The following is a 57,671-nucleotide window of genomic DNA, read 5'->3' as shown; positions in this document are numbered from 1 at the left end:
TCATATAAAACGGCACGCCTGCAATCGTGCCGAGCTTGACGTCGGACGAGCCGACCATGAATTCGCCTTGAGGAAACATCATCGGCGCGCTGCCGTCGCAGCATCCGCCGGATTGATGAAACAGCACCTCGCCATGTTCAGCGCGCAAGGTGTCGATCAATTCGATTGCGGCGGCAGTTGCAATTACGCGAGCTACTTCTTTTTCGTCGGCCATCACATGCCCTCGCGGAAATAGAGCGAGCCGCGTTATGCGGCCCGCTTCAGCAGAATCGCTAGGTTTTTAATGCTTAGAAGAAACCGAGTGGCTTCTCGCTATAGCTGACGAGCAGGTTCTTGGTCTGCTGATAATGGTCGAGCATCATCTTGTGATTCTCGCGGCCAATGCCCGACTGCTTGTAGCCGCCAAACGCCGCATGCGCCGGATACGCGTGATAGCAGTTGGTCCACACGCGTCCTGCCTGGATTTGCCGGCCGAAGCGATAGGCGCGTGTGCCGTCGCGCGTCCAGACGCCCGCGCCCAGACCGTAGAGCGTGTCGTTGGCGATGTCGAGCGCTTCTTCTTCGGTCTTGAACGTGGTGACGGACACCACCGGCCCGAAGATTTCCTCCTGGAAGATGCGCATCTTGTTGTGGCCGCGAAATACAGTCGGCTTCACGTAGTAGCCCTTGCTCAACTCGCCGCTCAACGTGTTGCGTTCGCCGCCGATCAGACACTCGGCGCCTTCCTGCTTGCCGAGATCCACATACGAGAGAATCTTCTCCAACTGTTCCTGCGAAGCCTGCGCGCCGATCATCGTTTTCGTGTCGAGCGGATGGCCTTGTGTGATCGCCGCCACGCGCTTCAATGCACGTTCCATGAAACGGTCGTAGATCTTTTCATCGATCAATACACGCGACGGGCACGTGCACACTTCGCCCTGATTCAGCGCGAACATCGCAAAGCCTTCGAGTGCCTTGTCGAAATAGCTGTCGTCCTGACTCATCACGTCGGCGAAGAAAATGTTCGGACTCTTGCCTCCGAGTTCGAGTGTGACCGGAATGATGTTCTGGCTCGCGTACTGCATGATCAGACGGCCGGTCGTGGTCTCGCCGGTGAAGGCGATCTTCGCGATGCGCTTGCTTGACGCGAGCGGCTTGCCGGCTTCAAGGCCGAAACCGTTCACCACGTTCAGCACGCCCGCGGGCAGCAGGTCCTGAATCAATTCGACCAGCACGAGAATCGATGCAGGCGTTTGCTCCGCCGGTTTGAGCACCACACAATTGCCGGCGGCGAGCGCGGGCGCGAGCTTCCAAACCGCCATGAGAATCGGGAAATTCCACGGGATGATCTGGCCGACTACGCCAAGCGGCTCGTGAAAGTGATAGGCCACCGTGTCATCGTCGATCTCGGAGATGGCGCCTTCCTGTGCGCGCACGGCGCCGGCGAAATAGCGGAAGTGGTCGATGGCAAGCGGAATGTCCGCGGCCATCGTTTCGCGCAGCGGCTTGCCGTTGTCGATCGTTTCAGCAATCGCGAGACGCTGGAGATTCGCTTCCATGCGATCGGCAATGCGATTCAGAATATTCGCGCGATCGGTCGTGGAGGTCTTGCCCCATGAGGTTTTCGCGCGATGCGCCGCGTCGAGTGCGAGTTCGATATCGGCTTCACGCGAACGCGGAATGGAGGTGAACGGCTCGCCTGTGATCGGAGAAACGTTGTCGAAGTACTCGCCACCAGCGGGCTTCACCCATTCGCCACCGATAAAATTCGCATACTGCTTTTTGTATGGGAATTCGGTCGTCAGAAACTGCATCTCTGCGTGATTCATCTGTGTGCTCCTCACATGTTTGAATGCGCGATGGTCGGCGCGCTAGTCGGCGCGATAGTGCGCTCGCTTGCAATCCGTTGAAACCGGCCGCGACACCGTAGAGCCAGAAGTGTGCCAATGCACCTGCGTGGTGAGCCGTGCACGCGGTACAAGCACTGGCGCACTGCATCGCGCGCGGAGTCGATGGAATCGTCCGCGCGAGGCGCGTCGTTTTTGATCAACGCGGTTGTTGCTGTTCACGAATTGAACAGACGCGAGGCGCGCATCGAAGCCAATGGCGCGCGAGGAAAGCGGATAACATCGGCATGGGACTTGCCTCGTCTTCCTGTTCGATATTCCATTGCGGATGCGCCATGACAATCGAAATCACCGGCAGGAGCGCGGCCGCTCTCGCGAGTCCGACGCTCGCGCCGCAGCCGAGCTTCCGCGTGCATACCCGTGTCGCTCACGACGCGGACGAACAGGCGCGCAATCTTCATGGCTGGCATCAGACCTACGACCAGTTGACCGCCGGCAGTTTTGTCGGCGGTCTGACGGAGTTGTGTCTGGATCACATGCAGGTGTTCGTCGAAACGACCAGCCACACGTTGCGGCAGACATGCGAAGTGCAGAAAGACGCCTACTGGTTCGGCATTCCGACCTGTCGCGAGGGATCTGGGCGCATCGACGCGCAGCCAATTACAAGCGATGCACTCGCATTTCGCCCAGGCGGCATCGAGTTCGAATTGCTGACCTCTTCGGGTTACGAGATTTTCGGCGTGGTCGTGAAGGGCGACGTGCTGCGCCGTTACGCGGCGCAAGTGGAGCGCGTCGGTCTCGCCGAACAATGGCCGGACACTCACGTCGTGCCGATCGGCACGGCGCGCAAGGAGCGTTTGTGCGCTTCGCTGCGTGAGCTTCTCGAAGCCGGCGCGGCAAACGCTGCACCGTTGTCGTCATGCGCGCGCAACAGCTTGCAGGCGTCGGTGCTCGCGTCGCTGTTCGACGTGGGCGCGTTGCCCGCCGCGGAACCGCCCGCGATGCCTTCGCGCGCGCGGCGCCAGTCGATCGTGTCGGAGGCGCGCGATTATGTGCTTGCCAATCGCGATCGCGCGCTCAGCGTGCCGGAGCTGTGCGAGCGTTTGCATGTGAGCCGGCGAACGTTGCAATACTGCTTTCAGGATGTGCTCGGCATGGCGCCCGCCACCTATGTTCGCGCGATTCGTCTGAATGGCGCGCGGCGCGATCTGGGCAACGCATCGTGTGAATCGCGTTCGGTGCAAGATGTGGCGGCGGCGTGGGGTTTCTGGCACATGAGCCAGTTTGCAACCGATTACCGCAAGCTCTTCGGCATGCGCCCTTCCGATACGTTAAAGGCCGCGCGCGGCGCGCATTAGCCAACTCAGCGCTGGCTCAGGGCGCTGTGCGCGCGAACTACTTGCGCAGCAGACGCAAGCCGTTCGCCACCACGATGAGACTCGCGCCGACATCGGCGAACACGGCCATCCACATCGTGCCGAGGCCCATCAGGGTCAACACCAGGAACACGCTCTTGATGCCGAGCGCGAGCGCAATGTTCTGCACCAGCACCGAATGCGTCGCTTTCGAAAGACGGATGAAGAGCGGGATCTTGCGCAAGTCGTCGTCCATCAGGGCGACGTCGGCGGTTTCGATCGCGGTGCCGGTGCCCATTGCGCCCATCGCGAAGCCGATGTCGGCGCGCGCAAGCGCGGGCGCGTCGTTAATGCCGTCGCCGACCATGCCGACAGTCGCGCCGTCTGCGGACCACTGCGCGATGGCATCCAGCTTGTCCTGCGGCAACTGATTGCCGCGCGCTTCGTCGATACCGACATGCTGCGCGATGGCCGCAGCCGTGTGCGGATTGTCGCCGGTGAGCATGGCCGTGCCGACGCCCGCGCGGTGCAATTCGGCAATGGCCGCGCGGCTCGTCTCCTTCACGGTATCCGCGACGGCGAACAGCGCGAGCACGCGTTGCGCGTCGATCAGCAGTACGACGGTTTTGCCTTCGCGTTCGAGCGCGTCGAGCCGCGCTTCGAGCGAAGGCGAGCAGCGTCCGAGTTCTTCGACGAGCCGATGATTGCCGAGCCAGTATCGCGCGCCGTCTATCTCTGCGCGAATACCGCGTCCTGCGAGCGCTTCGAACGAATCGACCGTGACGTTCGCCACGCCGTCGTTTTTCGCCGCGCTGGCAATCGCCATCGAGACAGGATGGTCCGAGCGCGCCGCGAGACTTGCGGCGAGCGTGCGGCAACGCGCGGCATCGGCATCGGCATCGGCGAATAAGGCGAATTCGGTTTGCACGGGTTTGCCGTGCGTGATCGTGCCGGTTTTGTCGAGCGCAAGGCGGCTCAGCTTGCGGCCTTGTTCGAGGTAAGCGCCGCCCTTGATCAGAATGCCTTTGCGCGCGGCCGCCGCGAGACCGCTGACAATCGTGACCGGCGTGGAAATCACCAGCGCGCACGGACACGCAATCACCAGCATCACCAGCGCCTTGTAAATCCACGCTTGCCACATTCCGCCGAAGAAGAGCGGCGGCACGAGCGCCACCACGAGCGCGACGGCGAATACCAGCGGCGTATACACGCGCGCGAACCGATCGACGAAGCGTTGCGTCGGGGCTTTCGTGGCCTGCGCTTCCTCCACGGCGTGAATGATGCGCGCGAGCGTGGTGTGGTTCGCTGCGGCCGTCACGCGATAGTCGAACGAGCCGGCCTGGTTGATCGTGCCGGCGAACACGGCGTCGCCCACAGTCTTGTCGACCGGCAGACTTTCTCCCGTGATGGGCGCCTGATCCACGCTCGAACGTCCGGCGACGATATCGCCATCGAGCGCGATCCGCTCGCCCGGCTTCACGCGAACCCGCGCGCCGGGCGCGATCATGCCGAGGTCGGTGAGCCGCCATTCGCCATCGGGCTGTTGCACGCTCGCCTGTTCGGGCGTGAGTCGCATCAGTCCTTGAATCGCGTGGCGGGCACGGTCGAGCGATTTCGCCTCGATCAGTTCGGCGACGGTGAAGAGCACCATCACCATCGCCGCTTCGGGCCATTGGCGCAGCAGCAGCGCGCCCGTCACCGCGATGCTCATCAGCGCGTTGATGTTGAGATTGCCGTTGCGGAGGGCGAGCCAGCCCTTGCGGTACGTCGTCAGGCCGCAGGAGGCGATCGCGAGGATCGCGAGACCTGCTGGCATCCAGGGCGGTGCGCCGAGCCAGCCTGCGGCCTCTGAAGCCGCCGCGGCGACGCCCGCGACGGCGAGCGGCCACCAAGGTTTGGGCGCGGCTTGCGGAAGCTGTTGCGCGGCAGTCGACGAGTTGGCCGAGCCGGGCGAGCCAGGCGAACCGGCCTCGGCCACTTCGGGCGAGAAGTCGAGTGAACGAAGCGCGGCGAGAATCGAGTCGAGCGCGCCGGGCGCGTGCACGACGGTCAGCACGCGCTGCATCAGGTTGAACTCCATGCTGCGCACGTCCGTCATGCGGCTGAATTTTGTGCGGATCAGCGCCTCTTCCGTGGGGCAATCCATCTGCATGATGCGAATCGCGGTGCGCACGTCGCCGCCTGCCGCTTCGGATGGCGGCAACTGCATTTGCACGGGCGCGGGCGAATGAGCCGACGCGCAGCAGCGGCTCGCGCCCGCATGAGCGTGTGCATGAGCATGCCTGTGATGCCCGTCGGCACGGGTTTCGAGTTCTTCGCGGCGGTCGGCGTTCGCCTCGCTGGCGTGCGGCATGGTGGCTTCCTCTTAGGATTTGTGGTCTAGTAAACACCTTGAAGCCACTACAAGGTCAAGACCGCTGTCGGGAGGGTCCATGAAAATCGGCGAACTGGCGAAAATCGCCCATTGCACGACCGAAACCATCCGTTTCTACGAGAAGGAAGGGCTGTTGCCCGAGGCGGAGCGCACCGAAGCCAATTACCGCAGCTATACCGCGAAGCATGTCGAGCGGCTGCGCTTCATTCGCAATTGCCGCGCGCTCGACATGACGCACGACGAAATCCGCGCGCTGCTGAGTCTGACGGACGCGCCGGCTAACGGTTGCGGCGGCATCAACGATCTGATCGACGAGCACATTGCGCACGTCGATACGCGCATCGACGAACTGCAGCAACTCAAGGCGCAACTCACCACACTGCGCGAGCAATGTCACGGCGAACAGGCCGTCGAAGATTGCGGCATCGTGCAGGGTCTCGCCGAGATGGATGTGAGCGCGCCGCGTGCGCGTCACACGCATCTTGGTTGAAGCGGCCAGTCGACTTAATCACCGAATCCAGTTGGAGAAGTAACGTGTTTACATGTAGAAATCAGTCCTGCGGCGCGCAGTGGGAGCAGTCGGACGTCGTCATCAAGAACGAGGGACAGGGCTTGCTGTTCCGTTGCCCGATGTGCGGCGCGCGCAATTACGTCGAGCATTTCGAAGGCGACGACGGCTCCGTGCTCTACGAGCAGATGGAAGGCCGTCCCTCGCCCGGCCCGATGGCCGAGTAGTCCTTTGCGTTCAGCCGATAACGAGCCATTACCTCATGAATAGTCCCACCACCGCCGGCGCGCCGTTTAGCCAGTTGCCGCTGCCCGCCGCCGCGCTCGCGAATCTCACGCAACTCGGCTATGTCGAGATGACGCCGATTCAAGCCGCGAGTCTGCCTATCGCGCTCGCCGGCCACGATCTGATCGCGCAGGCGAAAACCGGCAGCGGCAAGACCGCGGCGTTTTCGCTCGCACTGCTTGCCCGTCTCGACGCACGCAACTTCGCCGTGCAGGCAATGGTGCTTTGTCCGACGCGCGAACTCGCCGATCAGGTCACGCAGGAAATCCGCCGTCTCGCGCGCGCCGAGGAAAACATCAAGGTGCTGACCTTGTGCGGCGGCACGCCGATGCGTCCGCAAACCGCGAGTCTCGAACACGGCGCGCATATCGTGGTCGGCACGCCGGGCCGCATCATGGATCACCTCGAACGCGGCAGTCTGCCGTTGCAGTCGCTCAACACGCTCGTGCTCGACGAAGCGGACCGCATGCTCGACATGGGTTTCTTCGACGATATCGCCACGGTCGTCAGGCAATGTCCGAAAGAGCGGCAAACGCTGCTTTTTTCGGCGACGTATCCCGAAGGCATCGTCAAGCTGAGTCAGCAATTCCTCCGGAATCCGAAAGAAGTGAAGCTGGCCGAGCGGCACGACAATACGAAGATCCGTCAGCGCTTCTATGAAGTGACGGAAGACGAGCGCTTGCATGCGGTTGGCCAGTTGCTGAACCACTATCGTCCGGTGAGCACGCTGGCGTTCTGCAACACCAAGCAGCAGTGCCGCGATCTGCTCGACGTATTGCGCGCGCAAGGTTTTCATGCGCTCGCGCTGCATGGCGAACTCGATCAGCGCGAACGCGATCAGGTGCTGATCCAGTTCGCGAACCGCAGTTGCTCGGTGCTGGTCGCCACCGACGTCGCCGCACGCGGTCTCGACATCGCGCAACTCGAAGCGGTGATCAACGTGGACGTGACGCCGGACCCGGAAGTGCACGTGCATCGTATCGGCCGCACGGGCCGCGCCGATCAGGAAGGCTGGGCGCTCAGTCTCGCGAGCATGAACGAAATGGGCCGCGTCGGCAGTCTGGAGCAGGCGCAAAAGCGCGAGGTCGAATGGCACAAGCTGTCGGAACTCGCGGCGGACAGCAATGAACCGCTTTTGCCGCCCATGGAAACGCTGCAGATTCTCGGCGGCCGCAAGGAAAAAATCCGTCCCGGCGATGTGCTCGGCGCGCTGACCGGCGAGGCGGGTTTCGCCGGTTCGCAGATCGGCAAGATCAACGTGACCGAGATGTCGACCTATGTGGCGGTCGAACGCAGCATCGCGCGCGAGGCGGTCCGCAAGCTGAGCGCCGGCAAGATGAAAGGCAAGAAGGTCAAAGTCCGTCTGATGGACGACGCCTGATAGCGCAATGCAGACGGCGAAGGCTGCGCATGCGGCTTTCGCCGGCTCCATCACGTTTCGTCATACCCGCAGCATGTCCCCGCGCCTTCGCGCGCTTCTCTGTTCGCTGCAAGTCCGCACGCTGCCGGCTTCGCCCACCGCCGCACCCGTTCGCGCGAGCCATGAAAGAAACGCATGCGGCGCATGACAAAGTTTCGATTGTGACAGTTCTTTGGCTGATGCCTAATCACTCAACCGGAATGGACGTCCGCGCAAACGGCGTCCGCGAATCCGCTGCCGGATGAAGAAAGGGAGAAGCCTTATGCAGAGCGCGATGCAAGCACGCTCGAAACTGCCGGACGTCGGCACGACGATTTTCACCGTGATCGGTCAACTGGCCGCGCAACACGATGCGTTGAACCTCTCGCAAGGCGCGCCGAATTTCGCGCCGGATGCGAAGCTGGTCGACGGCGTCGCGCAAGCCATGCGCGCGGGCCACAACCAGTACGCGCCGATGGCCGGCATCGCCGCGCTGCGCGAAGCGCTCGCCGACAAGGTGCAAACGCTGTACGGCGTGCGCTACGACCCGCTGAGCGAAGTGACCGTGATCGCGAGCGCGAGCGAGGGTCTTTATTCGACGATCAGCGCGCTCGTGCATCCCGGCGACGAAGTCATTTACTTCGAGCCTTCGTTCGACAGCTACGGACCGATCGTCCGGCTGCAAGGCGCCACGCCTGTCGCCATCAAACTTTCACTGGACGATTTTCGTGTGAACTGGGACGAGGTCGCCGCCGCGATCACGCCGAAGACTCGCATGATCATCATCAACACGCCGCACAATCCGACCGCGACCGTGTTCAGCGAGACCGACATCGCGCGCCTGAGAGCGATCACGCGCGACACGGACATCGTGATCCTTTCCGACGAAGTCTACGAACACGTGGTGTTCGACGGCGCGAAGCACGAGAGCATGGCGCGCCACAGCGAACTCGCGGAACGCAGCGTGATCGTGTCGTCGTTCGGCAAGTCGTATCACGTCACGGGCTGGCGCGTCGGCTATTGCCTCGCGCCGGCCGAGCTGATGAACGAGATCCGCAAAGTCCATCAATTCATGGTGTTTTCCGCCGATACGCCGATGCAGTACGCGTTCGCCGATGCCTTGGCCAATCGCGAAAGCTACCTCGGTTTGTCGGCGTTCTATGAGCGAAAGCGCGATCTGCTCGCGCATGCGCTGCGCGAGTCGCGCTTCGAGTTGTTGCCGAGCGAGGGCAGTTTCTTCATGCTCGCGCGCTTTCGCGGATTCTCCGAGGAAAGTGACAGCGATTTCGTGTTGCGCCTGATTCGCGATGCGCGCGTCGCCACCATTCCGCTGTCCGCGTTTTACACCGACGGCACGGATTCAGGCTTGATTCGTCTGAGCTTTTCGAAGGACGACGCGACACTCGTCGAAGGCGCGCGGCGTTTGTGCGCGATCTGAAGGGCGCGCGCACGCGCGGCCACGGCATTTTGAACGCAGTATGATCGTCGCGTCGCTGCTCATTCGCACGCGACATGTTGCGATTACAACGATATCAAAGGGAAAGGGACCTGCTATGAAACTGCTCAAGCCTCTATTGGCGCTGGCCTGCGCATTCGCATCGGTGGCGGCATCGTCTGCTGCCGTTGCGGCCGATACATCGACGCTGCGCTTCGGGCTCGAAGCGCAGTATCCGCCGTTCGAATCCAAAGGCCCGAATGGCGAGTTGCAAGGTCTCGACGTCGATGTCGGCAAAGCGGTGTGCGTCGCCGCGCATATGACGTGCAAGTGGGTCGAAACGTCCTTTGACGGTTTGATTCCCGCGCTACAGGGCCGCAAATTCGACGCGATCAATTCGGCGATGAACGCGACCGAGCAACGGCGTCAAACGATCGATTTCACCACGGTCGTGTATCGCGTGCCGACGCAACTGATCGCGAAGCGCGACAGCGGTTTGCTGCCGACGCCCGAGGCGCTGAAGGGCAAGCGCGTGGGCGTGTTGCAGGCGTCGATTCAGGAGACGTTCGCAAAGACGCATTGGGAGCCGGCCGGCGTCACCGTCGTGTCGTATCAGGATCAGAACCAGGTCTATGCGGACCTCGTCGCGGGCCGCCTCGATGCAACGCTCGTGCTGGCGCCCGCGGGACAAACCGGCTTTCTCTCGAAGCCGAATGGCAAGGACTATGCGTTCGTCGGCCAGCCGGTGCGCGACGACAAGATTCTCGGCAGCGGCATTGCGTACGGCATCCGCAAGGGCGATACGGCGCTGCGTGAGCGCCTGAACGCGGCGATTGCGAAGGTCCAGGCCGACGGCACGGTGAAGACGCTCGCGGAGAAATACCTCGGCAATATCGACGTTTCCGCGAAGTAACCGCTTTCGGTTCGTTACTGCAGCATGCGCGGGCGAGGGCTACATGCCCGCGTTTTCCACGATGCGGCCTTCCGCGCGCCAACGCAGCATGCCGCCCGCGAGATTCGCGACTTCGTCGAATCCCGCTTGCCGCAGTATCACCGTGGCTTGGGCAGAACGGCCGCCCGCGCGGCACACCGTCACAATCGGGCGCTCCTTCGTGAGTTCGGCGATGCGCCCGGCGAGATCGCCCAATGAAATGAGCCGCGCAGCGGGAATCCGGCCGAGCGGTCCGTCGAACTCGTCGGGCTCGCGCACGTCGATCAACTGAACGGCGCGAAGGTTGTCTTCGAGCCATTGCGGGCCGATTTCCCAGATGCCCGCGAAGGTGTACACGAGCGGCGCCCAATCGGGTTCGACCGATTGCGTCGGGTCGCTTGCCGCGACGCCGCATTTGAGATTCGCCGGCACCGCGATGTCGATCTGCTTCGGATGCGGCAACCTCAAGTTCGTCACATAACCGACGAAATCGTCTTCGCACAATTCACCGCCGAGGCGCGGATTGAAGCGCCGCTCTTCGCCGACGCTCGTGACCGTCAAGCCGCGATAGTCGTGCGCCGGATAAAGCAGGCACGTGTCGGGCTGACTGAAAATCTGGCTGTGAATGGCGCGGAACATCGCGCGGGCGTCGCCGTGCTGGAAGTCGGTGCGCCCCGTGCCTCTGATCAACAGGCAATCGCCGGTGAACATCATGGTGCCGTCGTCGAGCGCGAGACTGATGCAGCCGTCGGTATGGCCCGGCGTCGCGCGCACTTCGAGGTAGCGCGTGCCGAACTCGCAGCGTTCGCCCTGGGTCAGATAGCGGTCCGCGCCTTCCGCGCCACTGGCCGCGGATATCGCGATGGCACTTCCCGTGCGCCGTTTGAGCATCCATGCGCCGGTCACGTGATCGGCGTGCACGTGCGTGTCGATCGTATAAAGCAGGCACAGCCCGAGTTCTTCGATCAGCGCAGTATCGCGGCGCACCTGCTCGAATACCGGATCGATCAGGATCGCTTCGCGCGTTGCGCTATCGGCGAGAAGATAGGTGTAGGTGGACGATTGCGGGTCGATGAGTTGCCGAAAGATCAGCACGATTTGTCTCCGTGACGCGCACCGTCAGGAAAGAAAACCGGGCGCGTGTCGCGCCCGGCTTCGGTGCAGCGCAAAGCTCAGCGCGGCTGCGCAACGGTCCGCAGATAAGGCTTCAGCGTTTTGAACCCTTCCGGGTATTTCTTCGCGGCATCTTCATTCGACACGGAAGTCGGAATGATGACGTCGTCGCCCGGCTTCCAGTTCACCGGCGTCGCCACCGCATGTTTCGCGTTCAATTGCAGCGAGTCGAGCAGACGCAGCACTTCGTCGAAATTGCGCCCGGCACTCATTGGATACACGAGCATGGCCTTGACCTTCTTATCCGGCCCGATGATGAACACCGAACGCACGGTCGCATTGTCCGCCGCGGTGCGCGTGCCGCCGCTCGCGTTCGGGTGAATCATGTCGTAGAGCTTCGCGACCTTCAGATCCGCGTCGCCGATGAGCGGATAGTTGACCGCGTGTCCCTGCGTCTCTTCGATATCTTTCACCCACTTCTCGTGGTCGCTGACCGGGTCGACGCTCAGGCCGATAATTTTCGTGTTGCGCTTTTCGAACTCCGGCTTGAGGCCGGCCATATAGCCGAGTTCCGTGGTGCAGACAGGCGTGAAATCCTTCGGATGGGAAAACAGAATGACCCACTGGTTGCCTATCCATTCGTGAAAATGGAGCGAGCCTTCGGTGGTGTCGGCAGTGAAATCGGGAGCTTCTTCTCCAAGTCGAATCGACATCGTCATCCTCCATGAGAGTGCGCCGGGGCAGGGGCGCCGGTTCGCGGAGCGGCGATCCCCGGGTTGCCTGATGTCTCGATCAGGCGATTGCTTGACTCACGTTAAGCCTCCGGCCGTTGGATTGCTTGTTGCGCGGGAGGACCCTGCGGACGCGGCGAATCCGCGGCATGCCGGCGGATTGCTGTGGTGCGGAAAAGACGAATGCGCCACGCGTCGCGCTTAAAGCGTAGGACAAAAATGCGCGCCGCTCTAGCCAGCATGCAGGGCTAATCCGCCGCGGCGGTACGCTTGCCGCGCAACGCGGCTAGGTCTCGCTCCCTACGTCTCGCCCCACATGCGCAGCAGGTTGTGATAACAGCCGACGAGCGTGCGGCGCGCGGCGTCGTCTGCGTTCGACGCGTTCAAACGCTGGATCGCGCCGTCGAGGTCGAACAGCATCGCGCGTTGCGTATCGTCGCGCACGAGGCTTTGTGCCCAGAAGAAGCTCGACACGCGCGCGCCGCGCGTGACCGGCCGCACCTGGTGCAGGCTCGTGCCGGGATAAACAATCGCGTGGCCGGCGGGCAGCTTCACTTCCTGCACGCCGAACGTATCTTCGATCAGCAGTTCGCCGCCGTCGTATTCGTCGGGCGGCGTGAGAAACAGCGTGATCGACACGTCGGTGCGCACGCGCGCGCCGCTGCCGGGCACGAGGCGAATCGCGCCGTCGACATGACTGCCGAAATGCATGCCGCCTTCATAACGGTTGAAGAGCGGCGGATACACCTTGTTCGGCAGCACCGCGCTGATAAAAAGCGGATGCCGTTCGAGCGCCGCGATGATCCGCTCGCCGATGTCCAGCGCGATCGGCGAGCCTTCCGCGATCTGCTGGTTGCGCTTGACGGGCGCGCCTTGATAGCCGGCCGTCGCGCGGCCGTCCACCCACGCGTCGGCGGACGCCTCCAGGTGCGCGCGTATCGCGGCGGCGTCGGCGGGACTGAATACGTTGGGGATCGAGACAATCATCGTTGGACTTTCCTGCGAAACCGCGCGCCTGGCCGCTGCGAGATCGCAGCGAGCAAGCGCGCGGCGTGCGTGGCGCCGATCGCGGCGCGGCGATCAGAAGAAGCGATAGTTTAACGTCGCGAGGAAGGTGCGGCCGTAGCCCGGCACCGCGCGCCCGCCATCGGACGGAATCAGCGCGTCGTAGTACTTCTTGTCCGTCAGATTCAGCACGTTGAACTGGACGTCGTACTTTTTCGCGTGATACGCGGCCATCGCATCCCAGCGCGTATAGCCGCCGACCTGCACGAAGTTATTGTTCGCGGCGTAGCGCGACGACGTGTAAATCGGGCCGCCGCCGATTTCCCAATGCGGCGTGAAGGCATAGGTGGTCCACAGCGTCACCATGTTGCGCGGCGTGTTCGCGGGCGTTTTGCCGGCGGTGCCGTCGAGCGCCTTCAGGATCGTTGCGTCCATGTAGGTATAGCCGCCGAACACTTGCCACTTGTCCGTGATGTGGCCCGCGACGCCGAGCTGATAGCCGCGCACGCGGATGTCACCGTCGAGCGTGTAGCTGCCGTCCGCATTCAGCGTGCGCGCATTCGTCTTTTCGATGTTGAAAAGCGATTGCGTGACGGAGAGACCGCCGCCCAGCAGATCCCATTTCGCGCCGACTTCGTACGATTTGTTGTGCTCCGGCGCGAGATTTTGCGTGTTGTTCGTCAGAGTCAGCGCTTCGAGCGACGGATTGAACGACGTGCCGTATGAGACGTAGTAAGACTGCCAGTCGGTCGGTTGCCAGATGACGCCGCCGCGCACGCTCGTGAAGTAGTTCGTTTGCGTCGCGTAGGAAGGCGCGTTGATCGAGTTGTGAATCGACGCCTCATAGCGGTCCCAGCGCAGGCCGCCCACGACCTTCCAGTGTTCGCCGATGGAAACCGTGTCGTTCGCATAGACGCCGATGCCGTTCGCGCTCGATTCCGCGAGGTTCGTGGCGACGGTCTTCGCATTCGACGGACGCGTCGTGTAGGACGGATCGACGAGCGGCACGATGGCAATGGTGTTCGACGGCAAGCCCGGCGTGGTCGTCGTGAAGCTCTGGTTGCTGTACGTTTCGTGACTCAGATCGACGCCGGCCACCACTTCGTGCCTGATGAAGCCGGTGTTGAATTTCGCCTGGATGTCCGTCGAGTTGTAGACCGAGTGGTCGTTGATGTTGCGGTCTTTGCCTTGCAGCTTCACGAATAGCCGCGACGGGTCGATCGTCGTGAAGTTGCCGTTGCTCAGGGCCGTCGACGTCGGCAGCGGACCGGTCAGCACCGATGCCGCGTTCGTCGCGCGGGCTTCCGTGCTGTAGTGGCTGAATTGGGTCTGGTTGCGCAGCTTCAGGTTGTCGTTGAAGCGGTGTTCGATGCGCGCATTGAGCGTTTGCACGTCCTGGATCGTGCGGTCGTCGGTGAAGCCGTAGAACGTGCCCCGATCGACGGGCGCCGGATGGCCGTTCAGCGGCGGGATGCCGTAGTCGGGCTGATCGCGGTTGTGCTGGATCAGCGCGGACAGGGTGATTTCCGTCGGCGTGCCGATGCCGAATTTCACCTCGGGCGCGACGCCGTAGTCCTTGCTCTTCATCACGTCGCGCGACGAACCCAGGTCCTGGCCAAACGCGTTGATGCGCAACGCGGAGGTCGAGGTGATCGGCGTGTCGAGGTCGACGGTCGTGCGATAGCGGTCGTGCGTGCCGGCCTGCACGGAGACGTCGGCGCGGGGCTTGAGCGTCGGCTGCTTGCTGACCTGGTTGATCACGCCGCCCGTCGAGCCTCGCCCGAAGTACAGCGACGACGGGCCGTACAGCACGTCGATCGATTCGAGGTTGAACGTGTCGCGATAGTACTGGCCGCGATCGCGGAAGCCGTCGAGGTAAATATCGGTGCGCGCCGAGAAGCCGCGCAGGTTGATGTTGTTGCCGATCTGGCCGCCTTCCGCCGCGCCGATCGTGATGCCGGGCACGTTGCGCAGCGCGTCGGTGAAGGAGCTTGCGGCCTGCGATTGCAGCACGGCCTTGGGCACCACGACAGCGGCTTGCGGAATGTCGCGCAGCGCCGTGGGCACTTTCGCGCCGACGCTCGACACGTCTCGCGCGAATTCCGGCGGCGCGCTTTCGCCCGTCACGCTGACGGCGGGCAAGGTTGCGCTTTCGGGCGACTGGCTTGACGCGGTCTTGCCGGTAGCGGAAGCCGACGACGCAGGTTGGGCGGCAGCCGCGGGCGTGGTCGTCTGTGCGGTTGTCTGTGCGGTCGTTTGAGCGTAAAGCGGCGTCGCGAACGCGACCAGAACGGCCGCCGCGAGAGGCGTGTTTTGGAACATCTCGATACCCTGTCGTTGTCGCTATTGTTCTGATTCGACGGACGCCATGGCTCGTTGATGCGGTGACAGCGGACTGTCGGACGCGACCGGCGATGGATCCATCGTCTACTTCTCAAATGAGAATCAATATCATTACACGAAGGATAACCGTTCGCAATAATTTGTTACGGTTTGGTATTTTTCGAGGGACGAGTGAACGGGGAGGGCGCGTTTTGTGGGATGAACGGCCGCAGCAGGCGATCGGCAAAACGACACTTGCGCTTGACGTGCCGCTGGTGTCTCGCGCGGCACGCAGTGGCCGAAGCGCGGCGGCGTCACCACGTCACGTACATGGCGATCGATACGACGGGCATCGGCCAGGGTGTGTATCAGCTCGTGAAGCAGTTTTTCCCGCGCGTCGTCGCGTTCAACTACTCGCCAGAGGTCAAAGGCCGGCTGGTGCTCAAAGGCTTGTCCGTGGTCGGAAATGCACGCTTGCAGTTCGACGCCGGCTGGACCGACATGGCGGCGGCTTTCATGGCAATCAAAAAGACGGTGACGGCGAGCGGCCGGCACGTCACCTACGAGGCCGGCCGAAGCGAGGAGACGGGTCACGCGGACCTCGCATGGGCTGTCCTGCATGCGATATCGAATGAGCCGCTGGAAGGCACGACGGCGCGTAACACAGGATTAGTGGAGATCTATTCATGAAGAAAGCAAAGACGCGGCAGCCGTACTCTGCTGCAACAACGGTGCAGGCTGATGCATCGCGGCCCGCGCAATCGACGGCATTCACGTTCGGCGAGGCGATGCCGGTGATGAGCCGCGCCGAGATTCTGGACTATGCCGAACTGGTGACGATCAACGGGTGGTATGAGCCGCCGGTGAGCTGGGCGGGCTTGTCCAAGGTGTTCAGATCGGGAACGCATCACGCATCGGCGATCTACTTCAAGCGCAACGTGCTTGCGTCGACGTTCATTCCTCACCGGTTGATGAGCCGTGACTCGTTTCGACGCTGGGCGCTCGACTTCATGATTTTCGGCAATGGCTATCAGGTGGCGGTAAAGAATCGGCTCGGCGGTGTTTTGCGCTACGACCCGGCGCCGGCAAAGTATGTGCGCCGGTGTGCCGATCTGATGAACTACGTGCAGACGAATGGGTGGTCAACCGTTCACGAGTTCGAAACTGGCACGGTCCAGCATCTGCTGGAGCCGGACGTGAATCAGGAAATCTATGGCCTGCCGGAATATTTGGGCTCGTTGCACGCCGCGATGCTCAACGAGTCGTCGACGCTCTTTCGCCGGCGGTATTACGAGAACGGGAGCCATGCCGGCTTCATCCTGTACCTCACCGATGACAAGGCTGGCCAAGGCGACATTGACGCGCTGCGCGAGGCGTTGAAAAGCGCCAAGGGGCCGGGCAATTTCCGCAACCTGTTCTATTACGCGCCAGGCGGAAACAAGGACGGTATGCAGTTGATTCCGGTGTCGGAGGTGGCCGCGAAAGATGAGTTCTTCAACATCAAGAACATTACGCGCGATGATTTGCTCGCGGCGCATCGTGTGCCGCCGCAGTTGCTGGGGATCGTGCCGAGCAATACCGGTGGCTTTGGTGCTGCTGACACTGCGGCGCGCGTGTTCGGCCGCAACGAGATCGAGCCGCTACAGGCTCAGTTCATGTCGTTCAATGAGTGGGCCGGGGAGGAGGTCGTGAGATTCAACCCGTATGTCGTCGATGGGGCCGACGCCAAGAAAACGTGAGCGGCGCTCGCGTCCGAAATCCGGCCCACTGCGACGCTGGAATTGAGTTGCCGGGGCGCAGAGGGGCGCGAGGCGGCCGGCCCGGCCAAGACCGGCGTACGGCGTCCAATCGCCTCTGCGCGTTTTTACGAGCCGGCGCGCGTTTTAAAACGCAGTCCCCCTCCCCGCCTGACGTTCTCTAAAGTGGCTGCTTTTGATGCAATCGTCCGCTCCAACTCCGGAGCCTTGTCACCCGGGGTTTCGGACCTTGGTGGCTGCGGTGAGGTGATGCGATGTGATGCACGGGCTAGACGCTACGCTCCAGTGTGCATCTTTCTTTTGTCGGGAGAGCGTTGTGCGACCAGTGGGAAATGGTCAATAGAAAAGCGACGCTGTGCGAGGACTTCAAACCTATTGCTGATGACCGAAGGCTACTGCCTACTGTCGTTATCAGCGATCTTTGTGGTCCCACGAGGGGGGAGCGTTACAAATTCTGAAGCTAGCGCTTTATGAGCGACAGCCGCTGTGGCGATTCAACCTTGGCCAAATAACTTACGAGGCGAGATTTGATAGGGGGTATGTATCGCAGCCCTAACAACAGAAGGTGCGACAGGTTACGGGCAGGCACGAAACGGTGGACGGTGTGGCGATTGATCTTTGTATCTGGCCTAACGCAAATGAGGCCGCATCGGCGGCCTCACTTTGTTCTAAAAGAATCGCGCCCGCCGAAGAACGCGTTGAAGCAATTCCGCTTCGCTCTGCTCGATTTTTGTGCGCAGCCGCTGAGCGGTGCTCGGCATCTCCAAAATTTGAGCCCCCTTATTAGGCGCTCGTCGGTGCACCCCTTCGTCTGACGGCGACGACGGCGTGTGGAGTAATTCGAAGTTCAGCGAAAGTTGCTTATCTCGCTCCATATCACCCTCCCTCAAGTTACTCACTCGCCTTCATTGTTGTCCGTAGCGCGGACCGCGCCAAGGTTCGCCCCTGGCTCGCCCAATTGTAGACTACGGACCGCCATCGCTTCAAGGGTAGTAATCGCCTCTAACGTTATTGCAGTAACAGGATACGCAGGCCGAGAGCGCATCTTTCCAGTTACCGAGTCCTTTCGCCCGTCATCATGTGTAGAGAAAAACTTCAGGAAACGAGAGGGGGCGACGCCGTCGAAAGGCAAGATGCGGACCTTCGTGGAATCCGCTTCTCGTTCTGTGATGGCGTCAGAGTGTAACTTTGTGGCGAGGCTCTTACGATACGGCTCAAGGAAATACACCTCTTTGATACCCGCCGCAACAATGTGACGCGCGCATGAATGACAAGGGTAGGTCGTTACAAAGAGCTTTCCATCGCGAATCTTCGCTCCGTGCGTAGCTCCAGCGTTGAGTAACGCATGCATTTCAGCGTGCACTGCACGCGAAAATTCAATGAGGCTCTTCAGTTGGCTGTCATGCCGCATTAGCCTGAAGGCTTCGTTACGTTTGTCGTCGTTAATGATCCCTTTTTCAATCATGCGGGAAACGACCGCAGTGGAAATCAGATCCTTTTCTTCATCATTAAAGCAATGACCTCCTTCGAGGTTCCAACAGCGGTGGTCGTCATCAACGGAGTCTGTTGATTCGAGACTCTCATACAGTCCACCAAACGGCCGAGGCACGTCGTTCCACCCCACGGCCAGCACTTCGCCTTGAGCGCTCGTGAGCGATGCGCCAACCTGCCGAGACAGGCAGGCAGAATTTCGGGCGGCAGAATATGCCGCGTACATGGCTCGCTCGTTAGGAGTAGGGGTCGCAATGCGAGTTCCGAGCATGAGATCAAGGAACCTCTTTACGCGAGTGCGCAATTGTGAGTCTGTGCCCGCGTCCGCCCGCAGAAAAAAGTCTGACTGCGGAAAGGTGTCGCGGACCTGCTGGCCATAATCCACTTCCTCGCCAGAGTCACGGTCTATCAGCTGGTGGACGTCATCGCCTCGATCTCGGCGCTTAGACAGGCGCTCAATGCGCAGTTCGATGGGTGTGTAAACGCCAATGACATGAAGCATATCCCCGTATACAGATCTCAATAGGCGAAGCTCCTCGACGTTTTTTATCGAATCGATGATGTGGCAACTGCGTATCGAGATAATGGGCTTTATGTCTTCGTCGGAATCATCGTCGCCGAAGAGATCTTGTTGGTTTATGTCGCGCTCAACATTCAGCTTCTCACGCGCAAGCGTGATTTTTTTTATGGCAACCCGTGCTAGGTACGCGTTTCCGTGGTCTTTTCGGAGTCGGTTCCCCGCGTCGATGAGCTCCTTGGTGGAGCAATGGCGATCGGCAATTTGCGCCAACTCTCGAATTTCATCGCTCAGACGGATAATGGAGACTTCTTCATAACCATAGTCCGTACCCTCCAGCAATTCCTTGAAGGTCTTTGCGACCTCGTGCAGAGGCGTTCCCATTGGACCGCAAAGCGCAATCACCACTTCGGCGGTAAGTGAGCTGTCGATTGCGTGTTGATCGTCGAATGCCCCGACGGTATGGAGTCGCCGTCTCTGCTGCGGCACGACTTCCAGATTGGTCTTTGCCATATAGTTCCCGATATAAGCTTTCCGTGAAGCATAGCCCGAAAAAACTGGCGAAGCGGAGCCTCTCGGGCAGGCACGCAATTTCTACACGAACGACAGTCAATCCTTGACTGTCCGGGCATCGGTTGTGAGCGAGCTGAGTCGACGCTAGGCTTGCAATGGATGGGCTAGTTTCAGCGAGGTCGCGGCGCGATGAATATTGGACACGGTCTAATATATGTCCCGACAAGGCAAAAGAAAAAGGGCTTAGCATGCGCTAAGCCCTTGAATTTGTTGGTGGGGCGTGAGTGACTCGAACACTCGACCTACGGATTAAGAGTCCGCTGCTCTACCAACTGAGCTAACGCCCCAACAGAAGCGAGATTATGCAGCAGGTTAGCGGCGTTGCCAAGCCCCTTTAGCAGGTTTCTTAAAAAATTTGCAGCGGCCCGCTCGAATCATCCTTCGATGAAAGAGGGCCGTCAAAACGACGCGCGGTCCGGCGTCCCGGTATGATGTCGCGACACTTGCGGCTCATAGGCCGCGCGGCTTTCGACGGGATATCGCCATGGATGACAAAGAGATTATCGAATTGCTCGATCGCATCCTCGCGCCGTGGGTTCGTGCGCTGACGCTGACGCCCGTTAAGGTCGATGCGGAAAGCGCGACGCTTCGCCTGCCGTTTTCCGGCGGCCTGCGCCATTCGGGCGGCGTCATCTGCGGACAGGTGTTCATGGCCGCCGCCGACACCGCGATGATCGTCGCCATTTCGGCGGCACTCGGCGGCTTCAAGCCCATGACCACCGTGTCGCTCAACATCAACTTCATGCGCGCGGTGCGCAAGGGCGACGTGTTGATCACTGCCCGCGTGCTGCGCCTCGGCCGCAATCTCGTCTTCGGCGAAGTCGAGCTGTTCGACGAAACCGGCAACATGGCGGTCCACGCCACCACGACCTACGCGTTGCTCGAATAAGCGGGCACAACACGGCACAAAAGGAATCTCAGGATGTTCGATCAGGTCGTATTCGCCGGCGGTGGAAACCGCTGCTGGTGGCAGGCGGGCTTCTGGGACGTCGTGCAACCGGAGTTGCGCATCCACCCGCGTGTCATCACCGGCATTTCGGCCGGGGCGGCCACCGCGTGCATGCTCTACACGCGCGATTCCGACTGGGTCATGCGCTATTACGAAGACGCGCTGCGCCACAACTCGCGCAACGCCTATTGGGGCAATCTGTTGCGCGGCGAGTCGGTGTTTCCGCATTACCGCATCTATCGTCAGGCGCTGCTTGACATTTACGGCGAGAAGTTTTCGTCGCTTGCAAAGGCGCCTGAAATTCGCATCGGCGTTTCGCATCTGCCGCGCTGGCTGGGCGCGCGAAGTGCCGTGGCGGCAGGCCTGATCGTGTACAACATCGAAAAATACGTGCGCAAGACGTTGCACCCCACGCTGGGTCAAACGCTCGGCTTTCATCCGGAATTTGTGCGGGCGCAGGATTGCGCGACGGTCGAAGATCTCGCCGATCTGATCCTGCAATCGTCGAGTACGCCGCCTTTTACGCCGGTGCTGAGGCGCAACGGCCGTCCGGTGCTGGACGGCGGAATGGTCGACAACGTGCCGGTCGGCGCACTCGACGCCGATGCGCCCGGCAACGTCCTCGTCATGGTCACGCGCCTCTATCCGCGGCCGCAGATGTTCGTCGTGCCGCACGGCGTGCAGCAACGGCTTTACGTGCAGCCGTCGCGCAAAGTGCCGATTTCAAGCTGGGACTACACGAGCCCCTCGCAGATGGTGCATGCGTGCAACCTCGGGCGCGCAGACGGTGAGGCGTTTCTCGAACGCATGCCCGATATGCTGGAATTCGCCGCCTAACGGCGGCGTCCGCCCTGCAACGCCTCAGGATTCGCCACGCTGGCGGTGTCGCCGGCGTCGAACGCGAGAATGTTCTTGAACGCCGCGCTGAAATACAGCTCGTAGCTCTCGCGCTCCACATAGCCGATGTGCGGCGTGCAGATCACATTCTCCATGCGCAACAGGCTGTAGCCCTGGAGAATCGGCTCGCTTTCGTACACGTCGATCGCGACCATGCCCGGACGATTGTGTGACAGCGCATTGACGAGCGCGTTTTCGTCGAGCAACTCCGCGCGGCTCGTGTTCACGAGCAAGGCGGTCGGCTTCATCCGCATCAGGTCTTCCTGCTTGACGATGCCGCGCGTGTCGTCGTGCAAACGCAGATGCAGCGACAGCACGTCGCTCTGTTCGAACAGCGCTTCGCGGCTCTCAGCGACGCCGTAACCGTCGGCGCGAGCAGCTTCGCGCGAATGCTCGCGGCCCCAGATCAGCACGTTCATGCCGAACGCCTTGCCGTAGCCGGCAACCAGGCGGCCGATCTTGCCATAGCCCCAGATGCCCAGCGTCTGACCGCGCAACACCTGGCCGAGACCGAAGTTCGGCGGCAGCGCCGAAGTCTTCAACCCCGACTGCTGCCAGGCTCCCTGCTTAAGGTTTGCCACGTATTGCGGAATGCGCCTCTGCGCGGCCATGATGAGAGCCCACGTCAATTCGGCCGGCGCGGTCGGCGAGCCGCTGCCTTCCAGAACGGCGACGCCGCGCTCGGTACACGCAGCCAGATCGATGTGGCTGGACACCTTGCCGGTTTGGCTGATCATGCGCAAGCGCGGCAGTTTATCGAGGAGTTGCGAGCTGATGCGAGTGCGTTCACGAATCAGAACAAGGGCGTCGACCTCGGAAAGCCGGCTCGCCAGTTGGCCGAGTCCGCGGACGGTGTTATTGAAAACTTTGACCTCATGGTCGGCCAGCAATTGAAAGCAGTCGAGCTTACGAACGGCGTCCTGATAATCGTCGAGGATGGCAATCTTCATGGTATGTGTCTTGCAACGCACCGAGGTGGTGCGGAACGGAGTGTTATGCTGACTGTCCCACATGTGACCCAGGTCACATGCCGGCCTGGCTGAATGCCTTACCGTAGGAACTGCCGCGAAGAACGGCAGGCGTTACGGCAAGGCAAATTGACATCGTTTTTAACAGTTTGTTGCGTGTTGAGGCAAGCCGCTTTACAGACGGTTGCAGACGCCCGTCCCGCTTGCTTCAGCGCGACAAGCCGTGTTGAAGCCCGTGAAGACCTGCGCAATGGCGCACCGGTTTGTAGAAACTGGCGCAACGAATGAAACGCCTCTCGCATGCAGCGTCCTCGGGCTTGTACCGTTTTCCCCATTACCTACAAACGGAGACAAGTCGATGAATCTTCCATCATTCGAAGGTCAACCCACAGCCAATGCGTCCGTCGGCGCGCCCGCGTGGGTCAAACATCGGAAACTGATCGACTGGGTCCAGCGCGTTGCCGCTCTGACCAAGCCGGAAAACATCGTCTGGTGCGACGGCTCGCAGGAAGAATACGACCGCCTCAGCGCGCAGATGGTCGAAGCCGGAACGCTCAAAAAACTCAATCCCGCCAAACGCCCGAATTCCTATCTCGCGTGCTCCGATCCGTCGGACGTCGCGCGTGTCGAGGATAGAACTTTCATCTGCGCGGAACGTCGCGAAGACGTGGGCCCGACCAACAACTGGGTTGCTCCCGACGAAATGCGCGCCACGCTCAACGGCCTGTTCGACGGCGCGATGCGTGGCCGCACGATGTACGTGATCCCGTTCTCGATGGGTCCGCTCGGCTCGCCGATCGCGCATATTGGCGTCGAACTGAGCGACAGCCCGTACGTGGTCACCAACATGCGCATCATGACCCGCATGGGCCGCAAGGTGTACGACGTCCTCGGCGAAGAAGGGCCGTTCGTGCCGTGCCTGCATTCGGTCGGCGCGCCGCTCGAAGCGGGTGCGAAAGACGTGCCGTGGCCGTGCAATCCCACGAAATACATCGTCCATTTCCCCGAAACGCGCGAAATCTGGAGCTACGGCTCGGGCTACGGCGGCAATGCATTGCTCGGCAAGAAGTGTTTCGCGCTACGCATCGCCTCCACGATGGGACGCGACGAAGGCTGGCTCGCCGAGCACATGCTGGTTCTCGGCGTGACCTCGCCGGAAGGACGCAAGCATCATGTCGCGGCGGCGTTCCCGTCGGCATGCGGCAAGACCAACTTCGCGATGCTGATTCCGCCGGAAGGCCTGAACGGCTGGAAAATCTCCACCATCGGCGACGATATTGCGTGGATCAAGCCGGGCAAGGACGGCCGTTTGCGCGCGATCAACCCCGAAGCCGGCTACTTCGGCGTCGCGCCGGGCACGAGCGAAAAGACCAACTTCAACGCCATGGCCACGTTGAAGGAAAACGTGATTTTCACGAACGTCGCGCTGACCGACGACGGCGACGTCTGGTGGGAAGGCATGACCGACGAACCGCCCGCGCACCTGATCGACTGGCAGGGCAACGACTGGACGCCGGCCATCGGCAAGGAGACCGGGCGCAAGGCGGCGCATCCGAACGCGCGCTTCACGGCGTCGGCGTCGCAATGTCCGTCTATCGACGCCGACTGGGAAAATCCGGCGGGCGTGCCGATCGACGCGTTCATCTTCGGCGGCCGCCGTTCCACGACTGTGCCGCTCGTAACCGAGGCGCGCAACTGGGTCGAAGGCGTCTACATGGCGGCCACCATGGGCTCCGAAACCACCGCCGCCGCAGCCGGCCAGCAGGGTGTGGTGCGGCGCGATCCGTTCGCGATGCTGCCGTTCTGCGGCTACAACATGAGCGACTACTTCGGTCACTGGCTGAAAACGGGCGAGCGCCTTGAACAACTGAACGCGAAGTTGCCGAAAATCTACTGTGTGAACTGGTTCCGCAAGGGCGCGGACGGCAAGTTCGTGTGGCCGGGCTTCGGCGAAAACATGCGCGTACTGAGCTGGATGGTGGGACGCATCGAAGGCACGGCGCAGGGCGAGGAGCATGCGTTCGGCGTGTCGCCGCACTACGAGGACATCGACTGGAACGGGCTCGATTTCACCCGCGAGCAATTCCAGCAGGTCATTTCCGTCGACGACGCAGCGTGGCGCGCCGAACTCGCGCTGCACAGAGAACTCTTTGACACATTGCAACAAGGCTTGCCGCCCGCGTTGACGCAAGCCAAGAGCCGGTTGGAGAGCAAGCTCGCTGGATAATCATGTGAGCGTTCACTCCGCCTTTTGAAGCCGCCTTCGGGCGGCTTTTTGGTTTTTGGCGCGCCTCGACCCTCGTCACTCCGGCGAATTTGGCTTTATTTTGTCTGGCCACCGCTGTTTCACCAATCGTCCGTCGGAAGCTGCGATGCAGCATATTGTTTCTCTTCATGGAACAATGAGCAGTCGTGCCCCACATTTGGACGCACAGTGGCATGAAAATCAACGCAATTTCCGTTTTGGCGGGCAACTTCTGCACGATTGCGCGAGTCGTAGGAGAATCCCTAGTTCGCTTCCATGGTTTTCACCGATTGTCAGGAAGCCGTAACACGGCAGGAGTCGTCAATATGGATCATTTGCAGTCGATGCGAGTTTTCGTCAAAGTGGCGGATCTCGGCAGTTTTGCCCGCGCTGCGAGCGCGATGGATATTTCCAACGCGGTTGCCACCCGTCACGTTGCCGACCTCGAAGGGCGCCTTGGTACGCGACTGCTCAACCGCACCACCCGCAGTTTGTCCCTGACCGAATCCGGCCAGGTGTATCTGGAGCGTGCGCGCCAGATTCTCGACGAACTCGAAGACGTCGAACAAATGGTGGTCGCGCGCAATCACGAACCCGTCGGCACCTTGCGAATCGTCGCGCCGGTCGTGTTCGGCCTGCATAACCTCGCGCTCGTGCTCCAGACCTATGCGGAGCGTTATCCGAAGGTCATTCCGGACGTGACGCTGGTGGACCGTCAAGTCGATCTGGTCGAAGAGGGTTTCGACGTGGGCGTCGTCATTGCGCGGCAAATGCGCAGCGCGAGCATCGTCACGCGGCGCCTGACCACGGGCTGCATGTCGGTGTGCGCGACGCCGGCCTATCTGGAGAAGCACGGCACGCCCACGCGTCCCGAGCATTTGCTGGAGCACCCGTGCCTGAGCCTGCCCTCGGAGTATTGGGGCGACGAGCGCGTGTTTACGGGGCCCGAAGGTGAAGTGCGCGTGCGCCCGTCGAACGTGATCGTGGCGAACAATACGGAGATGTTGCGCCAGTTCGCGCTGCTCGGCATGGGCATCGCGATCCTGCCGAGCTACCTGATTGGCCGGGACATGACGCGCGGCAGGCTTGTGCGGCTGCTGGGCGATTACCGTTTGCCGCAAGTCGAGGTCAATATTGCGTATCCGAGCCGCCGCCACTTGCCGGCGAAGGTGCGCACATTCATCGACCACCTCGTCGAGCATTTCAGCCAGACGCCGAATAGTCTGCTCGGGGAACAGTGGATCAAGGACGGCGCGGGGCGCCCGGCATCAGCGGCGTCGTTCGAATCGGCGGATTCCATGGCTCCGGAAGCGTTCGACGGCGCCGAGCCGTTGTCGCGGCTGCTGGACGGTGAGTTATCTCCGGTGCCGAAGAACCTGGCCAAGACGGCAAATCGCACACGGTCGACGGTGTTGACGCCGCTGTAAAGGCGCGTTTCCAAGCGGCCGGGTGCGCGGACGTACGAGACGCGCCGGATGTGCCGGAAGTGGCACTAGAAAGCGCGTTGCGCACGCGCCAAGAAAAAAGCGCGGTCACTTTACGTGACCGCGCTTTTTTTAATGTGCGCTGCAAATAAGGCCGACTCGACCGGAAACCTCGCAGCCGGACCACCGCTCGCTCAGGAGCCCGTTTTGCGCGCCACTGCTTTTTTCGCCGGAGCTTTCTTGGCCGCCGCGGTTTTGGTCGCTGGCGCTTTCTTCGCCGCGGCTTTTTTCGCCGCAGGTGCAGCTTTGACCGCGACCGCCGCTTCGTCGTCCTCAGCCTCGAATTCCGGTCCGGCTTTCGCCGCCGACTTCGCCGCCGTCTTGGCCGCAGTTTTCGCCGAGGGCTCCTTCTTCTCGAATTCGAAGCCGATCTTGCCGTCGTTCTGCTTGACGAGGAACGCCTTGAAATTACGGCCCGTGCGCGACGACTTGAAGTTCGTCAGCAGGTCGGTGCGTCCTTCTTCGAGCAGCTTGGCCATCTGCTCGCGAGCGATTTCCTGCTGCAAGATCACCTTGCCCGAGCGGAAGTCGCAGGTTTTCGGGCTCGCGACCGAGTTCTCGCAGACGTAGCTCATACCGTGCTCGAACACGCGTCCCTTGCATTTCGGGCATGCGCCCACCGGCTCCTGGTCGGAGAAGTCGGGCGGTTCCCCGTCCTCGCCGCCCGCGTCCTGACCGAAGTCGAACTCGAGCTTGTAGTTCTTGATTTCGTCGTCGAGCGAAAGCTTGAGGATCGCTGAGAACGGACGGCCCATCTTGCTGCGGAAACCCGACAGCGGCCCGATCGTCTTGTTCTTCAGCAATTCCTCGACTTCCTCGATCTCGAATTGCCGGCCGCCCGGAATTTTCGAAATCGAGAACTCGCACTTCGAGCATGCGAAGCGGCGGTAGTTTTCCTTCACCTGGCCGCCGCAATTCGGACACGGCGTCTCCAACGTCGCGTAATCGCCCGGGATCGTGTCCGAATCGTATTCCTTCGCGCGCTTGACGATGGTCTGCGTCATGCGGGCGATTTCCTGCATGAACGCGTCGCGCGGCAAATTGCCGCGTTCCATTTGCGAGAGCTTGTACTCCCACTCGCCGGTCAATTCGGGCGCGGTCAATTCCTTCACGCCAAGGCCGCGCAGCAGCGTCATCAACTGGAATGCTTTCGCGGTCGGAATCAGATCGCGGCCTTCGCGAATCAGATATTTCTCACCGAGCAGGCCTTCGATGATGGCCGCGCGCGTAGCCGGCGTACCGAGCCCCTTCGCGGCCATTGCTTCGCGCAGTTCGTCGTCTTCGACGAGTTTGCCCGCGCCTTCCATTGCCGAGAGCAACGTGGCTTCGTTGTAGCGCGCCGGCGGTTTCGTCACGAGCTGCTGGGCGGCGATCTTGTCGGTCTTGACCTTCTCGTCCTTCTGCACCGGCACGAGGTTGGCGTCTTCGCCGCTTATCTCGCGGCCATAAACCTGCAACCAGCCCGGTTCGACCAGCACCTTGCCTTCGGTCTTGAAGTGATGTCCGACCACTTCGGTGATGCGCGTGGTCACGCGATATTCGGCCGCCGGGAAGAATACCGACAGGAAGCGCTTCACGACGAGGTCGTAAAGCTTCTGTTCCGGCTCCGACAGATTCTTGGGCGCTTGCAGCGTTGGGATGATGGCGAAGTGATCGCTGATCTTGGAATTGTCGAAGATCCGCTTGTTCGGCTTCACCCAGCCCTTGTCGAGCACCTGCTTGGCGAACGGCAGATAGTTGTTGCTCTCCTTGAGCATGCCGAGCGTCTGCTTGACCGTCTCCATATAATCTTCGGGCAACGCGCGCGCGTCGGTCCGCGGATAGGTCAGCACCTTGTGCTTTTCGTACAGCGCCTGGGCGAGGCCGAGCGTGTTCTTGGCCGAGAAACCGAAGCGGCCGTTCGCTTCGCGCTGCAAACTGGTCAGGTCGAAAAGTGCCGGCGACAGTTGTGTGGACGGCTTCGACTCTTCCGTCACCGTGCCGATCTGGCCGCGGCAGGCCGCGACGATCGTCTCCGCCGCAGGCAGCGCCCACAGGCGCGAGTCGCGCTTTTCGGGATCGAACTCGTCGCGCTTGAACTTGGGATCGAACCAGCGGCCTTCGTAGAAGCCGCCCGCGCAGACGAACTCCGCTTTCACTTCCCAATAATCGCGTGGCACGAAGCGGCGAATCTTCTCTTCGCGCTCGACCACGATGGACAGCGTGGGCGTTTGCACTCGACCGACCGTGGTCAGGAAGAAGCCGCCGCCCTTGCTGTTGAACGCGGTCATGGCGCGCGTGCCGTTAATGCCGACAAGCCAGTCCGCTTCCGAGCGGCAACGCGCGGCATCGGCGAGCGGCTGCATTTCCTCGTCGCTACGCAGGCGCGCGAAGCCGTCGCGGATCGCGCCGGCCGTCATGGATTGCAGCCAGAGGCGCTGCACCGGCTGCTTCGCTTTGGCGTGCTGCGCGATGAGGCGGAAAATCAGCTCGCCTTCGCGGCCCGCGTCGCATGCGTTGATAAGCCGGTCGATGTCCTTGCGCTTGAGCAGCTTGGTCAGCACCTTCAGGCGCGACTCGCTCTTGGCGATCGGATTCAGATCGAAATGTGGCGGAATGACGGGCAGATTGGCGAAACTCCACTTGCCGCGTTTGACTTCGTACTCGTCGGGCGCGGCGATTTCCAGCAGGTGGCCCACTGCCGAGGACAGAACGTAGTCGTCGTTCTCGTAGTACTCGTCATGCTTGGTAAAACCGCCCAAAGCGCGCGCGATGTCGTTCGCGACGGAAGGCTTTTCGGCGATGATCAGTGCTTTGGACATGACTCGATGTGAGGTTGGTATATCCGGGTTGGTGGCCTTGAGCGCGCCCAGTTGGCGCGGCCCTCGTTTGCGACCTTGCTACCCATTAACGACCGCTTTATAGCACACGACGCGAAAGCGGCGCGTCAAGTGCCATAAAAGCACGCCATCAAAATTGCGTGCTCAGCAACTGGACAAGCTGCGGCAAATGCGCCGTACGCCGCTCGCAACCGCCATGCCGCAAGGGCTCTGGCGACCCTCGGGCCACACCGTGAAGCCGCCGTTGGCGCGCATTCAGGCGACCGCCAGCGCGGGGCGCAATTTGGGCGCGCCGCTCACGCCGGGCAAGGCTGTCAGGTCCGACACCATGCGCTCGACAATCGCTGCCTGTGGCAAAACGGTGCCGAAAAATCGTGTCGTTACCGAGTCTTCGATCAGGATGGTCGGAAAATTCTCCACGTCGAGATCGTCGAATCGGTCTGCATGGGTTTCGATATCGATCCATGCGAAACAGATTTCCGGGTGCCGCTCGGCCAGCTTGTCGAACGCCTCCCGATACTCACGACAGGTTCCGCACCATTCCGCGCATAGGCAGGCAACGAACAGCGTGTCGGGTTCGTTGACGCGCTCGGCGATCCGGTCCGGGTCGGTGTCGAGGTTCAGCGCGGGCATGGTGGTTCCTTAAATGCTTGGGATGCTGTGTTGGATGCTTTGGCGCGAATGTAGCATGGTCGATCCCGCAGAGTGGTCAAGCCGGGTTGATGCGCATCAGCCGGGGCTGGCTCGCGCATACCGGCCGCCGGGCAGCGCGCTGATCTCGCCGGCGAGTTCGAGTTGCAGAAGCGTCGTGTGCAAGACCGTGTGGTCCATTTCGGTGCGCGTGGCGAGAATTTCAAGCGTCGTGGGCGCGTAGCCCAACGCGGCGAGGAGCCGCTGGGCGTCGGCGTCGGACGCGGCCTTGACCGGCGATGCGCGGGTTGCCGTCGCGGCCTCTGCCGGCTCGCCGGGTTCGATCCGGCGAACCGCGCTGGTCGCGGAGCCGGCGTAAAACTCCCGCGTCGCCGCCTGTTCGCGCCGGACGCGCGCAGCGGCCAAGGCTGCCGCGTTGGCAAACCCCAGCTCCTCCAGCACCTCCTCGGGCGTCTCGACCAGCCTCGCGCCTTGCTTGATCATCCGATGACACCCCCGCGACAAGGGCGCGTGGATCGACCCAGGCAACGCGAAAATATCGCGGCCCATTTCGTTGGCGAGCCGCGCCGTGATGAGCGAGCCCGAGCGCATGGCCGCCTCGACGACCAGCACGCCGCTCACGAGGCCCGCGATCAACCGGTTGCGCTGCGGGAAGTTGGCGGCGCGCGCGGGCGTGCCGAGCGGCCATTCCGACAGAATCGCGCCTTGCACGGCGATCTGCCGGGCGAGCGCATGATGCGCCGCCGGATAGACGAGGTCCGCGCCGGTGCCGATCACGGCCACCGTGCTCCCGATGCCCGCGAGGCCGCCCGAATGCGCCGCTCCGTCGATGCCGAGCGCGAGCCCCGACACGACAGTCACGCCCGCCGCCGAAAACGCCCGCGCGAAGCGTTCCGCATCTTCGACACCTTGCGGCGTCGCGCCGCGGCTGCCCACCAGCGCGACCGCCCGCGTGTGCAGCAGGTCCAGCCGGCCCTTTATATATAGCAGCGGCGGCGGATCGGGCATGGTGAGGAGAGCCGGCGGATAGGCTGGGTCGTCGAGCGTCACGACCTGGTTGCCGGGAAGCTCTCGCCACGCACGCACCGCGTCGAGATGGGCGTCGAATTCGGGGCCGGTGGGCGCCAGTGCGGCGCGCGCAGCTGCTTCGCCAGCGACAGCGGCGAGCGTTTCATGGTCCTGCCGAAGGATCGCTTCGGGTAGTCCGAAAGCGGTCAGCAGCAGGCGCAACGCCGCGGGTTTCAGTCCGGCGGCGAGTGAGAGCCGCAGCCACGCGGCAAGTTCAGCATCGGTTGCAGGCAAAGTGCGCATTGCGGTCGATCCTCCTGTAGGGCCAGCGGGCAGGCGGGCGCCATGCTAAAATTTTCATCATCCGAAATAACTGCAGCGCCGCGCCCACCCGCGCGGGCTCGTCGTCTAGCGCATGGGGCGCGTTGAATCGAACCGGTTCGACACCATCTATCGTGTGCGTATTGCGACGGCCCGACAACCTGGCCGAATGGCCACCGCAGGTTCTTTCCCGGTTGGCGGCGCACAGAAATTACCCTCGAAATCATGGCTTTACTGAACATTCTCAATTACCCGGACAAGCGGCTGCACAAGGTTGCGAAGCCGGTGGAGCAGGTCAACGACCGTATCCGCCGCCTCGTCGCGGACATGGGCGAAACCATGTACGCCGCGCCGGGCGTCGGCCTTGCGGCGACCCAGGTTGACGTGCATGAGCGCGTGATCGTGATCGACGTGTCGGACTCGCACGATCAGCTGCTCGCCTTTATCAACCCGGAAATCGTCTGGTCGAGCGACGAGAAAAAGCTGTCGGAAGAAGGCTGTCTGTCGGTGCCGGGCATTTACGACAACGTCGAGCGCGCTGAAAAAGTGCGCGTGCGGGCGTTGAACGAAAAGGGCGAAACCTTCGGACTCGATTGCGAAGGGCTTCTCGCCGTGTGCATTCAGCACGAAATGGATCACCTGATGGGCCGCGTGTTCGTCGAGTACCTGTCGCCGCTGAAGCAGACGCGCATCAAGAGCAAGATGAAAAAGCTCGCCCACGCGATGTAACGCGCGCCCCTTCCGCTTCCTGACTTCTTTTTCGCTGATGAGCCATTCGTTGCGCGTTGTCTTTGCCGGTACGCCGGAATTCGCCTCGGCCGCGCTGGCCGCCATCCACGGTGCCGGTTTTCCGGTGCCGCTCGTGTTGACCCAGCCTGACCGCCCCGCCGGGCGCAGCATGAAACTGCAAGCGAGTCCCGTCAAGCGTTACGCCGAAGAGCATGGGCTTGCTGTCGCGCAGCCGACTTCGCTGCGCCGCGCGGGCAAGTATCCGGCCGAAGCCGCTTCGGCCATCAACCACTTGCGCGCCACCCCGCACGACGTGATGGTGGTGGCCGCGTACGGCCTGATCCTGCCGCAGGAAGTGCTCGACATCGCGCCGTTTGGCTGCATCAACATTCACGCGTCGCTGTTGCCGCGCTGGCGCGGCGCGGCGCCGATTCATCGCGCGATCGAAGCGGGCGACGCCGAAACCGGCATCACGCTGATGCAAATGGACGCCGGCCTCGACACCGGCGCGATGATTTCGGAACTGCGCACTCCCATTTCCGCCGACGACACCACCGCGACCTTGCACGACCGCCTGGCGCAAGACGGCGTGAAGTTGATCGTTGCGGCGCTTGTCGAACTCGAGCGCGGCGGCGCGAAGCTCGCCTCCACGCCGCAACCCGCCGACGGCGTGACCTATGCCGAAAAGATCGGCAAGCATGAGGCCGCGCTCGACTGGCGCCGCCCGGCTGCCGTTCTCGCTCGCCAGGTGCGCGCGTTCGATCCGTTTCCCGGCGGCGTGGGCATGCTCGAAGACGGCACGTCGATCAAAATCTGGGCTGCCGCCGCCGAAGCGGCAAATGGCGAGCGCGAGCCCGGCCTCATTACCGGCGTTTCGCCCGAAGGCGTGGTCGTGGCCTGTGGGGAGGGCGCGCTGCGTCTCACGCAATTGCAAAAACCCGGCGGCAAGCGCCTGCCGGTGCGCGAATTTCTGGCCGGTTTCACGTTGGCTGCGGGGCAGCGCTTTCAACTTTCCGAAGCAAAATAGCATCGCCAGCGGCGCCTGAACATCGTCCATTCGGCCGATGGCGAACGGGCACGCCCGCGCGCTCGCCGCGCGTTAAAATTCTCCATGCAGCGGCTCACGTCTAGAGGATTCCCATGTTCGGCATCACCCATTTCGAGTTTTTCGTCGTCGCAGTTTTTCTGCTGAACGTCACGCCTGGTCCCGACACCGCTTATATCGTCGGGCGTAGTGTCGCGCAGGGACGCGGCGCGGGACTCATGTCCGCGCTCGGTATTTCGGCCGGCTGCTGCGTGCATTCGCTCGCGTGCGCGTTCGGCTTGACCGCGCTGCTCGCCGCGTCGGCCACGGCGTTCACGGTCATCAAATTTGTCGGCGCGATTTATCTGATTTATCTCGGCGTGCGTCTGGTTTTCGCCAATCCCGCCGCCGACGAAGCGCGCGGCGAAGCACGCGCGGCCGGCGCGCCGAAGTCGCTGCGTCAGCTTTTCCTGCAAGGCTTCTGGACGAATGTGCTGAATCCGAAGGTGGTGCTTTTCTTCGTCTCGTTTTTCCCGCAATTCGTCACGGCGGGCACCGACCACAAGGCGTTCGCGTTTCTCACACTCGGCGCGGTGTTCGTGGTGATGAGCATGTTGTGGAACAGTTTCGTCGCGTGGATCGCCGGCAGCGTCACGCGGCGTTTCTCCGGCAAGCCTTCAGTGAAGAAGTGGCTCGACCGCGGCGTGGGGACCGCCTTTGTCGGCTTGGGAATCAAGCTCGCCACTTCATCGAGATGATTGAATTTTCCGCGCGCGTCCATATCTAACATTTAGCTTACAATCAGGCGCCGCAATCATGCGGCACGGATATGAACCCGCGTGCGGGCAAGGAGTGGCAGACATGTTCAATTGGGTCAAAACCGCGATGTTGATGGCCGCGATCACGGCCCTTTTCATCGTGATCGGCGGAGTGATCGGCGGGTCGCGCGGCATGACGATCGCGCTCGTCCTCGCGCTCGGTATGAATTTCTTTTCCTACTGGTTCTCGGACAAGATGGTTCTGCGCATGTACAACGCGCAGGAAGTCGACGAAACTAGCGCGCCGCAGTTCTACCGGATGGTGCGCGAGCTTTCTACCCGTGCCAGTTTGCCTATGCCGCGCGTCTATCTGATCAACGAAGACGCACCGAACGCGTTCGCGACCGGCCGCAATCCGGAACATGCGGCGGTGGCGGCGACCACCGGCATTCTGCGTGTGCTCTCCGAGCGTGAAATGCGCGGCGTGATGGCGCACGAACTCGCGCACGTGAAGCATCGCGACATTCTCATCTCGACAATTTCCGCCACCATGGCGGGCGCAATCTCCGCGCTCGCAAACTTCGCGATGTTCTTCGGCGGCCGCGACGAAGAGGGGCGCCCCACGAATCCGATCGCCGGCATTGCGGTTGCGCTGCTCGCGCCTATCGCCGGTGCGCTGATCCAGATGGCGATTTCCCGCGCGCGCGAGTTCGAAGCGGACCGTGGCGGCGCGCAGATTTCCGGCGACCCGCAAGCGCTCGCGTCGGCGCTCGACAAGATTCATCGCTATGCGAGCGGTATTCCGTTTCCCGCAGCCGAGCAGCATCCGGCTACCGCGCAGATGATGATCATGAATCCGCTCGCGGGCGGCAGCATCGCGAATCTGTTTTCAACGCACCCGGCTACCGAAGAACGCATCGCGCGTTTGATGGAAATGGCGCGCACGGGGCGTTTCGAATAAGCGCGAGGCACGTGGCATAGAGAAAGGCGAGTTCAGAGACTCGCCTTTTTTCATTGTCCGCATGCCAACGCGCACGCGAACATACGCGCGCGCCACCAGCCGACAGGCGGTGGCGGTCCGCCAGCCGCGCCACGCTACAATGTGTGTTCATTGTGTCGCGCGCACCGCGTGGCCTGCTTTTGCCCTCTCATGATCCAAAAGTCTTCTTCGCGTACTGCTTCCTCGTCGGCGCGTTCGCGCGAGTCCCGTCTGTCCGTGCTGCATCTCGCTCCGGAATCGCTCGGCTTTGCGCTCGATTGCGCCGCGCAAGCCGTGGGCGCCGTGCGCCTCGGCTCGGCTTTGCCGGCGGCGTTGCAGTCCGTTTTCGTGGCCGCGCCAGAAGGCAATGCCGCCGCTGCGCGCGGTGCGGTGCAGGACATCGCGTATCGGACAATGCGGCGTCTCGGTACGGTCGAATGGCTGATCGCGCGGCTGGTGAAGAAGGCGCCCCCGCCGCATATCGGTCATGTGCTCGCGTGCGCATTCGCGCTTCTGATCGACGACGAAGCCAGTGCCGCCTATACGCCTTTCACGGTCGTCGATCAGGCGGTCAGCGCGACGTCGGCACGCCGCGAATTCGCGTTCGCGAAGGGTCTCGTCAACGCGGTATTGCGCAATTTCCTACGCGAGCGCGAGGCGCTGCTGACAGAAGCGCAAGCCGACGAAGTCGCCCGCTGGAATTACCCGACATGGTGGATCGACGCAGTGAAGCGCGCATGGCCTGACGCGTGGCAAGACGTGCTCACGGCCGGCAACACGCAAGGCCCGTTGACGCTGCGCGTGAACGCGCGTCACTCGACTGTCGAAGCGTATCTACAAGTGCTGGCCAATCATCACATTGCCGCGAGCAAAGCCGGCGACTACGCCGTGAAGCTCGCCACGCCGATGCCCGTCGAGCGCATTCCGGGCTTCAGCGAAGGCGTGGTCTCCGTGCAGGACGCCGGCGCGCAGCTCGCCGCGCAGCTCCTCGGCGGGCGCGACGGCATGCGCGTGCTCGACGCGTGTGCGGCGCCCGGCGGCAAGACCGGGCATTTGCTGGAACTCGCGAATCTGCAACTCGTTGCGCTCGAAAGCGATGCGTCGCGCGCGCGGCGTATCGGCGAAAATTTGCAGCGGCTCAAGCTCGACGCAGAAGTGCGTATCGGCGACGCCGGTGCGCCATCCAAATGGCATGACGACATCGACCAGCCGTTTGACCGCATTCTCGCGGACGTGCCGTGCTCGGCGTCGGGCATCGTGCGACGTCATCCGGACATTCGCTGGTTGCGTCGAAAGTCCGATATTCCCGCGCTCGTCGAGGAACAGCGGCGCATTCTGGACGCGCTGTGGCCGCTCGTGAAACCAGGCGGCGAATTGCTCTACGTTACGTGCTCGATCTTTCCGGATGAAGGCGAGTTGCAAGCGCAGTGGTTTGGAAACAAGTATCAGGATGCGGTACGATTGGACGCGCCGGGGCAACTCTTCCCTTCAGTCGCCCGCGCGCCCGCCGACCCATCGGCCGGTTCCCATGCCGGAGAATTCGCTGATATCAGCGCCGGCGCGAACTCAGACCACGACGGATTTTTCTACGCGCGCTTTCAGAAACGGTGACCATCAAACGCTTCTTCCCGCTTCGGCTCGCTGCCGTGCTTTGGATCGCGCTGGCCGTCTGGCTTGCGGCGCCGGGCATGGCGCACGCCGACTCGATCGCCGTGCAGCGCGCATCGCTGCAAGCCGACAATACCGGTTGGAGTCTCGACGCCCGTTTCGACTTCGACTTGAACAGCAATCTCGAAGACGCGGTCAATAAAGGCATCCCGCTTTACTTCACGACCGACTTCGAATTGAGCCGGCCGCGCTGGTACTGGTTCGACGAGCAGCCGGTCAGCGTGTCGCAGAGCCTGCGCCTGTCGTTTCAGCCGCTCACGCGCGAATATCGCGTGTCGAGTGTGTCGTCGGGCGGTTTGCAGCTCGGCTTCTCCACGCTCAAAGACGCGCTCGCGGTCATCAAGCACGTGACCTCGTGGCATGTGATCGACCGCAACGACGTCCATGCCGGCGAGACGTATAACGCGTCCGTGCGCATGCAGCTCGACATCGCGTTGATGCCCAAGCCGTTCCAGATCGACGCGGTGAACAACCGCGACTGGAACCTCGCTTCCGAGTGGAAGCGCTTTACTTTTACGGTGACTGAACGTGCTAAATAAAGTGCGCTCCGCCACCAGTGTCAGCAGCATCGTCGTGCGCGTGCTGGTGTCGACGGTCGCCGTGACGGCCGTGTTGCTGCTCGTCCTGCTCGCCGCGGCAAGCGCGAACACCGAATTCTTCGACCGCTATTACCAGTGGCTGTACGCCGCCAACCTCGCGGTCGCGATGATCTTCCTGCTGGTGGTGGCAGCGCTCGTCATCATCATCATTGCGCGCTTGCGCAAGGGTAAGTTCGGCACGCGGCTGCTCGCCAAGCTCGCGTTTTTCATGGCGCTTGTCGGCGTGGTGCCGGGCGGCATCATCTACGTCGTCTCTTATCAGTTCGTGTCGCGCAGTATCGAATCGTGGTTCGACGTGAATGTCGAAACCGCGCTCACGTCCGGGCTGAATCTCGGGCGCGGCATGCTCGACGCGTCACTGTCCGATCTGCAAACCAAGGGCCGGCTGATGTCCGAGCAGCTCGCGAGCGCGGATGCCGCCGGCACGACGCTCACGCTGCTGCGTCTGCGCGACCAGTTCGGCGTGCAGGACGCGACGATCGTCGAGCCCACGCGCAGCATGTCCGGCGCCACGCCCGACATGCACGTGGTCGCGCAGGCATCGAGCAGCTACTCGACGCTCGTGCCGAACGACCTGCCCTCGCAGTTGATGATCGACCAGGCGCGCGGACGCGGCTATGCGGCGATCGAGGGCGAAATCGACGGCGATCCGCATGCTCACGGCAGCAAGGGCGCGCTGCGGCTGCGCGTCGTGCAGCGCATTCCCGATTCGAACGCGGCGCTTCTGCAACCCACTGAGCGTTTTCTGCAACTCACGCAGCCGGTGTCGCAATCGCTCGCGCGCAATGCCGACGCCGTGCAGCGCGCGTATCGCGAGTATCAGGAGAAAGCGCTCGGGCGTACCGGCTTGCGCAAGATGTACATCGGTACGCTGACGCTCGCGCTGTTCCTCGCCACCTTCATTGCGATGATGCTCGCGCTCGCGCTCGGCAATCAGCTTGCGCGGCCGCTGTTTCTGCTCGCGCAAGGCACGAAGGAAATCACCGAGGGCGACTACACGCCGAAGCGCGAAATCAAGTCGCGCGACGAACTCGGCTTTCTCACGCAATCGTTTAACGCCATGACGCGGCAGTTGTCCGAAGCGCGCGCCGCGGTCGAGAACAACCGCATCGCGCTCGAACATTCAAAGGCGTATCTCGAGAGTATCCTCGCGAATTTGACGGCGGGCGTGTTCGTGTTCGACCGGCAATTCCGGCTCACCACGGCGAACCGCGGTGCGGAGCGCATCTTCCGTCAGCAGTTCCAGGAAGTGCTGGGCTCGGCGCTCGAACAGATCGGCGTGCTGAGCGAATTTGGCGGCATGGTGCGCAAGGCGTTTGCCGATCGCGAAGCGGCAAGCGGCGACGGTCACGACGACGGCGGCCACTGGCAGCAGCAGTTCTCGATTCAGGTGCCGGGCGAATCCGAGCCGCTCACCGTGCTCGTGCGCGGCGCGCGCCTGTTGTCCGCGACCGACCCCGACGCGCAGGACTTGCAGACATCGGGCTATGTGGTGGTCTTCGACGACATTTCCGACGTCATCTCCGCGCAGCGTTCTATCGCATGGGGTGAGGTCGCGCGGCGGCTCGCGCACGAGATCAAGAATCCGCTCACGCCGATCCAGCTCTCGGCCGAGCGTTTGCAGATGAAGCTTGCCGACAAGCTGTCGCCGTCGGACGCCGATGTGTTGAAGCGCGGCGCGACCACGATCGTCAACCAGGTCGCCGCGATGAAGCAGATGGTCGACAATTTCCGCGACTATGCGCGCACGCCGCCGGCGGTGCTCGCGCATCTGCAATTGAACGATCTCGTCAGCGAAGTGCTCACGCTTTACGGTATCGAGGAAGGCAAGGGCGCCATCCAGGTCGAACTCTCCGCGTTGCCGGCCATCCGCGGCGACGCCACGCAATTGCGCCAGGTGATTCACAACCTGCTGCAAAATGCGCAGGACGCGGTGGCCGACTCGGAGCATCCGCGTGTGCTGCTGGAGACGAGGACAGTAGAATACGGAGACCCCGACGCGGAGGGCAAGGCGCGCGTCGCGGTGCGTCTGACCGTGTCGGATAACGGACCGGGTTTTCCCACGCGTATCCTCACACGTGCATTTGAACCCTACGTGACGACCAAGGCGAAGGGCACTGGCCTGGGTCTTGCGATGGTCAAGAAGATCGTCGATGAACACGGCGCGCGTATCGACATTCGCAATCGCATGAAAGCGGGCGATGTCATCGAAGGCGCGCAGATTTCGATTCTCTTCCTTCAACTGGCAGACGACAGCGCGGCTCCCGAAACGGGATCGCGTCCTGCGCACGGCAGTGCGGCGCAGGGAAAGACAAAAGCAACAGTGCAGACAAAGGCAGCGTAAATGGCAACCATCCTGGTGGTAGATGATGAAATGGGCATCCGGGAATTGCTCTCGGAGATCCTGAGCGACGAAGGGCATGTCGTGGAAGCGGCGGAAAACGCGCAGCAGGCGCGCGAATTCCGTTTGCGTCAGGCGCCGGACCTGGTGCTGCTCGACATCTGGATGCCCGATACCGACGGCGTGACGCTGCTCAAGGAATGGGCGGCGCAAGGGCAGCTCACCATGCCGGTGATCATGATGTCCGGCCACGCGACAATCGACACCGCAGTCGAAGCGACGAAGATCGGCGCGCTGAATTTTCTCGAGAAGCCGATCGCGTTGCAGAAACTGCTGAAGGCCGTCGAACAAGGTCTTGCGCGCGGAACCGCGGCGCTCATGCCGGGCGGCGCGGCGGCGAAATCGGCGTTGCCGTTGCATTCTTCGACGGTGGCTTCGGCGGCGGCATTGCCGATTCTTTCCGCCGACGGCCTCGGCAACGGCGTGCTCGCGGCGCAAACGGCCTCGATCTCGTTCGACATTCCGCTGCGCGACGCACGCGATGCATTCGAGCGCGCGTACTTCGAATATCACCTCGCGCGCGAGAACGGCAGCATGACGCGCGTCGCGGAAAAAACCGGACTGGAGCGCACGCACTTGTATCGCAAGCTCAAGCAACTCGGCGTCGATCTCGGGAAAAACAAAGGCGAGTGAGCGTTTCACGTCCGCGCCGGGATTCGCCTGCGCCGACTTTTTTCGCGAAGGGGCTTGCCCAGTTCGTGGCCCTTTGATATTATTTCGTTCTTCGTTGGCCCGGTAGCTCAGTTGGTAGAGCAGCGGATTGAAAATCCGCGTGTCGATGGTTCGATTCCGTCCCAGGCCACCAGGATTCAGCCCCAGGAAATCGCAAGATTCCTGGGGCTTTTCCTTTTGTCTTCCAAGTGTGGCAAGCATGCGTTGCTTCAGCGCGTGCGGGCGGTATGCCGAGGGGCGCTCGGCGAGGTTCGGCGTCGCGTGATAAAATCGCGCCAGTTCAAGGACTTGCATGCGAGTGCGTCGCCCGCCGAATCCGGCTGATCCGGCGAAAGGCACGCGGCAACGCCGCGATCCGCACCGAACCCCTCGCCCGACGATTAACGGTATAAGGCCCAGCGACTTCGCAGGCGGAAGGCGCGGCCTATACTGCTTTGGGCCGGCAGCAGTGCCGGCACGCGTCGCGCCGCGTTGCTTGCATGGCGCACCTCGCGCAGCGCGACGTGGCACTCTTCATTCACGGAGTTTCACGGTGATCCGCAAAGACGCTAAGCGTAGCGCTCTGGTGCTGTTTTCCGGCGGCCAGGATTCCGCCACGTGCCTCGCATGGGCACTTGAACGATATGAAACGGTCGAGACGCTCGGCTTCGATTACGGCCAGCGGCACCGGGTCGAACTCGAATGCCGCGAAGGCTTCCGCAGCGCGGTTGCGCGTACATTTTCTGCATGGGGCGAGCGCCTTGGCGACGATCACATGATCGACCTGTCCGTGCTCGGCTCGATCAGCGAAACCGCCATGACGCGCGAAATCGAGATCGAGGCCACGGCCAACGGTTTGCCGAACACCTTCGTGCCGGGCCGCAATCTGATGTTCATGACGATCGCCGCGGCTATAGCTTATCGGCGTGGTTTGCAGGTGCTCGTCGGCGGAATGTGCGAGACGGATTTCTCGGGCTATCCCGATTGCCGCGACGACACCATGAAGGCGTTGCAAGTCGCGCTGAATCTCGGAATGGACTCGCGCTTCGCGCTCGAAACGCCGCTGATGTGGCTCGACAAGGCGGACACGTGGCGTCTCGCGCACGAGTTGGGCGGCGACGAACTGGTGGAACTCGTGCGCGTCGAGACGCACACGTGCTACGTCGGCGAACGCGCCGAATTGCATGCGTGGGGTTTCGGGTGCGGCGAATGCCCGGCCTGCCGCTTGCGCAAGCGTGGTTACGAAGCCTATCTGGCAGGCGAAAAGGTAACCGGACCGGTGTGAGAATTCCGCGCCAGAGGCGGATCGGGCAATCATTTTTGGGTACACAACGTACTCAACGTACACGATACAGGGTCGAGGCAAAAGGCAGCATGACGTACGCGGTCAAGGAAATTTTCTACACGTTGCAAGGCGAGGGCGCGAACGCCGGTCGCCCGGCCGTGTTTTGCCGCTTCGCCGGCTGCAATCTGTGGTCGGGCCGCGAAGAAGATCGCGCGGACGCCGTGTGCCGCTTCTGCGATACGGACTTTGTCGGGACCGACGGCGAAAACGGCGGCAAGTACCGCACGCCCGACGAGCTGGCGCAGATGATCGCGTCGCAATGGCCGGAAGGCGAGGGCCAGCGCTTTGTCGTGTGCACGGGCGGCGAACCGATGTTGCAGATCGACCCCCCGCTGGTCGACGCGCTGCATGCAGCCGGCTTCGAAATCGCCATTGAAACGAACGGCTCCTTGCCGGTGCTCGAAACGATCGACTGGATTTGCGTGAGCCCCAAGGCCGACGCGCCGCTCGTCGTTACGAAAGGCAACGAACTGAAGGTCGTGATTCCGCAGGACAACCAGCGCCTGTCCGACTATGCGAAGCTCGACTTCGAGTATTTCCTCGTCCAGCCGATGGATGGCCCGTCGCGCGACATCAACACCAAGCTCGCGATCGACTGGTGCAAACGCCATCCGCAATGGCGCCTGTCGATGCAGACCCACAAGTATCTGAATATTCCCTGATTTGCCGTGCTGACGATTACACGAAAACTCGAATTCGACGCGGGTCACCGCATTCCCGATCACCGCAGCCAGTGCCGTAATCTGCACGGCCATCGCTATGTGCTCGAAATCACGCTGCAAGGCGATCTGGTCGACACCGAAGGCGCGCCCGATCGCGGCATGGTGATGGACTTTGCCGACGTGAAGTCGCTCGCCGTCGAACACCTCGTTGACAAGTGGGATCACGCGTTTCTCGTCTACGAAGGCGACACGCAAGTGCGCGGCTTCCTCGAAAGCATGTCGGGCCACAAGACCGTGGTGCTCGACCGCATTCCCACCGTGGAAAACCTCGCGGCCATCGCGTTCGACATCCTCGCGAACGTTTACGACGCGCACTACGGCGTGAATCTGCGCCTTCACAAGCTGCGCCTGTACGAGACGCCGAATTGCTGGGCCGACGTCGTCCGCGACTGAAACCCTGTCTGCTTGCGCCGCATCCCCGGGCGCGCCACATAAGCGGCCACATCAAGCCGCCCAACCCCCGCGTTATTGTCACGGTATGATCGCTCCGATAAACACACGGAGCGAGACATGCCGGTCACCGCATTGCGTCGCAGCACGCACATCGGCCGCCAGCGTCCTCACGGAGCGCGGCGATGAGCACCTTCACCAATCCCCTGAAGCAACGTCTGAAAGAAGCCGATCCGCTGTTCGGGCTATGGCTGTCGCTCGGCAGCGATGCCGCCGCGGAAGCGCTCGCGCACGCCGGCTTCGACTGGCTGCTGATCGACATGGAGCACGCGCCGAACGACAGCGGCGACGTGACCTCGCAATTGCGCGCGATTGCCGCCGCGCATCTGCCGAGCGAACCGGTGGTGCGCTTGCCGGCGAGCGAGGCGTGGCTCGTCAAGCGCGTGATGGACGCCGGCGCGCGCACGCTGATGTTCCCGAACATCGAGTCCGCGGAAGAAGCGGCGCGCGCGGTGCGTCTCACGCAATATCCGAGCGCCGAGGCGGTCGATGGACTGCGCGGCGTCGCGGGCGCAGTGCGGGCCGCGGCGTACGGAATGCGGCGCGACTATGTGCAAACGGCTAACGCGCAAATCGCGACCATCGTGCAGATCGAGTCGGCGCGCGGCCTCGACGAAGTGGAGAAAATCGCGGCGACGCCGGGCGTCGATTGCCTGTTCGTCGGCCCCGCCGATCTCGCCGCGAGCCTCGGTCATCTCGGCGATTCGAAGCATGCCGACGTGCAGGCGGCGATGGCGCGCATCGTCAGCGCCGCCGGCAAGGCGGGGATTGCCGCCGGCATTTTTGCCATGGACGCCGCGAGTGCAAGGCAGCATCGCGACGCCGGTTTTCGTTTTATCGCGCTGGCCGCCGACGTCATGTGGATGTTGCGCGCAACCCGCCAGGCGTTGCAGGAGGTGAGGTCATGAAGTGGATGGTGCAAGGCGTCGTCGCGCGTGCGGCAGTTGCGGCGGCGTTGATGACGGGACTGGCGGCGCATGCGCAAGATCGCGTCGCGAAGCCGAACGATCCTGAGACGCAAACCGCAGTGGCCGACTACAACGCCGGAAATTTCAGCGCGGCGCTTTCCGAATTTCATCAGGCCGCCGAGCGCGGCAGCCGGCTCGCGGAGTTCAATTACGCGATGATGCTGCTCAACGGCGAAGGCACGGCCGTCAATGTCGAAGAAGGCAAGAAGTGGCTGCGCAAGGCCGCCGACGCCAACATGTCGCACGCGCAATATGTGTACGGCAAGATGTACGACGATGGCGAGTTCGTCGGGCGCGATCCGGTCGAGGCGCACCGCTGGTTTTTGAAGGCCGCGCAACAAGGACACGTGCAGGCGGAACTCGCGCTCGCCAATCAGTTCCTCGATGGCCGCGGCACCGACCGCGACAACAAGCAGGCGTTCGTCTGGTACAAAAAAGCCGCCGAGGGTGGCGACATGACCGCGCAATACGTGACCGGCTCGTTCTACGAGCGCGGCGGCGACGGCGTCGATAAGAACCTGAACGTGGCGCGAGCGTATTACGCGGCGGCGGCGGCGCAGGGCGATCCGGCGGCGCGCTTGAAGTATCAGCAACTCAGCGCGCAATTGCGGGATCACAAGGAAGTCAAACCGCAGTAGGCAAAAAAGGGGCGCACCTGACGATGCGCCCCTTCTGTTTTCCGGGCTTCGCTTTTGCGGCTGGCTGTTGTGCCGCAGCCGCTAACTCTGCATCAGCCGCTTCTGCCGCGCGACGCTCATGATGAGGCCGATGGCCACGCCGAGCGTCGTGAGCGCCGTGCCGCCGTAACTCATGAACGGCAGCGGCACGCCGACCACCGGCAAGATGCCGCTCACCATCCCGATATTGACGAACGCGTAGGTGAAGAACGCCATGGTCAGCGATCCGGCCAGCAGACGCCCGAATAGCGTCGCGCCGTTCGCCGCAATAAAGAGCCCGCGCGCGATCAGCAGCATGTAGAGCGTGAGCAGCACGATGCCGCCCGCGAGCCCGAATTCCTCGGAGAACACCGCGAAGATGAAGTCGGTGTGCTTCTCGGGGATGAACTCCAGATGCGCCTGCGTACCCTTGAGCCAACCCTTGCCGAGCGGGCCGCCAGAGCCGATGGCGATCACCGCCTGAATGGTGTGGAAGCCCTTGCCGAGCGGATCGGAAGTCGGATCGAGCAGCGTGCAGATGCGGTGTTTCTGGTAGTCGTGCATCAGCGGCCATTGCACTTCCGGCTGGCAGATCTTGTCCTGGAAGACCGCAATCGACGCAACCGCAATCACGCCGGCAATCAGCACCGGCACGATCAGCCTGAAGCTGAGCCCTGCAAAGTAGATCACGAAGAAGCCGGCGGCGAAGACCAGCACGGCAGTGCCGAGATCGGGCTGCTTGGCGATCAGGCCGACCGGCAGCGCGAGAATCACCAGACCGACCAGGTAGTCGTACCAGCGCATCACGCCTTCGCGCCGCTGGTAATACCAGGCGAGCATCAGCGGCGTGGCGATCTTCAGAATCTCCGAGGGCTGGATGACCACGCCCACGTTGATCCAGCGCTTCGCGCCCTTGCGCGTGAGCCCGAATAGCGCGACGGCAATGAGCAGCGCGATCCCGAATGTATAGAGCGGAACCGCGAAGCGCATCAGCGTGGTGGGTGGAACATTGGCGAGCGCCCACATCAGGACGAACGTCAGCATGATGTTGCGCAACTGGTCTTCCACGCGGCCCGGCACATCCAGACTCGCGCTGTACAGGGTGACGATGCCCACACACAGCAGCAGAAACACGACCAGTGCGAGCGGACGGTCGAAGCCCGCAAACATCCGCTTGATGCGGTCGAGCCAGGCGCGCTTATCGAATTGCATGCCTCTCTCCTTACTCGTCGATGCCGCCGGAAACCGGCTGGCGTGGCGACGTGGCCTCAGTGCCGGTATCGCGCTTGGGTTCCCGGCGGGACGTCCCGTTGGTGCGCGCGGCGGCGGCTTGCGCCGGCTCGCTGGCCGGTCGCGGTTGATGCGGGGCGCCGGATTGACGCGGCGCCGGATTCTTTGCTGCCGACGCAGCCGTGGCCGCCGTAGCTGATGCAGGCAACTTCGGCCGTGCCGCCGATGCCGGCGCTTTCGAAGTTGCGGCGGCAGGAGCCGAAGCCGCCCCGGATACCGCCGCAGCCGCGCTTGCCGCATTGGCAGCCGACGCGGCAGACGCCGCTGCGGCAGCCGATGCCGCCGCAGCGGCCGAAGCCGCACCCGGTATGGGAAGCGCGGTGAAACCCGCGGCGATTTTGACCGGCTGCCCGACTTCCGGTTGCACCGGCGCGCCACCGACTTCCGGCGCGGACGCGTCCTCGGTCGCCGATGCCGCCGCCGCGACTGCCGCCGCCTGCGCACCCGGCTTGTCCTTGCCGACGAGGTAATAGTCGAGCACCTTGCGCGCGATCGGGCCCGCTGCTTCCGCGCCCCAGCCGCCGTTTTCGACGATCAACGCGAGCGCGATCTTCGGTTGCTCGACCGGCGCGAAAGCGATGAACAGCGCATGGTCGCGCAGATGCTCCGCGACCGCGTGGCCCTTGTAGTTCGCGCCCTGTAGCGAGTACACCTGCGCCGTGCCCGTCTTGCCCGCCGCCTGATACGGCGCGCCGATGAACAGTTTCGACGCCGTACCGTTCGTCACGACGCCTTCCATCGCGCGCTTGATGATGTCGATGTCCGATTGCTTGACGGGAATCTTGTCGCTCGGATCGCGCACGACCGGCCGCGTGTCTTTCGTGATCGGATTTTCGATGTCGCGCACGAGATGCGGTTTCATCACCACGCCGTTGTTCGCAAGCGTGGCCGTGGCGTGCGCTAGCTGGAGAATCGTGAACGAGTTGTAGCCCTGGCCGATGCCGAGGCTGATCGTTTCGCCTTCGTACCACTTCTGCTGTTCGGGCTTGCGGTACGCCTTGCGCTTCCAGTCCGTGGACGGCAGGATGCCGCGCGCCTCGCCCGCGATGTCGATGCCGGTGATCTGGCCGAAGCCCCACGGCTTCATGAAGTTCGCGATGTTGTTCACGCCGAGATCGTGCGCAAGCATGTAGAAATAGGTGTCGTTCGACACGACGATCGCGCGGTTCATGTCGACCCAGCCCTGACCCGAGCGCACGTCGTTGCGGAACGTGTGGCCGCCGAACGTGTACGAACCGGGGTCCTGGAAGCCCCAGCCCGGTGTGCGCTTGTGCAGCGTCAGCGCGGCGAGCGCCATGAACGGCTTATAGGTGGAACCCGGCGGATAGGTGCCGTGCAGCGGCCGGTTCAGGAGCGGATGGTCGGGTGAGTTGTTGAGCTCGTCCCAGGTTTGCTGATCGATGCCGTCCACGAACGAATTCGGATCGAAGCTCGGCGCCGACACGAACGCGAGCACGTCGCCCGTCGACGGTTCAATGGCGACCAGCGCGCCGCGGCGGCCCGCGAAGGCCTGTTCGGCGACCTGCTGCAAGCCGATGTCGAGCGACAGCACGAGGTTGTTGCCGGGCGTGGCCTGCGTGCGCGATAACGTGCGCACGGGGCGGCCGCCGGCGGTGACTTCCACTTCCTCGAAACCGGTCTGGCCGTGCAGTTCGGTCTCGTAACTCTGCTCGACGCCGATCTTGCCGATGTAGTCCGTGCCCTTGTAGTTATTCGCGTCCAGACGCGGATCGTAGTGATCCGGATCGCTGTCGTTCTGGTCGCTGGCGTCGTCGATGCGATCCTGGTCGCGCTGCGAAATCCGCCCGATATAGCCAATGACGTGCGCGGCCGTCGGCCCGAGCGGATATTGGCGGAACAGGCGCGCGCGCACTTCCACGCCGGGGAAGCGGAAGCGCTGCGCGGTGAAGCGCGCGACTTCGTCGTCGGTGAGGCGCGTGCGGATCGGCAGGCTTTCGAAGTTCTTTGAATCTTCCTGGAGCTTCTTGAAGCGGCGGCGGTCGCGTGCGTCGATCGACACGACCGTGGCCAGATTGTCGATCACGTTTTCGAGCGAGTCGTTCAGCTTCGAGGGCGTGATTTCGAGCGTGTAGGCCGAGTAGTTCTTGGCGAGCACGACGCCGTTGCGGTCCGTGATGATGCCGCGGTTCGGCACGATCGGCGCGACGGAAATGCGGTTTTCGTCCGCCTGCAACGAGTATTTGCTGTAGTGCCAGACCTGCAGGAACAGGAAGCGGAAGGCGATCAGCCCGAAGCAGACGAACACGAACAGGCCCGCCGCCGCGACCCGCAGGCGGAACTTCGAGAGCTGTTGCTGAGTGTCCTTGAATTCGGTCATGCGATTCTGCAAAAGGCCGTGTCACGGCCATCATGAGTGTGCGCCTGATCCGGCCTAGGCCGGAAGGCATGAACATACGACGCGAGCCGAACGGGGCCGCCGCGTGAGTGCCATTGGAACGGCTGGCGGCCTCGACGCGTGGCTAAATGGGCCGCGTGTCGTCGGGGTCGGCCGGGCGGCGTTGCGGCATCAACAGCAAGACGCTCGCGATCGGCCACAGCGCGGCTTCCACGAACCCGTCGATCAGATAACCCCAACCGGGAAACGCCGCGCCCGTCAGCAGACGGATCACGAACGGCACCAGTTGCGCGATCACCAGTAGCGGCATGACCGCGAAAGTCTGCACGCCGAGCGACATCCACAACACGCGGCGGTGGATCGTAATCGCGCCATACGACAGCAGCGTATACGCCAGCGCGTGCTCGCCGAGGAGGCTCGCGTTGTGCACGTCCATCAGCAAGCCGAGGAAAAACGCAATGCCCATGCCGACCTTGCGCGGCTGATGCACATTCCAGAACAGCAGCACGAGCGCGACGAAGTCCGGCACGCCGACGAGACGCCCCCACGGCATCAGGTTCAGCAGGAACGCGGCAGCGAGGCTGAACGAGATGAAGTACGGATTGACCGGTTGCAGGATGTATTGCGGGCGGTTCATTGCTTGGCCCCCGGCGTGGCTTGCGGCTGCGCTTTTTCGGCGGCGGCCGGTTTCTTCGATGCAGCGGATTTCTGATCGGCGGCGGCCTTGCCGGCTTGGGCAGGTTGAGCCGGTTGAGCAGGTTGAGCAGGTTGGGCAGGCGCTTTCTCGGCGGACTTGTCCGCCGGCTTGGCGGATTTGTCGGCTGCGGCCTTGGCGTCCGCTGCCTTCGCGCCTTTCTTCGCTTTCGCGGCGGCTGCGGCGTCCGGCTCTTCAGCGGGACGCGGCGGCACGTCGTTCACGTAATGCAGCACCAGCAACTGACGCGCGCCGCGCACCGGCGCAATCGGCAAGCAAATGACGCGCGCGAATGCCGTGTCGGCCTGTTTATCGACCCGCACCACCTTGGCGACGGGCAGGCCCGGCGGATACACACCGTCGAGTCCACTCGTGACGAGTTCGTCGCCCGTCTGGACGTCGGCGCTGATCGGCACGAAACGCAGATCGAGTGTGTCGCCCTTCGGCGTGCCGTAAATCACGCTGCGCAAGCCGGTGCGCACGATTTGCACGGGCACCGCCTGATCCTTGTCGGTGAGCAGCGTCACTTCGGCTTGCAGCGGGTACACGCGCGTGACCTGGCCGATCACGCCGTCTTCGTTAACGACCGGCGAGCCGGTCTGGATGCCTTGCTGCGCGCCGCGGCCAATCACGACCTTCTGCGTGAACGGGTCGCGCGTGTCGTACTGGATTTCCGCGGGCAACGTTTGCGTGGTGGAGCGCTGCGACAGTTGCAGCAGCGCGCGCAAATGGGCGTTTTCGGTCGCGAGCCCGGCGGCCGTATTGGCTTGCTGCGAAAGCTGTAGATCTTTTTCTCGGAGCTTTTCGTTTTCGCTGCGCAGCGTCGCGCTGGTCACAGCCAGATCGGCTGCGCCCATGAAGACGTCGCGCGGCACGAGCGCCGCGCGTTGCAACGGATAGAGACCCGCGCCGAGCACGCCACGAACGATTTCGAGCGTTTTGAAGCGTGCGTCGGAGATCAGCAGGGCGAGCGCAAGCACGACGAAAAAGACGAGTCGGGCGAGTGCTGACGGGCCTTGCTTGAACAGGGGCGGCGGACTGTATTCCATGGTCGGCGCCGGGGGCGTGAGCGGTTGGGTGAGGCGGCGGCGCGCGGCAGACGCGCGTTCAGCGTACGGAGGCTGGTTGGCCCAGCCAACGGCAAACCGGCCCGCAAGGGGCCGTTTGCCAGATCCGTGCTACTGACATGGAACTCGCTCGCTTACTCGTACGAGAAGATGCTGCCGAGCTTGTCCATGCGCTCGAGCGCCATGCCCGAGCCGCGCACGACGCACGTCAGCGGGTCTTCGGCGACGAGCACCGGCAGGCCGGTTTCTTCGGCGAGCAGACGGTCCAGATCGCGCAGCAGCGCGCCACCGCCGGTGAGCATCATGCCGCGCTCGGCGATGTCCGCGCCAAGTTCCGGCGGCGTTTGTTCGAGCGCGATCTTCACCGACGACACGATCTGGTTCAGCGGATCGGTCAGTGCTTCGAGGATTTCGTTGCTGGAGATGGTGAAGCTGCGCGGAATGCCTTCCGACAGATTGCGGCCCTTCACTTCCATTTCCTTGACTTCCGAACCCGGGAAGGCCGAGCCGATTTCTTTCTTGATAGCTTCGGCGGTTTGCTCGCCGATCAGCATGCCGTAGTTGCGGCGGATGTAGTTGACGATGGCTTCGTCGAACTTGTCGCCGCCCACGCGCACCGAGCCTTTGTACACGATGCCGCCGAGCGAGATCACGCCGACTTCGGTGGTGCCGCCGCCGATGTCCACGACCATGGAACCCGTGGCTTCCGACACCGGCAAGCCGGCGCCGATCGCGGCAGCCATGGGTTCTTCAATCAGATAGACCTGCGAAGCGCCCGCGCCGTGAGCGGCTTCCTTGATGGCGCGGCGCTCGACCTGCGTCGAACCGCACGGCACGCAAATGATGATGCGCGGCGACGGCGAGAACATGCGCGATTCGTGAGCAGTTTTGATGAACTGCTTGATCATCTGCTCCGTCACCGTGAAGTCGGCGATCACGCCGTCTTTCATGGGGCGGATGGCTTCGATGTTGCCCGGCACCTTGCCAAGCATCTGCTTGGCTTCCTTGCCGACTGCCTGAATGGTTTTCTTGCCGTTGGGGCCGCCTTCCTGGCGGATCGAGACCACCGACGGTTCATCAAGAACGATGCCCTTGCCACGCATGTAGATGAGCGTGTTGGCGGTGCCGAGGTCAATCGCCAGATCGTTGGAGAAGTAGCTGCGCAGAAAACCGAACATTCAAAATCCTGTCTCGCTTGGGGCCGGCCCTCGCAACGTTGCGCAGGGCGGCAGCGGAAAAAAATAACAGCTTCAACCGGGCGAAGCGGCGCCACAGGAACTTGAAGCTGCGAGGGAGTCTACCGGAGGCCGGTGCAAAGCCAGGCCAGAAATATCCGAACTCTCTTTACGAATTGTCCAGAAAGGCCTTGGTAAGTCGGTCCGGGTTTGGGTCGAACGCGTAATGATACCTTATAATTTTGGATGTTTTGAAGGAAACGGACGGCACTTTTTGCCGCCGCTGACCCCTTTTTCGAGGTCTTCCTCCAGCGTCGTAACTCGCTGTCGCAGCGCTCTTTTTCGGCTGCGGCGGTCCGCCACTTTTTCCGGTGACTGCATGGCTTTGACCCTGACCGATGTTAAGCGCATCGCGCATCTCGCGCGGCTCGAACTGGCCGACGCCGACGCCGACCACACGCTTGTTCAACTCAACGACTTTTTTGGCCTCGTCGAGCAGATGCAGGCGGTCGACACCACGGGTATCGCACCGCTTGCCCATCCGATCGAGCAGATCGAAGACGTCGCGCTGCGCCTGCGCGACGACGCCGTGACCGAAACGGTCGAACGCGAAGCTTTCCAGCGTCCCGCGCCGGCCGTGCAGGACGGGCTGTATCTCGTGCCGAAGGTGATCGAGTAACGCGCGAACCCGCGCCGGGCGCGGCCTGCGACCAGCGGCCCGTGCCCGCCCGTGTCACTTTTAGCAGGATTCCTCGGCCCGGTTTGCCGGCGGGCAACCGAATGCCTCCACGGCAGCGCGATCCGCTGCCGCGCTCTTCAGGATAAAACGCAATGCATGAAAAAAGCTTGACCGAACTGCGCGCCGCATTGGCGGCCAAGGAATGCTCCGCTGTCGAGCTGGCGCAGCTCTATCTGAAGCGGATCGACGCGGCCACAAGCCTCAACGCGTTCATCCAGGTCGATCCCGATCTGACGCTCGCGCAGGCGAAAGCCGCAGACGCGCTGCTTCACGCGGGCCACGGCGGTCCGCTGACCGGCGTGCCGATCGCGCATAAAGACGTGTTCGTCACCAAGGGCTGGCGCTCCACAGCCGGCTCGAAAATGCTGTCGAACTATGAGAGTCCGTTCGACGCCACGGTGGTCGAGCGTCTGCAGAACGCCGGCATGGTCTGCGTGGGCAAGACCAACATGGACGAGTTCGCGATGGGCTCATCCAACGAAAATTCGTATTTCGGGCCGGTGCAAAACCCGTGGGATCGTCAGGCAGTGCCGGGCGGTTCGTCGGGCGGTTCCGCAGCGGTTGTCGCCGCGCGCCTCGCGCCTGCCGCGACAGGAACCGATACGGGCGGCTCGATCCGTCAGCCGGCGTCGTTCTCGGGCATCACCGGCATCAAGCCGACGTACGGCCGCGTGTCGCGCTACGGCATGATCGCGTTCGCGTCCTCGCTGGATCAGGGCGGTCCGATGGCGCAAAGCGCCGCCGACTGCGCGACGCTGCTCAACGCCATGGCTGGCTTCGACGAACGCGACTCCACGAGCCTCGTGCGCGACGACGAAGACTACACGCGCTACCTCGGCCAGCCGTGGAAAGAAGGCGACGCCAGCAAGCCGCTCGCCGGCCTGCGCATCGGCCTGCCGAAAGAGTACTTCGGCGCGGGTCTCGCCGACGACGTGCGCGCGTCCATCGACGCCGCCTTGAAGCAATACGAAGCGCTCGGCGCCACGCTCGTCGAGGTGTCGCTGCCCAAAACCGAGCTGTCGATTCCGGTCTACTACGTGATCGCGCCCGCGGAGGCTTCGTCGAACCTGTCGCGTTTCGACGGCGTGCGCTTCGGCCATCGCGCCGCGGAATATCGCGATCTGCTCGACATGTACAAGAAGTCGCGCGCCGAAGGTTTCGGGCCGGAAGTGAAGCGCCGCATCATGGTCGGCGCCTACGTGCTGTCGCACGGGTACTACGACGCGTACTACCTGCAAGCGCAAAAAATCCGACGCATCATTGCGCAGGATTTCCAGCAAGCGTTCAAACAATGTGACGTGATCATGGGACCGGTCGCGCCATCGGTGGCGTGGGATCTGGGCGCAAAGGGCGACGATCCGGTGCAGATGTATCTCGCCGACATCTACACGCTGTCGGTGAGCCTCGCCGGTTTGCCGGGCATGAGCGTGCCGTGCGGTTTCGGCGCGGGCGCGAATGCGCAGCGTCCGGTGGGTTTGCAGATCATCGGCAATTATTTCAATGAAGCCCGGATGCTGCAGGTGGCCGACGCGTTCCAGCGCGCGACCGACTGGCACCGCAAAGCACCGGCAGGAGTGTGAGCACCATGACCAAGCAATGGGAAGTCGTGATCGGTCTGGAGACCCACGCGCAGCTATCCACGCAATCGAAAATTTTCTCCGGCGCACCCACGCAATTCGGCGCCGCGCCGAACACGCAGGCGTGCCCCGTCGATCTGGCCTTGCCGGGCACCTTGCCGGTCATGAACCGTGGCGCTGTGGAGCGCGCGATCCAGTTCGGTCTCTCAATCGGCGCGACAGTCGCACCGCGCAGCATTTTCGCGCGCAAGAACTACTTTTACCCCGATCTGCCGAAGGGTTATCAGATCAGCCAGTACGAGATTCCTGTCGTGCAGGGCGGTCAGGTGACGATCCAGGTGCCGGCCAACGAAAAGGCGGGCAAGCAAGCGTATTCGAAGGTCGTCAACCTCACGCGCGCTCACCTCGAGGAAGACGCGGGCAAGTCGCTGCACGAAGACTTCGCGGGCATGACCGGCATCGACCTGAACCGCGCGGGCACGCCGCTGCTCGAAATCGTCACCGAGCCGGAAATGCGCAGCGCGGCCGAAGCGGTGGCATACGCCAAGACGCTGCACACGCTCGTCACGTGGCTCGGCATTTGCGACGGCAACATGCAGGAAGGCTCGTTCCGTTGCGACGCGAACGTGTCGGTGCGTCCGGTCGGCCAGGCGGAATTCGGCACGCGCGCCGAAATCAAGAACCTGAACTCGTTCCGCTTCCTCGAAGAAGCGATCCAGTACGAAGTGCGCCGTCAGATCGAGCTGATCGAAGACGGCGGCACGGTGGTGCAGGAAACGCGTCTGTACGATCCGGACAAGCGTGAAACGCGCTCCATGCGCAGCAAGGAAGACGCGCACGATTACCGCTATTTCCCCGACCCCGATCTGATGCCGCTCGTGATCGACGCGGCATGGGTGGAGCGCGTGAAAGCCGGACTGCCCGAACTGCCGGAAGCGATCCAGCAACGCTTTGTGTCGCAATACGGCCTGACGCCGTACGACGCGAACGTGCTGACGTCGAGCAAGGCGACGGCCGCGTACTACGAAGCGGTCGTCGGCAAGCTGGGCGAGGCCAACGCGAAGGTCGCGGCGAACTGGATCATGGGCGAGGTGTCGTCGCAACTGAATCGCGAAGGGCTGGAGATCGACGCTTCGCCAGTGTCGTCCGCGCAACTCGCCTTGCTGTTGCAGCGCATTGCCGACGGCACCATCTCGAACAAGATCGCGAAGGAAATTTTCCTCGCCATCTGGGAAGAGAAGGCCACGGACGAAGCCGCCGCCGACCGCATCATCGAAGCGAAGGGTTTAAAGCAGATTTCGGATACCGGCGCGCTGGAAGCGATCATCGACGAAGTGCTGGCGGCGAACCAGAAGTCCGTCGAGGAATTCCGCGCAGGCAAGGAAAAAGCGTTCAACGCGCTGATCGGCCAGGCGATGAAAGCGACCAAAGGCAAGGCCAATCCGGCGCAGGTCAACGAACTGCTGAAGAAGAAGCTGTCCTGAATGAACGCCTGATTGAAATGCGGTTGAACCGATACGGCTGACGCGTTCGCGCCTTGGCCACTGCGGGCTGTTGCCGGAAACGAAAGTGGGGGCAACGGCCCGTTTCATTTGCGGGCGCGCACTGGCGAAGCCCTGAATGCAGATCACGGAGTGTGTGGATGGCGAAACAACCCGATCTCGACGATTTTCGCGTGCCGTATTTCGACGGCAAGAAGAAAAACAAATTCTCTCTCGACGATTTCGACCCGGCTGCGAAGCCTTTTTCCTCGGGTTCGAAGGACGCCGACCGCGAGCGGCTCGCCGGGATTGGCGTGAAGCTCGACGTCTTCCAGGAACGCTTGCACGCGCAGCGCAAATGTCGCGTGTTGCTGGTGCTGCAAGGCATGGACACGAGCGGCAAGGACGGCACGATCCGCGCCGTGTTTCACGAAGTGGACCCGCTCGGTTTGCGCATTGCGCCGTTCAAGGCGCCGACGCCCGACGAACTCGCGCACGATTTCCTCTGGCGCGTGCATTCGCAAGCGCCTGCCGCCGGCGAGCTGACAATCTTCAACCGCAGTCATTACGAAGATTTGCTGGTGCCGACGGTGCTCGGCCACATCGATTCAGACGCATTCGACATGCGTTGCCGGCACATTCGCCAGTTCGAGGAGCTGCTCGCTGACAGCGACACGGCAATCGTCAAGTGCATGCTGCACATTTCGAAAGGCGAGCAGCGCTCGCGCCTACAAGCGCGTATCGACGATCCGACAAAACACTGGAAATTCGACCTCTCCGATCTCGACGCGCGCAAGCAGTGGGACGCGTATCAGGCCGTCTATCGCGACGCGCTCGCCGCGACGTCCACCGAGTACGCGCCGTGGTACGTGATTCCCGCCGACTCGAAAACGCATCGCAATGTGATGGTCGCCGAGTTGTTGTTGCGTACTTTCGAAAAGCTGAAGCTCGAATATCCACCGGCCAAGGAATCGCTGAAAGGCGTCAAGGTCGAATGAGCTTTTTTGCTCCTGACGCTTTCCGGAACCCGTCTAGCAAACGAATCGAAGATAAAGGAACGACATGTTGCGTGTGATTACCGCCAACCTGAACGGCATCCGTTCAGCGGCAAAAAAGGGATTTTTCGAATGGTTCGGCGGCCAGGATGCCGACGTGCTGTGCGTGCAGGAAATCAAATGCTCGCAAGACGACATGACGCCGGAATTCCTCGCGCCGCACGACTTCACCGGCTATTTCCAGCACGCCGTGAAGAAAGGCTATAGCGGCGCGGGCGTGTACACGCGTCACGAGCCGGACGAAGTGGTGATCGGCTTCGGCAGCGAGGAGTTCGATCCCGAAGGGCGTTACGTCGAGTTGCGTTTCGGCAAGCTGTCGGTCGTGTCGGTGTATGTGCCGTCGGGGTCGAGCGGCGAAGAGCGCCAGCAGGCCAAATACCGTTTCATGGACGAGTTCATGCCGCATCTCGCGGAACTCGCGCGCGAACGCGAGGTGATCGTGTGCGGCGACGTGAACATTGTGCACAAGGAAATCGACATCAAGAACTGGAAGAGCAACCAGAAGAACTCAGGTTGCCTGCCGGAAGAGCGCGCGTGGCTGACCAGTCTGTTCGACGAAGTCGGTTACGTCGACGTGTTCCGCACGCTCGATCAGCGGCCCGAGCAATACACGTGGTGGAGCAATCGCGGCCAGGCGTACGCGAAGAACGTGGGGTGGCGGATCGATTATCAGATCGCGACGCCGGGCATCGCGGGCAAGGCGAAACGGACCGACGTGTTTCGCGATATCAAGTTCAGCGATCACGCGCCGCTGACGGTCGACTACGACCACAACGTGAAGAAGTGAGCCGGCGTTCCGCTCTTTGAACCGCCTTTAGTCCCGCGCCATTTTCCGGCGCGGGCGTCCCATGCCGGCATAGTCCGGCAGGTCATCCACCGTTTTGCCGAGGGCCTTCGCATAAAGCAGCAGCATATCCGGCAAGCGCTTGATGATGTCCTGCCGGCGCGCCGGCGTGTACGGATGCACGTAGATGAAGCCCTGATCGCGATTGCCGCGTGTGGTTTGCGCGAGCTTGTCCCACAGCGTGACGGCCGCGCGCGGATCGAAGCCGGCGCGAGACGCAATGTCGCTGCCGATCACATCGGCTTCGGTTTCGTCCGTGTTTTCGTACTTCATTTCGAGCAGGCGCGAACCGATGCCGAGCGGCGCCGCGCCGAGATCGGCAAGACCGAATAGCTGCGGAATCGTGCCCGACGAATCGAGCTGGCTCGCCTGCAACTGGCCGAGCCGCTCGCGCGCATGTTCGCGCAGCGCGTGCGCGATCTCGTGGCCGATCAGCATGCCCAGTTCGTCGTCGTTCAGACGCGCGCGGTCGAGCAGACCGCCATACACGACGATCTTGCCGCCCGGCAGGCAATAAATGCGAATGTCAGGCGAGCGCACCACCGCGACCTCCCACTTCCAGCCCCGCGCGCGCTCGTTCCACTTGAGCGAATAGGGCACCATCTTGTCGACGATCGAGCGCACGCGCGTGACGTGCGCGTCGGTGTCGGCGTACAGCCGGTTCGCGTGCTCCGCGCCGTACGCGATCTGGTTGAATTCTTCGGCGGCTTGCGCCTCGAGCATCGGCGACGGAATCAGGTTGCGGAACACCAGATAGCCGCCGTAACGCAACTGGTTGTTCGGACTGTATGCAGCCGACGCGGGCGGGGTGGGCGCCGCTGCCGACGCGGCGGCCGACGGCCTGGCCGCGCCGGCGGCCGACGAGGTCGCGGCCGCTGGGGCGGAGACGGCGCTTTCGGCGCTCGCCGCTGCCGACTTTGCTGCTGGCGCCGGCGCGGGTTGAGACGTGACCGGCGCGCCCGGCGCCGCGCTCGTGCTCGAACCCCAACCCGCCGCCGCATAGGCGGGCAACGGCGTGCCCGCAGCCACGAGGCTCGCGCAGCCCATGCTGAGCGCGACATGCAGCGCGCGCTGCTTCATCAGGAGAGACGCCTTCACGAGCGGATTCTCCACGGCGCGATGCGCAACAGGAGCAGCATGCCGGGCAAGGCCAGCGCGGTGCAGACAATGAAGTAGTCGAACCAGCCGATTCTCGCGACGACATAGCCGCTCGCCGCCGAAGCCAGCGTGCGCGGCACCGAAGCGAGGCTCGTGAAGAGCGCGAACTGCGTGGCCGTGTAACGCGGATCGGTCGTGCTCGCGATGTACGCGGTGAAAGCCGCCAGCGTGAGTCCGGTGGAGAACGTCTCGAAACCGTAGACGAGCGCGAGCGCCACGGAGCGCGGCTCCAGTGCGACTGACCAGTCGATGCCCACCAGCGCGAGCAGTTTCGTCGTGCCTTCGCTCAGCGCGACCGCGATGTCGTAAATCACCGTCAAG

Annotated in this window: 48 protein-coding genes, 2 tRNA genes and 1 pseudogene (2 of these 51 cut by a window edge); 31 read left to right on the top strand and 20 right to left on the bottom strand. The window is 62.6% G+C overall.

Going from position 1 to position 57,671, the window contains the following annotated elements; translation table 11 throughout:
- Nucleotides 1-214 carry the 5' portion of a DUF779 domain-containing protein gene (locus tag VOM14_RS25435; RefSeq protein ID WP_327631517.1) on the bottom strand. 182 nt of this gene lie to the left of the window's left edge, so only the first 214 of its 396 coding nucleotides appear in the window; the start codon lies at nt 212-214; the stop codon falls past the left edge of the window.
- Nucleotides 215-287: 73 nt separating this feature from the next.
- Nucleotides 288-1,808, bottom strand: coding sequence for an aldehyde dehydrogenase (gene adh, locus VOM14_RS25430; protein ID WP_327631516.1), 1,521 nt, complete (start codon nt 1,806-1,808; stop codon nt 288-290).
- Between the two features lie 353 nt (nt 1,809-2,161).
- Here adh and VOM14_RS25425 point away from each other — a divergent pair, with 353 nt between their 5' ends.
- Nucleotides 2,162-3,184, top strand: coding sequence for a helix-turn-helix domain-containing protein (locus VOM14_RS25425; protein ID WP_327631515.1), 1,023 nt, complete (start codon nt 2,162-2,164; stop codon nt 3,182-3,184).
- Nucleotides 3,185-3,221: 37 nt separating this feature from the next.
- Here the strand turns inward: VOM14_RS25425 and VOM14_RS25420 are convergent, their stop codons facing one another.
- The gene (locus tag VOM14_RS25420; protein ID WP_327631514.1) at nt 3,222-5,534 is read right to left on the bottom strand and encodes a heavy metal translocating P-type ATPase; all 2,313 of its coding nucleotides are present in this window, start codon (nt 5,532-5,534) and stop codon (nt 3,222-3,224) included.
- A 79-nt stretch (nt 5,535-5,613) separates the two neighbouring features.
- Here VOM14_RS25420 and cadR point away from each other — a divergent pair, with 79 nt between their 5' ends.
- From cadR to VOM14_RS25395, 5 genes are all read left to right on the top strand, one after another.
- On the top strand, nt 5,614-6,045 hold the full coding sequence (gene cadR / locus VOM14_RS25415) for a Cd(II)/Pb(II)-responsive transcriptional regulator (protein ID WP_327631513.1): 432 nt from the start codon (nt 5,614-5,616) through the stop codon (nt 6,043-6,045).
- 44 nt (nt 6,046-6,089) lie between these two features.
- Complete coding sequence (locus VOM14_RS25410; protein ID WP_327631512.1) at nt 6,090-6,290, top strand: hypothetical protein; 201 nt, start codon at nt 6,090-6,092, stop codon at nt 6,288-6,290.
- 35 nt (nt 6,291-6,325) lie between these two features.
- A complete protein-coding gene (gene dbpA, locus VOM14_RS25405) occupies nt 6,326-7,729 on the top strand; it encodes an ATP-dependent RNA helicase DbpA (protein ID WP_327631511.1) in 1,404 nt (467 codons plus the stop codon).
- Nucleotides 7,730-8,030: 301 nt separating this feature from the next.
- Nucleotides 8,031-9,185: a pyridoxal phosphate-dependent aminotransferase gene (locus VOM14_RS25400; RefSeq protein ID WP_327631510.1), complete on the top strand. Its 1,155-nt coding sequence runs from the start codon at nt 8,031-8,033 to the stop codon at nt 9,183-9,185.
- 115 nt (nt 9,186-9,300) lie between these two features.
- On the top strand, nt 9,301-10,095 hold the full coding sequence (locus tag VOM14_RS25395) for an ABC transporter substrate-binding protein (protein ID WP_327631509.1): 795 nt from the start codon (nt 9,301-9,303) through the stop codon (nt 10,093-10,095).
- 39 nt (nt 10,096-10,134) lie between these two features.
- On the opposite strand, the gene VOM14_RS25390 is transcribed toward VOM14_RS25395, so the two are convergent.
- The 4 genes from VOM14_RS25390 to VOM14_RS25375 form a co-directional block, all read right to left on the bottom strand.
- Nucleotides 10,135-11,205 carry a rhodanese-like domain-containing protein gene (locus VOM14_RS25390; RefSeq protein WP_327631530.1) on the bottom strand — a complete coding sequence of 357 codons (1,071 nt, stop codon included), beginning with the start codon at nt 11,203-11,205 and terminating at the stop codon, nt 10,135-10,137.
- 80 nt (nt 11,206-11,285) lie between these two features.
- Nucleotides 11,286-11,939 carry a peroxiredoxin gene (locus VOM14_RS25385; protein WP_327631508.1) on the bottom strand — a complete coding sequence of 218 codons (654 nt, stop codon included), beginning with the start codon at nt 11,937-11,939 and terminating at the stop codon, nt 11,286-11,288.
- A 318-nt stretch (nt 11,940-12,257) separates the two neighbouring features.
- Complete coding sequence (locus VOM14_RS25380; RefSeq protein ID WP_327631507.1) at nt 12,258-12,944, bottom strand: Fe2+-dependent dioxygenase; 687 nt, start codon at nt 12,942-12,944, stop codon at nt 12,258-12,260.
- Between the two features lie 93 nt (nt 12,945-13,037).
- Nucleotides 13,038-15,284 carry a TonB-dependent receptor gene (locus VOM14_RS25375; RefSeq protein ID WP_327631506.1) on the bottom strand — a complete coding sequence of 749 codons (2,247 nt, stop codon included), beginning with the start codon at nt 15,282-15,284 and terminating at the stop codon, nt 13,038-13,040.
- Between the two features lie 294 nt (nt 15,285-15,578).
- Here VOM14_RS25375 and VOM14_RS25370 point away from each other — a divergent pair.
- Together VOM14_RS25370 and VOM14_RS25365 are read left to right on the top strand one after the other, a co-directional pair.
- Nucleotides 15,579-15,974, top strand: a pseudogene (locus tag VOM14_RS25370) (phage terminase large subunit family protein); the annotation flags it as partial.
- Entirely contained in the window at nt 15,971-17,023 is a 1,053-nt protein-coding gene (locus VOM14_RS25365) for a phage portal protein (RefSeq protein WP_327631505.1), read from the top strand. The pseudogene VOM14_RS25370 and the gene VOM14_RS25365, both read left to right, overlap by 4 nt.
- Before the next feature lie 913 nt (nt 17,024-17,936).
- On the opposite strand, the gene VOM14_RS25360 is transcribed toward VOM14_RS25365, so the two are convergent.
- Both VOM14_RS25360 and VOM14_RS25355 read right to left on the bottom strand, forming a co-directional pair.
- The gene (locus tag VOM14_RS25360) at nt 17,937-19,562 is read right to left on the bottom strand and encodes an anti-phage dCTP deaminase (protein ID WP_327631504.1); all 1,626 of its coding nucleotides are present in this window, start codon (nt 19,560-19,562) and stop codon (nt 17,937-17,939) included.
- Between the two features lie 271 nt (nt 19,563-19,833).
- Nucleotides 19,834-19,909, bottom strand: a tRNA-Lys gene (locus VOM14_RS25355).
- A 197-nt stretch (nt 19,910-20,106) separates the two neighbouring features.
- Between VOM14_RS25355 and VOM14_RS25350 the strand changes: the two genes are divergently transcribed.
- The gene (locus tag VOM14_RS25350) at nt 20,107-20,511 is read left to right on the top strand and encodes a PaaI family thioesterase (protein WP_327631503.1); all 405 of its coding nucleotides are present in this window, start codon (nt 20,107-20,109) and stop codon (nt 20,509-20,511) included.
- A 33-nt stretch (nt 20,512-20,544) separates the two neighbouring features.
- On the top strand, nt 20,545-21,408 hold the full coding sequence (locus VOM14_RS25345) for a patatin-like phospholipase family protein (protein WP_327631502.1): 864 nt from the start codon (nt 20,545-20,547) through the stop codon (nt 21,406-21,408).
- Here the strand turns inward: VOM14_RS25345 and VOM14_RS25340 are convergent.
- Nucleotides 21,405-22,418 carry a D-2-hydroxyacid dehydrogenase family protein gene (locus tag VOM14_RS25340; RefSeq protein WP_327631501.1) on the bottom strand — a complete coding sequence of 338 codons (1,014 nt, stop codon included), beginning with the start codon at nt 22,416-22,418 and terminating at the stop codon, nt 21,405-21,407. The genes VOM14_RS25345 and VOM14_RS25340 overlap by 4 nt on opposite strands.
- Before the next feature lie 376 nt (nt 22,419-22,794).
- Here VOM14_RS25340 and VOM14_RS25335 point away from each other — a divergent pair, with 376 nt between their 5' ends.
- On the top strand, nt 22,795-24,663 hold the full coding sequence (locus VOM14_RS25335; RefSeq protein WP_327631500.1) for a phosphoenolpyruvate carboxykinase (GTP): 1,869 nt from the start codon (nt 22,795-22,797) through the stop codon (nt 24,661-24,663).
- 344 nt (nt 24,664-25,007) lie between these two features.
- Nucleotides 25,008-26,108 carry a LysR family transcriptional regulator gene (locus tag VOM14_RS25330; protein WP_327631499.1) on the top strand — a complete coding sequence of 367 codons (1,101 nt, stop codon included), beginning with the start codon at nt 25,008-25,010 and terminating at the stop codon, nt 26,106-26,108.
- 191 nt (nt 26,109-26,299) lie between these two features.
- Here VOM14_RS25330 and VOM14_RS25325 read toward each other — a convergent pair whose 3' ends face one another.
- The 3 genes from VOM14_RS25325 to dprA all read right to left on the bottom strand — a co-directional run bounded on the left by VOM14_RS25325 (nt 26,300) and on the right by dprA (nt 30,946).
- The gene (locus VOM14_RS25325; protein ID WP_327631498.1) at nt 26,300-28,966 is read right to left on the bottom strand and encodes a DNA topoisomerase III; all 2,667 of its coding nucleotides are present in this window, start codon (nt 28,964-28,966) and stop codon (nt 26,300-26,302) included.
- Nucleotides 28,967-29,239: 273 nt separating this feature from the next.
- Nucleotides 29,240-29,617: a thioredoxin family protein gene (locus VOM14_RS25320; RefSeq protein WP_327631497.1), complete on the bottom strand. Its 378-nt coding sequence runs from the start codon at nt 29,615-29,617 to the stop codon at nt 29,240-29,242.
- 96 nt (nt 29,618-29,713) lie between these two features.
- The gene (dprA, locus tag VOM14_RS25315; RefSeq protein ID WP_327631496.1) at nt 29,714-30,946 is read right to left on the bottom strand and encodes a DNA-processing protein DprA; all 1,233 of its coding nucleotides are present in this window, start codon (nt 30,944-30,946) and stop codon (nt 29,714-29,716) included.
- A 243-nt stretch (nt 30,947-31,189) separates the two neighbouring features.
- On the opposite strand from dprA, the gene def reads away from it, so the two are divergent.
- The 14 genes from def to VOM14_RS25245 all read left to right on the top strand — a co-directional run bounded on the left by def (nt 31,190) and on the right by VOM14_RS25245 (nt 43,896).
- Nucleotides 31,190-31,693, top strand: a complete 504-nt coding sequence (def, locus tag VOM14_RS25310) for a peptide deformylase (RefSeq protein WP_327631495.1) — start codon at nt 31,190-31,192, stop codon at nt 31,691-31,693.
- Nucleotides 31,694-31,730: 37 nt separating this feature from the next.
- The gene (fmt, locus tag VOM14_RS25305; RefSeq protein WP_327631494.1) at nt 31,731-32,720 is read left to right on the top strand and encodes a methionyl-tRNA formyltransferase; all 990 of its coding nucleotides are present in this window, start codon (nt 31,731-31,733) and stop codon (nt 32,718-32,720) included.
- A 113-nt stretch (nt 32,721-32,833) separates the two neighbouring features.
- Complete coding sequence (locus VOM14_RS25300) at nt 32,834-33,475, top strand: LysE family translocator (RefSeq protein WP_327631493.1); 642 nt, start codon at nt 32,834-32,836, stop codon at nt 33,473-33,475.
- A gap of 103 nt (nt 33,476-33,578) precedes the next feature.
- The gene (gene htpX / locus VOM14_RS25295) at nt 33,579-34,436 is read left to right on the top strand and encodes a zinc metalloprotease HtpX (protein ID WP_327631492.1); all 858 of its coding nucleotides are present in this window, start codon (nt 33,579-33,581) and stop codon (nt 34,434-34,436) included.
- A 189-nt stretch (nt 34,437-34,625) separates the two neighbouring features.
- Nucleotides 34,626-36,065, top strand: coding sequence for a 16S rRNA (cytosine(967)-C(5))-methyltransferase RsmB (rsmB, locus tag VOM14_RS25290; protein ID WP_327631491.1), 1,440 nt, complete (start codon nt 34,626-34,628; stop codon nt 36,063-36,065).
- The gene (locus tag VOM14_RS25285; RefSeq protein WP_327631490.1) at nt 36,062-36,661 is read left to right on the top strand and encodes a DUF4390 domain-containing protein; all 600 of its coding nucleotides are present in this window, start codon (nt 36,062-36,064) and stop codon (nt 36,659-36,661) included. The genes rsmB and VOM14_RS25285 overlap by 4 nt, the downstream gene beginning before the upstream one ends.
- The gene (locus VOM14_RS25280) at nt 36,651-39,065 is read left to right on the top strand and encodes a sensor histidine kinase (RefSeq protein ID WP_327631489.1); all 2,415 of its coding nucleotides are present in this window, start codon (nt 36,651-36,653) and stop codon (nt 39,063-39,065) included. The genes VOM14_RS25285 and VOM14_RS25280 overlap by 11 nt, the downstream gene beginning before the upstream one ends.
- Nucleotides 39,066-39,755, top strand: a complete 690-nt coding sequence (gene esaR / locus VOM14_RS25275) for a response regulator transcription factor EsaR (protein ID WP_327631488.1) — start codon at nt 39,066-39,068, stop codon at nt 39,753-39,755. It begins immediately after the preceding gene.
- A gap of 96 nt (nt 39,756-39,851) precedes the next feature.
- A tRNA-Phe gene (locus tag VOM14_RS25270) sits at nt 39,852-39,927 on the top strand.
- 399 nt (nt 39,928-40,326) lie between these two features.
- On the top strand, nt 40,327-41,058 hold the full coding sequence (gene queC, locus VOM14_RS25265; RefSeq protein WP_327631487.1) for a 7-cyano-7-deazaguanine synthase QueC: 732 nt from the start codon (nt 40,327-40,329) through the stop codon (nt 41,056-41,058).
- Nucleotides 41,059-41,147: 89 nt separating this feature from the next.
- Complete coding sequence (queE, locus tag VOM14_RS25260) at nt 41,148-41,780, top strand: 7-carboxy-7-deazaguanine synthase (RefSeq protein ID WP_327631486.1); 633 nt, start codon at nt 41,148-41,150, stop codon at nt 41,778-41,780.
- Nucleotides 41,781-41,789: 9 nt separating this feature from the next.
- Nucleotides 41,790-42,233 (top strand): 6-carboxytetrahydropterin synthase QueD, encoded by a 444-nt coding sequence (gene queD, locus VOM14_RS25255; protein WP_327631529.1) that lies wholly within the window; start codon nt 41,790-41,792, stop codon nt 42,231-42,233.
- Nucleotides 42,234-42,415: 182 nt separating this feature from the next.
- The gene (locus tag VOM14_RS25250; protein ID WP_327631485.1) at nt 42,416-43,198 is read left to right on the top strand and encodes an HpcH/HpaI aldolase family protein; all 783 of its coding nucleotides are present in this window, start codon (nt 42,416-42,418) and stop codon (nt 43,196-43,198) included.
- Nucleotides 43,195-43,896: a tetratricopeptide repeat protein gene (locus VOM14_RS25245; protein ID WP_442955583.1), complete on the top strand. Its 702-nt coding sequence runs from the start codon at nt 43,195-43,197 to the stop codon at nt 43,894-43,896. The genes VOM14_RS25250 and VOM14_RS25245 overlap by 4 nt, the downstream gene beginning before the upstream one ends.
- 81 nt (nt 43,897-43,977) lie before the next feature.
- Here the strand turns inward: VOM14_RS25245 and rodA are convergent, their stop codons facing one another.
- From rodA to VOM14_RS25220, 5 genes are all read right to left on the bottom strand, one after another.
- Nucleotides 43,978-45,126 carry a rod shape-determining protein RodA gene (gene rodA, locus VOM14_RS25240; protein WP_327631484.1) on the bottom strand — a complete coding sequence of 383 codons (1,149 nt, stop codon included), beginning with the start codon at nt 45,124-45,126 and terminating at the stop codon, nt 43,978-43,980.
- 10 nt (nt 45,127-45,136) lie between these two features.
- Nucleotides 45,137-47,542, bottom strand: coding sequence for a penicillin-binding protein 2 (mrdA, locus tag VOM14_RS25235; RefSeq protein WP_327631483.1), 2,406 nt, complete (start codon nt 47,540-47,542; stop codon nt 45,137-45,139).
- Nucleotides 47,543-47,684: 142 nt separating this feature from the next.
- Nucleotides 47,685-48,197: a rod shape-determining protein MreD gene (mreD, locus tag VOM14_RS25230; protein WP_327631482.1), complete on the bottom strand. Its 513-nt coding sequence runs from the start codon at nt 48,195-48,197 to the stop codon at nt 47,685-47,687.
- Nucleotides 48,194-49,303, bottom strand: a complete 1,110-nt coding sequence (gene mreC, locus VOM14_RS25225) for a rod shape-determining protein MreC (protein WP_327631481.1) — start codon at nt 49,301-49,303, stop codon at nt 48,194-48,196. The genes mreD and mreC overlap by 4 nt, the downstream gene beginning before the upstream one ends.
- Nucleotides 49,304-49,455: 152 nt before the next feature.
- Nucleotides 49,456-50,499 carry a rod shape-determining protein gene (locus tag VOM14_RS25220; RefSeq protein WP_004189550.1) on the bottom strand — a complete coding sequence of 348 codons (1,044 nt, stop codon included), beginning with the start codon at nt 50,497-50,499 and terminating at the stop codon, nt 49,456-49,458.
- A 376-nt stretch (nt 50,500-50,875) separates the two neighbouring features.
- Between VOM14_RS25220 and gatC the strand changes: the two genes are divergently transcribed.
- The 5 genes from gatC (at nt 50,876) to VOM14_RS25195 (ending at nt 56,135) form a co-directional block, all read left to right on the top strand.
- A complete protein-coding gene (gatC, locus tag VOM14_RS25215) occupies nt 50,876-51,175 on the top strand; it encodes an Asp-tRNA(Asn)/Glu-tRNA(Gln) amidotransferase subunit GatC (protein ID WP_327631480.1) in 300 nt (99 codons plus the stop codon).
- A 152-nt stretch (nt 51,176-51,327) separates the two neighbouring features.
- Entirely contained in the window at nt 51,328-52,815 is a 1,488-nt protein-coding gene (gene gatA, locus VOM14_RS25210) for an Asp-tRNA(Asn)/Glu-tRNA(Gln) amidotransferase subunit GatA (RefSeq protein WP_327631479.1), read from the top strand.
- A 5-nt stretch (nt 52,816-52,820) separates the two neighbouring features.
- On the top strand, nt 52,821-54,296 hold the full coding sequence (gatB, locus tag VOM14_RS25205) for an Asp-tRNA(Asn)/Glu-tRNA(Gln) amidotransferase subunit GatB (RefSeq protein WP_327631478.1): 1,476 nt from the start codon (nt 52,821-52,823) through the stop codon (nt 54,294-54,296).
- Between the two features lie 158 nt (nt 54,297-54,454).
- Nucleotides 54,455-55,291, top strand: a complete 837-nt coding sequence (locus VOM14_RS25200; protein ID WP_327631477.1) for a PPK2 family polyphosphate kinase — start codon at nt 54,455-54,457, stop codon at nt 55,289-55,291.
- 64 nt (nt 55,292-55,355) lie between these two features.
- Nucleotides 55,356-56,135: an exodeoxyribonuclease III gene (locus tag VOM14_RS25195; protein WP_327631476.1), complete on the top strand. Its 780-nt coding sequence runs from the start codon at nt 55,356-55,358 to the stop codon at nt 56,133-56,135.
- A 27-nt stretch (nt 56,136-56,162) separates the two neighbouring features.
- On the opposite strand, the gene VOM14_RS25190 is transcribed toward VOM14_RS25195, so the two are convergent.
- Nucleotides 56,163-57,272 carry a M48 family metallopeptidase gene (locus tag VOM14_RS25190; protein ID WP_442955585.1) on the bottom strand — a complete coding sequence of 370 codons (1,110 nt, stop codon included), beginning with the start codon at nt 57,270-57,272 and terminating at the stop codon, nt 56,163-56,165.
- 14 nt (nt 57,273-57,286) lie between these two features.
- Nucleotides 57,287-57,671, bottom strand: the 3' portion of a protein-coding gene (locus tag VOM14_RS25185; protein WP_327631475.1) for an AmpG family muropeptide MFS transporter. 1,010 nt of this gene lie beyond the right edge of the window; 385 of the gene's 1,395 nt are visible here — the last part of the coding sequence; its start codon lies off the right edge, out of view — the gene reads right to left on this strand; its stop codon occupies nt 57,287-57,289.

Origin of the sequence: Paraburkholderia sp. MPAMCS5, from assembly GCF_036016995.1 — a bacterium.
Taxonomy (GTDB): Bacteria; Pseudomonadota; Gammaproteobacteria; order Burkholderiales; family Burkholderiaceae; genus Paraburkholderia.
This window is presented reverse-complemented; position numbering and strand designations above follow the sequence as displayed.

Bases quoted from the DNA above. Each gene is read 5' to 3' on its own strand.
- adh (WP_327631516.1), bottom strand. From the start codon at position 1,808: ATGAATCACGCAGAGATGCAGTTTCTGACGACCGAATTCCCATACAAA.
- VOM14_RS25425 (WP_327631515.1), top strand. From the start codon at position 2,162: ATGACAATCGAAATCACCGGCAGGAGCGCGGCCGCTCTCGCGAGTCCG.
- VOM14_RS25420 (WP_327631514.1), bottom strand. From the start codon at position 5,534: ATGCCGCACGCCAGCGAGGCGAACGCCGACCGCCGCGAAGAACTCGAA.
- cadR (WP_327631513.1), top strand. From the start codon at position 5,614: ATGAAAATCGGCGAACTGGCGAAAATCGCCCATTGCACGACCGAAACC.
- dbpA (WP_327631511.1), top strand. From the start codon at position 6,326: ATGAATAGTCCCACCACCGCCGGCGCGCCGTTTAGCCAGTTGCCGCTG.
- VOM14_RS25400 (WP_327631510.1), top strand. From the start codon at position 8,031: ATGCAGAGCGCGATGCAAGCACGCTCGAAACTGCCGGACGTCGGCACG.
- VOM14_RS25395 (WP_327631509.1), top strand. From the start codon at position 9,301: ATGAAACTGCTCAAGCCTCTATTGGCGCTGGCCTGCGCATTCGCATCG.
- VOM14_RS25385 (WP_327631508.1), bottom strand. From the start codon at position 11,939: ATGTCGATTCGACTTGGAGAAGAAGCTCCCGATTTCACTGCCGACACC.
- VOM14_RS25380 (WP_327631507.1), bottom strand. From the start codon at position 12,944: ATGATTGTCTCGATCCCCAACGTATTCAGTCCCGCCGACGCCGCCGCG.
- VOM14_RS25375 (WP_327631506.1), bottom strand. From the start codon at position 15,284: ATGTTCCAAAACACGCCTCTCGCGGCGGCCGTTCTGGTCGCGTTCGCG.
- VOM14_RS25365 (WP_327631505.1), top strand. From the start codon at position 15,971: ATGAAGAAAGCAAAGACGCGGCAGCCGTACTCTGCTGCAACAACGGTG.
- VOM14_RS25360 (WP_327631504.1), bottom strand. From the start codon at position 19,562: ATGGCAAAGACCAATCTGGAAGTCGTGCCGCAGCAGAGACGGCGACTC.
- VOM14_RS25350 (WP_327631503.1), top strand. From the start codon at position 20,107: ATGGATGACAAAGAGATTATCGAATTGCTCGATCGCATCCTCGCGCCG.
- VOM14_RS25345 (WP_327631502.1), top strand. From the start codon at position 20,545: ATGTTCGATCAGGTCGTATTCGCCGGCGGTGGAAACCGCTGCTGGTGG.
- VOM14_RS25340 (WP_327631501.1), bottom strand. From the start codon at position 22,418: ATGAAGATTGCCATCCTCGACGATTATCAGGACGCCGTTCGTAAGCTC.
- VOM14_RS25335 (WP_327631500.1), top strand. From the start codon at position 22,795: ATGAATCTTCCATCATTCGAAGGTCAACCCACAGCCAATGCGTCCGTC.
- VOM14_RS25330 (WP_327631499.1), top strand. From the start codon at position 25,008: ATGGATCATTTGCAGTCGATGCGAGTTTTCGTCAAAGTGGCGGATCTC.
- VOM14_RS25325 (WP_327631498.1), bottom strand. From the start codon at position 28,966: ATGTCCAAAGCACTGATCATCGCCGAAAAGCCTTCCGTCGCGAACGAC.
- VOM14_RS25320 (WP_327631497.1), bottom strand. From the start codon at position 29,617: ATGCCCGCGCTGAACCTCGACACCGACCCGGACCGGATCGCCGAGCGC.
- dprA (WP_327631496.1), bottom strand. From the start codon at position 30,946: ATGCGCACTTTGCCTGCAACCGATGCTGAACTTGCCGCGTGGCTGCGG.
- def (WP_327631495.1), top strand. From the start codon at position 31,190: ATGGCTTTACTGAACATTCTCAATTACCCGGACAAGCGGCTGCACAAG.
- fmt (WP_327631494.1), top strand. From the start codon at position 31,731: ATGAGCCATTCGTTGCGCGTTGTCTTTGCCGGTACGCCGGAATTCGCC.
- VOM14_RS25300 (WP_327631493.1), top strand. From the start codon at position 32,834: ATGTTCGGCATCACCCATTTCGAGTTTTTCGTCGTCGCAGTTTTTCTG.
- htpX (WP_327631492.1), top strand. From the start codon at position 33,579: ATGTTCAATTGGGTCAAAACCGCGATGTTGATGGCCGCGATCACGGCC.
- rsmB (WP_327631491.1), top strand. From the start codon at position 34,626: ATGATCCAAAAGTCTTCTTCGCGTACTGCTTCCTCGTCGGCGCGTTCG.
- esaR (WP_327631488.1), top strand. From the start codon at position 39,066: ATGGCAACCATCCTGGTGGTAGATGATGAAATGGGCATCCGGGAATTG.
- queE (WP_327631486.1), top strand. From the start codon at position 41,148: ATGACGTACGCGGTCAAGGAAATTTTCTACACGTTGCAAGGCGAGGGC.
- VOM14_RS25250 (WP_327631485.1), top strand. From the start codon at position 42,416: ATGAGCACCTTCACCAATCCCCTGAAGCAACGTCTGAAAGAAGCCGAT.
- VOM14_RS25245 (WP_442955583.1), top strand. From the start codon at position 43,195: ATGAAGTGGATGGTGCAAGGCGTCGTCGCGCGTGCGGCAGTTGCGGCG.
- rodA (WP_327631484.1), bottom strand. From the start codon at position 45,126: ATGCAATTCGATAAGCGCGCCTGGCTCGACCGCATCAAGCGGATGTTT.
- mrdA (WP_327631483.1), bottom strand. From the start codon at position 47,542: ATGACCGAATTCAAGGACACTCAGCAACAGCTCTCGAAGTTCCGCCTG.
- mreD (WP_327631482.1), bottom strand. From the start codon at position 48,197: ATGAACCGCCCGCAATACATCCTGCAACCGGTCAATCCGTACTTCATC.
- mreC (WP_327631481.1), bottom strand. From the start codon at position 49,303: ATGGAATACAGTCCGCCGCCCCTGTTCAAGCAAGGCCCGTCAGCACTC.
- VOM14_RS25220 (WP_004189550.1), bottom strand. From the start codon at position 50,499: ATGTTCGGTTTTCTGCGCAGCTACTTCTCCAACGATCTGGCGATTGAC.
- gatC (WP_327631480.1), top strand. From the start codon at position 50,876: ATGGCTTTGACCCTGACCGATGTTAAGCGCATCGCGCATCTCGCGCGG.
- gatA (WP_327631479.1), top strand. From the start codon at position 51,328: ATGCATGAAAAAAGCTTGACCGAACTGCGCGCCGCATTGGCGGCCAAG.
- gatB (WP_327631478.1), top strand. From the start codon at position 52,821: ATGACCAAGCAATGGGAAGTCGTGATCGGTCTGGAGACCCACGCGCAG.
- VOM14_RS25200 (WP_327631477.1), top strand. From the start codon at position 54,455: ATGGCGAAACAACCCGATCTCGACGATTTTCGCGTGCCGTATTTCGAC.
- VOM14_RS25195 (WP_327631476.1), top strand. From the start codon at position 55,356: ATGTTGCGTGTGATTACCGCCAACCTGAACGGCATCCGTTCAGCGGCA.
- VOM14_RS25190 (WP_442955585.1), bottom strand. From the start codon at position 57,272: ATGAAGCAGCGCGCGCTGCATGTCGCGCTCAGCATGGGCTGCGCGAGC.